55 protein-coding genes and 1 riboswitch (2 of these 56 running past the window's edge) are annotated in these 55910 nt (G+C 73.1%); of the genes, 18 read left to right on the top strand and 37 right to left on the bottom strand.

The window, feature by feature from the left end; all coding sequences use genetic code 11:
* Positions 1-157: the beginning of an Lrp/AsnC family transcriptional regulator gene (locus MXD57_RS05925; protein WP_250400221.1), read on the bottom strand. 335 nt of this gene lie to the left of the window's left edge; 157 of the gene's 492 nt are visible here — the first part of the coding sequence; its start codon is at positions 155-157; the stop codon falls past the left edge of the window.
* A 60-nt stretch (positions 158-217) separates the two neighbouring features.
* Between MXD57_RS05925 and MXD57_RS05920 the strand changes: the two genes are divergently transcribed.
* The gene (locus MXD57_RS05920; RefSeq protein WP_250400220.1) at positions 218-1435 is read left to right on the top strand and encodes a trans-sulfuration enzyme family protein; all 1218 of its coding nucleotides are present in this window, start codon (positions 218-220) and stop codon (positions 1433-1435) included.
* Positions 1436-1499: 64 nt separating this feature from the next.
* Here the strand turns inward: MXD57_RS05920 and MXD57_RS05915 are convergent, their stop codons facing one another.
* Both MXD57_RS05915 and MXD57_RS05910 read right to left on the bottom strand, forming a co-directional pair.
* On the bottom strand, positions 1500-2939 hold the full coding sequence (locus tag MXD57_RS05915; protein ID WP_250400219.1) for a GNAT family N-acetyltransferase: 1440 nt from the start codon (positions 2937-2939) through the stop codon (positions 1500-1502).
* 157 nt (positions 2940-3096) lie between these two features.
* Entirely contained in the window at positions 3097-3927 is an 831-nt protein-coding gene (locus tag MXD57_RS05910) for an alpha/beta fold hydrolase (protein ID WP_250400218.1), read from the bottom strand.
* Between the two features lie 331 nt (positions 3928-4258).
* Between MXD57_RS05910 and MXD57_RS05905 the strand changes: the two genes are divergently transcribed.
* Positions 4259-5020 carry a GntR family transcriptional regulator gene (locus MXD57_RS05905; RefSeq protein WP_250400217.1) on the top strand — a complete coding sequence of 254 codons (762 nt, stop codon included), beginning with the start codon at positions 4259-4261 and terminating at the stop codon, positions 5018-5020.
* Positions 5021-5121: 101 nt separating this feature from the next.
* Here MXD57_RS05905 and MXD57_RS05900 read toward each other — a convergent pair whose 3' ends face one another.
* From MXD57_RS05900 to MXD57_RS05890, 3 genes are all read right to left on the bottom strand, one after another.
* Positions 5122-6279 (bottom strand): ROK family transcriptional regulator, encoded by a 1158-nt coding sequence (locus MXD57_RS05900; protein ID WP_250400216.1) that lies wholly within the window; start codon positions 6277-6279, stop codon positions 5122-5124.
* A 96-nt stretch (positions 6280-6375) separates the two neighbouring features.
* The gene (locus MXD57_RS05895) at positions 6376-7029 is read right to left on the bottom strand and encodes a response regulator (protein ID WP_250400215.1); all 654 of its coding nucleotides are present in this window, start codon (positions 7027-7029) and stop codon (positions 6376-6378) included.
* A gap of 14 nt (positions 7030-7043) precedes the next feature.
* Positions 7044-8198: a sensor histidine kinase gene (locus MXD57_RS05890; RefSeq protein ID WP_250400214.1), complete on the bottom strand. Its 1155-nt coding sequence runs from the start codon at positions 8196-8198 to the stop codon at positions 7044-7046.
* A gap of 106 nt (positions 8199-8304) precedes the next feature.
* Between MXD57_RS05890 and MXD57_RS05885 the strand changes: the two genes are divergently transcribed.
* From MXD57_RS05885 to MXD57_RS05875, 3 genes are read left to right on the top strand one after another with little or no spacing between them, the layout of a single operon-like run.
* Positions 8305-9225, top strand: a complete 921-nt coding sequence (locus MXD57_RS05885; protein WP_250400213.1) for an ATP-binding cassette domain-containing protein — start codon at positions 8305-8307, stop codon at positions 9223-9225.
* A 2-nt stretch (positions 9226-9227) separates the two neighbouring features.
* The gene (locus MXD57_RS05880) at positions 9228-9938 is read left to right on the top strand and encodes an ABC transporter permease subunit (RefSeq protein WP_250400212.1); all 711 of its coding nucleotides are present in this window, start codon (positions 9228-9230) and stop codon (positions 9936-9938) included.
* 41 nt (positions 9939-9979) lie between these two features.
* A complete protein-coding gene (locus MXD57_RS05875; RefSeq protein ID WP_250400211.1) occupies positions 9980-10420 on the top strand; it encodes a hypothetical protein in 441 nt (146 codons plus the stop codon).
* Between the two features lie 4 nt (positions 10421-10424).
* Here the strand turns inward: MXD57_RS05875 and mug are convergent, their stop codons facing one another.
* The 7 genes from mug to MXD57_RS05840 all read right to left on the bottom strand — a co-directional run bounded on the left by mug (position 10425) and on the right by MXD57_RS05840 (position 20937).
* Positions 10425-10976, bottom strand: coding sequence for a G/U mismatch-specific DNA glycosylase (gene mug / locus MXD57_RS05870; protein WP_250400253.1), 552 nt, complete (start codon positions 10974-10976; stop codon positions 10425-10427).
* Complete coding sequence (gene purB / locus MXD57_RS05865; RefSeq protein WP_250400210.1) at positions 10973-12415, bottom strand: adenylosuccinate lyase; 1443 nt, start codon at positions 12413-12415, stop codon at positions 10973-10975. The genes mug and purB overlap by 4 nt, the downstream gene beginning before the upstream one ends.
* Before the next feature lie 279 nt (positions 12416-12694).
* Complete coding sequence (locus tag MXD57_RS05860) at positions 12695-13483, bottom strand: SGNH/GDSL hydrolase family protein (protein ID WP_250400209.1); 789 nt, start codon at positions 13481-13483, stop codon at positions 12695-12697.
* 92 nt (positions 13484-13575) lie between these two features.
* On the bottom strand, positions 13576-14589 hold the full coding sequence (locus MXD57_RS05855; RefSeq protein ID WP_250400208.1) for a hemolysin family protein: 1014 nt from the start codon (positions 14587-14589) through the stop codon (positions 13576-13578).
* The gene (locus tag MXD57_RS05850; protein ID WP_250400207.1) at positions 14586-15929 is read right to left on the bottom strand and encodes a hemolysin family protein; all 1344 of its coding nucleotides are present in this window, start codon (positions 15927-15929) and stop codon (positions 14586-14588) included. The genes MXD57_RS05855 and MXD57_RS05850 overlap by 4 nt, the downstream gene beginning before the upstream one ends.
* Positions 15930-16311: 382 nt before the next feature.
* Positions 16312-16731: a GNAT family N-acetyltransferase gene (locus MXD57_RS05845; protein ID WP_250400206.1), complete on the bottom strand. Its 420-nt coding sequence runs from the start codon at positions 16729-16731 to the stop codon at positions 16312-16314.
* Between the two features lie 156 nt (positions 16732-16887).
* Positions 16888-20937: an AAA family ATPase gene (locus MXD57_RS05840; RefSeq protein ID WP_250400205.1), complete on the bottom strand. Its 4050-nt coding sequence runs from the start codon at positions 20935-20937 to the stop codon at positions 16888-16890.
* Between the two features lie 545 nt (positions 20938-21482).
* Here MXD57_RS05840 and MXD57_RS05835 point away from each other — a divergent pair.
* Complete coding sequence (locus MXD57_RS05835; protein ID WP_250400204.1) at positions 21483-22361, top strand: hypothetical protein; 879 nt, start codon at positions 21483-21485, stop codon at positions 22359-22361.
* 402 nt (positions 22362-22763) lie between these two features.
* Here MXD57_RS05835 and MXD57_RS05830 read toward each other — a convergent pair whose 3' ends face one another.
* The 6 genes from MXD57_RS05830 to bioB all read right to left on the bottom strand — a co-directional run bounded on the left by MXD57_RS05830 (position 22764) and on the right by bioB (position 30524).
* On the bottom strand, positions 22764-25331 hold the full coding sequence (locus MXD57_RS05830) for an ABC transporter permease (RefSeq protein ID WP_250400203.1): 2568 nt from the start codon (positions 25329-25331) through the stop codon (positions 22764-22766).
* Positions 25332-25335: 4 nt separating this feature from the next.
* On the bottom strand, positions 25336-26148 hold the full coding sequence (locus tag MXD57_RS05825; protein ID WP_250400202.1) for an ABC transporter ATP-binding protein: 813 nt from the start codon (positions 26146-26148) through the stop codon (positions 25336-25338).
* Positions 26149-26495: 347 nt separating this feature from the next.
* Positions 26496-27188 carry a class I SAM-dependent methyltransferase gene (locus tag MXD57_RS05820; RefSeq protein ID WP_250400201.1) on the bottom strand — a complete coding sequence of 231 codons (693 nt, stop codon included), beginning with the start codon at positions 27186-27188 and terminating at the stop codon, positions 26496-26498.
* Positions 27189-27297: 109 nt separating this feature from the next.
* Positions 27298-28014 carry a dethiobiotin synthase gene (bioD, locus tag MXD57_RS05815; RefSeq protein WP_250400200.1) on the bottom strand — a complete coding sequence of 239 codons (717 nt, stop codon included), beginning with the start codon at positions 28012-28014 and terminating at the stop codon, positions 27298-27300.
* 1 nt (position 28015) lies between these two features.
* Entirely contained in the window at positions 28016-29305 is a 1290-nt protein-coding gene (locus MXD57_RS05810; RefSeq protein WP_250400199.1) for an adenosylmethionine--8-amino-7-oxononanoate transaminase, read from the bottom strand.
* Positions 29298-30524: a biotin synthase BioB gene (gene bioB, locus MXD57_RS05805; RefSeq protein WP_250400198.1), complete on the bottom strand. Its 1227-nt coding sequence runs from the start codon at positions 30522-30524 to the stop codon at positions 29298-29300. Before bioB ends, MXD57_RS05810 begins: the two co-directional genes overlap by 8 nt.
* A 147-nt stretch (positions 30525-30671) precedes the next feature.
* On the opposite strand from bioB, the gene MXD57_RS05800 reads away from it, so the two are divergent.
* The gene (locus tag MXD57_RS05800) at positions 30672-31799 is read left to right on the top strand and encodes an 8-amino-7-oxononanoate synthase (RefSeq protein ID WP_250400197.1); all 1128 of its coding nucleotides are present in this window, start codon (positions 30672-30674) and stop codon (positions 31797-31799) included.
* A gap of 94 nt (positions 31800-31893) precedes the next feature.
* Here the strand turns inward: MXD57_RS05800 and MXD57_RS05795 are convergent, their stop codons facing one another.
* Both MXD57_RS05795 and MXD57_RS05790 read right to left on the bottom strand, forming a co-directional pair.
* Positions 31894-32118: a DUF397 domain-containing protein gene (locus MXD57_RS05795; RefSeq protein ID WP_250400196.1), complete on the bottom strand. Its 225-nt coding sequence runs from the start codon at positions 32116-32118 to the stop codon at positions 31894-31896.
* Between the two features lie 9 nt (positions 32119-32127).
* Positions 32128-32988 (bottom strand): helix-turn-helix domain-containing protein, encoded by an 861-nt coding sequence (locus MXD57_RS05790; RefSeq protein WP_250400195.1) that lies wholly within the window; start codon positions 32986-32988, stop codon positions 32128-32130.
* 211 nt (positions 32989-33199) lie between these two features.
* Between MXD57_RS05790 and MXD57_RS05785 the strand changes: the two genes are divergently transcribed.
* Entirely contained in the window at positions 33200-33658 is a 459-nt protein-coding gene (locus MXD57_RS05785) for an ATP-binding protein (RefSeq protein WP_250400194.1), read from the top strand.
* A gap of 167 nt (positions 33659-33825) precedes the next feature.
* Here MXD57_RS05785 and MXD57_RS05780 read toward each other — a convergent pair whose 3' ends face one another.
* The 3 genes from MXD57_RS05780 to MXD57_RS05770 all read right to left on the bottom strand — a co-directional run bounded on the left by MXD57_RS05780 (position 33826) and on the right by MXD57_RS05770 (position 35822).
* On the bottom strand, positions 33826-34299 hold the full coding sequence (locus tag MXD57_RS05780; protein ID WP_250400193.1) for a C40 family peptidase: 474 nt from the start codon (positions 34297-34299) through the stop codon (positions 33826-33828).
* Positions 34300-34302: 3 nt separating this feature from the next.
* A riboswitch (cyclic di-AMP (ydaO/yuaA leader) is annotated at positions 34303-34432 on the bottom strand.
* Between the two features lie 435 nt (positions 34433-34867).
* On the bottom strand, positions 34868-35176 hold the full coding sequence (locus MXD57_RS05775; protein ID WP_250400192.1) for a hypothetical protein: 309 nt from the start codon (positions 35174-35176) through the stop codon (positions 34868-34870).
* 7 nt (positions 35177-35183) lie between these two features.
* Complete coding sequence (locus tag MXD57_RS05770; RefSeq protein WP_250400191.1) at positions 35184-35822, bottom strand: ATP-dependent Clp protease proteolytic subunit; 639 nt, start codon at positions 35820-35822, stop codon at positions 35184-35186.
* 86 nt (positions 35823-35908) lie between these two features.
* Between MXD57_RS05770 and MXD57_RS05765 the strand changes: the two genes are divergently transcribed.
* The 7 genes from MXD57_RS05765 to MXD57_RS05735 all read left to right on the top strand — a co-directional run bounded on the left by MXD57_RS05765 (position 35909) and on the right by MXD57_RS05735 (position 41025).
* Positions 35909-36187: a type II toxin-antitoxin system Phd/YefM family antitoxin gene (locus tag MXD57_RS05765; RefSeq protein ID WP_250400190.1), complete on the top strand. Its 279-nt coding sequence runs from the start codon at positions 35909-35911 to the stop codon at positions 36185-36187.
* Positions 36188-36495: 308 nt separating this feature from the next.
* Positions 36496-36798 carry an urease subunit gamma gene (locus MXD57_RS05760; protein ID WP_250400189.1) on the top strand — a complete coding sequence of 101 codons (303 nt, stop codon included), beginning with the start codon at positions 36496-36498 and terminating at the stop codon, positions 36796-36798.
* A gap of 11 nt (positions 36799-36809) precedes the next feature.
* Positions 36810-37121, top strand: a complete 312-nt coding sequence (locus tag MXD57_RS05755) for an urease subunit beta (RefSeq protein ID WP_250400188.1) — start codon at positions 36810-36812, stop codon at positions 37119-37121.
* On the top strand, positions 37114-38835 hold the full coding sequence (locus MXD57_RS05750; protein ID WP_250400187.1) for an urease subunit alpha: 1722 nt from the start codon (positions 37114-37116) through the stop codon (positions 38833-38835). The genes MXD57_RS05755 and MXD57_RS05750 overlap by 8 nt, the downstream gene beginning before the upstream one ends.
* A complete protein-coding gene (locus MXD57_RS05745) occupies positions 38835-39509 on the top strand; it encodes an urease accessory protein UreF (RefSeq protein ID WP_250400186.1) in 675 nt (224 codons plus the stop codon). The genes MXD57_RS05750 and MXD57_RS05745 overlap by 1 nt, the downstream gene beginning before the upstream one ends.
* Before the next feature lie 83 nt (positions 39510-39592).
* A complete protein-coding gene (ureG, locus tag MXD57_RS05740) occupies positions 39593-40270 on the top strand; it encodes an urease accessory protein UreG (RefSeq protein ID WP_250400185.1) in 678 nt (225 codons plus the stop codon).
* A complete protein-coding gene (locus MXD57_RS05735) occupies positions 40267-41025 on the top strand; it encodes an urease accessory protein UreD (protein WP_374114658.1) in 759 nt (252 codons plus the stop codon). Before ureG ends, MXD57_RS05735 begins: the two co-directional genes overlap by 4 nt.
* 617 nt (positions 41026-41642) lie before the next feature.
* Here the strand turns inward: MXD57_RS05735 and MXD57_RS05730 are convergent.
* From MXD57_RS05730 to MXD57_RS05715, 4 genes are all read right to left on the bottom strand, one after another.
* On the bottom strand, positions 41643-42671 hold the full coding sequence (locus MXD57_RS05730) for an NAD-dependent epimerase/dehydratase family protein (protein WP_250400183.1): 1029 nt from the start codon (positions 42669-42671) through the stop codon (positions 41643-41645).
* 58 nt (positions 42672-42729) lie between these two features.
* Entirely contained in the window at positions 42730-43449 is a 720-nt protein-coding gene (locus tag MXD57_RS05725) for a lysophospholipid acyltransferase family protein (protein ID WP_250400182.1), read from the bottom strand.
* 491 nt (positions 43450-43940) lie between these two features.
* A complete protein-coding gene (locus MXD57_RS05720) occupies positions 43941-45044 on the bottom strand; it encodes a sensor histidine kinase (protein ID WP_250400252.1) in 1104 nt (367 codons plus the stop codon).
* A 5-nt stretch (positions 45045-45049) separates the two neighbouring features.
* A complete protein-coding gene (locus MXD57_RS05715; RefSeq protein ID WP_250400251.1) occupies positions 45050-45703 on the bottom strand; it encodes a response regulator in 654 nt (217 codons plus the stop codon).
* Positions 45704-45952: 249 nt separating this feature from the next.
* Between MXD57_RS05715 and MXD57_RS05710 the strand changes: the two genes are divergently transcribed.
* Positions 45953-46669: a histidine phosphatase family protein gene (locus tag MXD57_RS05710; protein ID WP_250400181.1), complete on the top strand. Its 717-nt coding sequence runs from the start codon at positions 45953-45955 to the stop codon at positions 46667-46669.
* A gap of 198 nt (positions 46670-46867) precedes the next feature.
* Here the strand turns inward: MXD57_RS05710 and rocD are convergent, their stop codons facing one another.
* The 8 genes from rocD to MXD57_RS05670 all read right to left on the bottom strand — a co-directional run bounded on the left by rocD (position 46868) and on the right by MXD57_RS05670 (position 54087).
* Positions 46868-48085 carry an ornithine--oxo-acid transaminase gene (gene rocD / locus MXD57_RS05705; RefSeq protein ID WP_250400180.1) on the bottom strand — a complete coding sequence of 406 codons (1218 nt, stop codon included), beginning with the start codon at positions 48083-48085 and terminating at the stop codon, positions 46868-46870.
* Positions 48085-48894: a dimethylargininase gene (ddaH, locus tag MXD57_RS05700; RefSeq protein ID WP_250400179.1), complete on the bottom strand. Its 810-nt coding sequence runs from the start codon at positions 48892-48894 to the stop codon at positions 48085-48087. The genes rocD and ddaH overlap by 1 nt, the downstream gene beginning before the upstream one ends.
* A 164-nt stretch (positions 48895-49058) precedes the next feature.
* On the bottom strand, positions 49059-49544 hold the full coding sequence (locus MXD57_RS05695) for an Lrp/AsnC family transcriptional regulator (RefSeq protein WP_250400178.1): 486 nt from the start codon (positions 49542-49544) through the stop codon (positions 49059-49061).
* A 33-nt stretch (positions 49545-49577) separates the two neighbouring features.
* Entirely contained in the window at positions 49578-49745 is a 168-nt protein-coding gene (locus MXD57_RS05690; RefSeq protein WP_101372805.1) for a hypothetical protein, read from the bottom strand.
* Between the two features lie 71 nt (positions 49746-49816).
* Positions 49817-50767 (bottom strand): cytochrome c oxidase assembly protein, encoded by a 951-nt coding sequence (locus tag MXD57_RS05685; RefSeq protein ID WP_250400177.1) that lies wholly within the window; start codon positions 50765-50767, stop codon positions 49817-49819.
* Positions 50768-50871: 104 nt separating this feature from the next.
* Positions 50872-51897, bottom strand: coding sequence for a 6-phosphofructokinase (locus MXD57_RS05680; RefSeq protein ID WP_250400176.1), 1026 nt, complete (start codon positions 51895-51897; stop codon positions 50872-50874).
* Positions 51898-52098: 201 nt separating this feature from the next.
* On the bottom strand, positions 52099-52827 hold the full coding sequence (locus MXD57_RS05675) for a type 1 glutamine amidotransferase (RefSeq protein WP_250400175.1): 729 nt from the start codon (positions 52825-52827) through the stop codon (positions 52099-52101).
* A 21-nt stretch (positions 52828-52848) separates the two neighbouring features.
* Entirely contained in the window at positions 52849-54087 is a 1239-nt protein-coding gene (locus tag MXD57_RS05670) for a Mur ligase family protein (RefSeq protein ID WP_250400174.1), read from the bottom strand.
* A gap of 150 nt (positions 54088-54237) precedes the next feature.
* Between MXD57_RS05670 and def the strand changes: the two genes are divergently transcribed.
* Positions 54238-54798, top strand: a complete 561-nt coding sequence (gene def / locus MXD57_RS05665; RefSeq protein ID WP_250400173.1) for a peptide deformylase — start codon at positions 54238-54240, stop codon at positions 54796-54798.
* A gap of 76 nt (positions 54799-54874) precedes the next feature.
* On the opposite strand, the gene MXD57_RS05660 is transcribed toward def, so the two are convergent.
* Positions 54875-55519, bottom strand: a complete 645-nt coding sequence (locus tag MXD57_RS05660; RefSeq protein WP_250400172.1) for a TetR family transcriptional regulator — start codon at positions 55517-55519, stop codon at positions 54875-54877.
* 183 nt (positions 55520-55702) lie between these two features.
* Here MXD57_RS05660 and MXD57_RS05655 point away from each other — a divergent pair, with 183 nt between their 5' ends.
* On the top strand, positions 55703-55910 hold the 5' portion of the coding sequence (locus MXD57_RS05655) for an acyl-CoA dehydrogenase family protein (RefSeq protein ID WP_250400171.1). The gene runs 1019 nt beyond the window's last position; 208 of the gene's 1227 nt are visible here — the first part of the coding sequence; its start codon is at positions 55703-55705; its stop codon lies off the right edge, out of view.

The raw sequence follows: 55910 nt of genomic DNA, 5'->3' as shown, positions 1-55910 counted from the left end.
TCACGCCCGCGCGGCGCAGCCTGGCGACCCGGTCCAGGCACGTCGACGGCGCCACCCCCACCTGGGCGGCGAGATCGCGGTAGGTCGTCCGCGCGTCGTTCTGCAGCAGCCGCAGCAGATGGAGATCCACCGGATCCAGTGCGACAGATTCAGCCATGTGTCGAACGTAACACGGCGTCCCGCCTCCGGAACCCGGCCGGTGTTCACCCTTCCGCCCATGGACACAGCGAGCACGGGTGCCTACGACGCCGTACGCACCGCATCGAGAGCACTGGCCACCGAGGCCGTGCACGCCGGCCGCGACGACCTGGCCCGCCAGGGGCTGCACGCCCCGCCGATCGACCTGTCCACCACCTACCCGTCCTTCGACAGCCGCGGCGAGGCCGCCCGTATCGACGCCTTCGCCACCGACGGCGCCGACCCCGAGGGCCCGCCGATCTACGGCCGCCTCGGCAACCCGACCGTGGCCCGCTTCGAGACCGCCCTCGCCCGGCTGGAGGGCACCGAGTCCGCGGTCGCCTTCGCCAGCGGCATGGCCGCGCTCAGCGCGGTCCTCCTGGCGCGGTCCGCGACGGGCCTGCGGCACGTGGTCGCGGTACGCCCGCTGTACGGCTGCAGCGACCACCTGCTGACCGCCGGGCTCCTCGGCACCGAGGTCACCTGGACCGACCCGGCCGGGATCGCCGACGCGCTGCGCCCCGACACCGGCCTGGTGATGGTCGAGTCACCGGCCAACCCGACCCTCGCCGAGGTCGACCTGCGGGCCGTCGCCCACTCCTGCGGGTCGGTCCCGCTGCTCGCCGACAACACCTTCGCGACGCCGGTGCTGCAGCGTCCCGCCGAACACGGCGCACGCCTGGTGCTGCACAGCGCCACCAAGTACCTCGGCGGACACGGCGACGTCCTCGCCGGTGTGGTGGCCTGCGACGAGGAGTTCGCCGGACGGCTCCGGCAGATACGCTTCGCCACCGGCGGGGTCCTGCATCCGCTGGCCGGGTACCTGCTGCTCCGGGGCCTGTCCACGCTGCCGGTGCGGGTCCGGGCCGCCTCCGCGAGCGCCGCCGAACTGGCCGGCCGGCTCGCCGCCGACCCGCGGGTGGCCCGTGTCCACTACCCGAAGCTGGGCGGCGCGATGATCGCCTTCGAGGTGCACGGCGACCCGCACGAGGTGATCGGCCGGGTCGGTCTGATCACTCCGGCGGTCAGCCTGGGCAGCGTCGACACCCTCATCCAGCACCCCGCGTCCATCAGCCACCGCATCGTCGACGCCGACGACCGGCGCGGCGCCGGGGTGAGCGACCGGCTGCTGCGGATGTCCGTGGGACTGGAGGACGTCGACGACCTGTGGGCGGACCTGGACCAGGCGCTGGGGGAGCGGACCCTCACGCCGGTCCCGCTGCGGGACGCCGCCCCCCTCCAGGAGACCGCGGGCTGAACAGGTCCCGCGGGAACGACGGCGGCCCGGCACGGGGGTCCGGGCCGCCGCTCCCGACGCGGCCTCAGTCGGCGCGGGCCGTCTCGCCGAGCCGCTCGCCGCGGCCCTCGCGGGCGGCCGCGGCGGTGGTGTCCAGACGCGCCGTGACGACCAGGGTGCCCTCCTCGATCTGGTAGTCCAGGGGCAGCCCCAGGCCGCGCATCGCCGCGACCATGCCGGTGTTGGAGGCCTGCGTCACGGCGTACACGCTCTCGCAGCCGGCCTCGGCGGCCATCGTCACCAGGCGGCCGAGCAGTTCGGCGCCGATGCCGCGCCGCTGCCAGGCGTCCTCGACCAGCAGCGCGACCTCGGTCTCGTCACCGTCCCAGAGCAGATGGCCGAGGCCGACGATGCGCCCGGAGGCGGTCTGCGCGGCCAGGGTGCGGCCGAAGCGGGGGCTGAGCAGGTGGTTCAGATAGCGGTCGGCGTCCCCGGCCGGCCCGTGGTAGCGCAGGCCGAGGGTGCGCCGCGAGCACCGCTCGTGCATGTCCCTGGCCGCCGCGAGGTCGCCGGTGTCCACCCGGCGCACGGTGATGTCGGCGCCCTCGGGCAGGGTCAGCACGTCGTGGCCGTCCGGGATCCGCGGTCCGAGCCGGCTGTCCAGCTCGACCAGCGCCCTGGCCCGCGCGAACTCGGCCGGGGTGAAGGGCAGATACGGCCGTTCCACGGTGAGCACGCCGCCCTCGGGCGCCCGCAGCCGCATGACGGTGTCCTCGAGGACTCCCTCCACGGGCACCGGTTCCGGCCCGCGGCCCCCGCCGAAGGGCGTGGCGGGCAGCGAACGGATCGTGCACCGCCCCAGCAACTGCCGCAGGGCCAGGGGTAGTTCCGCCGCGTCCAGCGCGGTGCGCGCCGCGAGGGCCAGTACCCGGGTCGGGGCGTCCACCAGGTCGTGGGCGTCGGCCCGCTCGATCCAGGTGGACAGGCCGCCGGCCAGTGACACGGTCCGGGTGAGCTCGGTCGCCGTGAGCGCCTCCGGCGCCCGCAGCAGGAACTCGTCCACGGTGCCGTCGGCCAGCGGGTGCGTCTGCAGGCTCAGGATGTCGACCCGCCGCCCGGCCAGCGCCGTGCACAGCGCGGCCAGCGAGCCGGGCTCGTCCCGCACCGTGGTCCGCATCCGCCACAGCACGCTCGCCCGGGCCGGGTCCGGTTCCGCCGCGTCCGTGGCCCGCGCGGGCCCGGCCGGCCGCACCTCCGCGGCCGGCCGGGCACCGGTATGCTCGGCCGGCGGCGCGTGCCCGTGGCGGCGTGCCCACCAGGTGTGGAAGCCCGCCGTCGCGGCCAGCACGAGCGCCGAGATCACCAGCAGCGCTGGACCGTCGGGGCCGTGTCCGATCAGGTTGGCCACGCCGTCGGCCACCGCCACCGCGGTGAACAGGGCGGCGAGTTCGACGAGGTCCCGCCGCCAGTGGTGCACGGGCCGCCCGTGCCGCGTCCGGGTCACTCGAGACAGGTCCGAAGTCATGCAGCCACTGTGGAGGAACGGTGTTGCGTGATCACGAACGATGTGTGACCGATGGGTAAAGCGCGCTTCCGTCCTTTTTGTTGGATTTTCCAGTACCGGTTCGCCGGACGTCCGGCCGGGCGGGGACGACGAGCCGTCCGCGGGGGTTTCCCGCGGGTCAGCGGCTTCCGTCCAGGATGACGCGGGCGACCAGTGCCGGGTCGTCGTTCATCGGGACGTGCCCGCAGCCCGGGAGCCGTACCAGCCTGGCGTGCGGGATGATCGTCTTGGCGCGGACGCCCTGGCGGCGGACCAGGAGCCGGTCCTGGCTGCCCCACGCGACGGTGACCGGCAGCCCGGGCAGGCCGTCGGTGAACCGGACGGTGGCCCCCGCGCGCAGGGTCGCGTCGAAGCCGGTGGCACCGGCCAGCGCGAGCGTCTCGGCGACCACGGCGTCGGGGGAACGGCGCCCGGGCCGGCGGTAGATGGTGCTGGTCAGCGCGGTGCGGCCGGCCGCGGAGCGCGACAGCCGCTCCACGAGGGGCAGCGGCAGCCGCTGGGCCACGCCCCGCATGGTCTGCAGCATCGCGAAGGCGTAGCGGCGTTCGGCCTGCGTCCAGAACCCGGCCGGGGACAGGGCGGTGACGGACCGTACGAGCTTCCCGCGGCCCAGTTCCAGCGCCAGCAGGCCGCCCAGGGAGTTGCCCGCCACGTGCGGGCGGTCCAGTTCCAGCGCCTCGAAGAGGGAGGCGAGCACGGCGTTGGTCGTGGGCAGGTCGTAGGGCAGGCCGCCCGGCAGGCCGGGGGACGCGCCGAAGCCCGGCAGGTCCACCGCGACGACCTCGCGCTCGGTGGCGAGGATGTCGACGACCGGGTCCCAGGCCTGCCGGTGGTGGCCGATGCCGTGCAGCAGCACCAGCGGCGCGCCGCGTCCCACGCGCGCGTAGGAGACGGTCACGTCCCTCGGGCCGTGCGGGGTGGGGACCGGGAAGGTGACGGTGGCGGACATGGAGTGCTCCTCGGCTGGACTGCTGACGGACGCCGTAGACAGCTTGTCAGCAATTACTACCGACGGGTAGCCCCTTGCCGGCGCCCGCGGCCCGCGCCGCGGCCCGCTCCGGGAGCCGTCGTGCGACGGGCTTCCCCGGAAGGCCGCACTCGCCCACCTGTGCGAACGCCGCGTGAACGCCGCGCGGTGCGGCCCTCGGGTGCCGCCCGCGGGATCGATGATTGGTCTTGACCAAGGGTGTGGGCCGCCCTATGGTCGCAGACAAGTGCAACAACCTTTAATAAACAAGGGCGCGAAAAACCGCCCGACCACGGCACTTGCGGAGGACAGGGTGGGGACCACGCAGCTCGAATCGGTGCCGGAGCCGAAGTACTGGCACCTCAAGACCGTGCTCAGTGAGGCACTCGACTCGGAGTTCTCGGTCGGCGAGATCCTGCCCAACGAGCGTGATCTGGCCGCCCGCTTCGGCGTCGCCCGCGCCACACTCCGCCAGGCCCTCGAACAACTGGAGCTGGAAGGCCGGTTGCAGCGCCGCCGCGGTGTCGGCACGACCGTCGCGCCCCCGCGCGTGGGCGTGGCCGTGGGCAGCCGGCAGCACACCTGGCCGGGCTCCGCCGACGACGCCTGGCAGCCCGTGGACTGCGTACGCTCCGCGCCGCCCGCCGCGGTGGCCGCCGCCCTGGACACCGGCTCGGGGGAGCAGGTGCACGTCGTGCGCCGCTCACGGATGTCGGGCGGCCAGCGCGTGGCCACCGAACTGCTCCACGTCCCCGACGCCGCGGTGCCCGACCTGACGGCGATCGACGCCCCGTCCGGCGCCGCGCGCGCCCGCGCGGTGCTGCGCGAGCTGCAGCGCCTCGAACTGGACGGCCAGGACCGCGCCGTCGAGCTGGGCTCGGCGCGCGCGGAGGACGCCAGGGACCTCGACCGGCTGCCCGGCGCACCCGTCCTGGTCGTCACCACGCGCTTCTTCGTCGAGGGCCGCACCGCCGCGCTCTCGGTGGCGACCTACCGCGCGGACACCTGCCGGCTGACCTTCGGCGACTCGCCCGACGTGGAGATACACCACGACCCCGGGCAGCGGGCCTCCTGAGCGACCCGTCCCGGCCCGCGCCCCGGAGACCACCGGGGCGCCGCCCGGCGTTCTGCGCAGCCGGTGGCCGCCGCTGACGCCCGGCGGGCACGTGCCCGGTCTCAACGCCGGGCGGTGACGGTTCCCTCCACCGCGAACAGCTCCGCCTCGACGTGATCGAGGGCCAGCCGCAGCGCACCCGTGGCCACGGCCGCCTCGCCGAGCGCGGAGAGCGCCACCCGGGGCGGGCGCAGGCAGTAGCGGGCGAGTTCCCGGCGCAGCGGATCGAGCACCCCGTCCAGGCCGGCCGCCCAGCCGCCGATCACCACCAGTTCGGGGTCGAGGGCCAGCACCAGCGCGGCCACGTCGTGGACGAGCCGTTGGAGGAACCGGTCGACCGCCGCCCGGGCCCGCTGGTCGCCGCTCCGGGCGAGCGCGAACACCTCGGCGACCGCCTGCTCGTCCAGCGGGTGCAGCGGTTCGTCGGTGGTGGACAGCAGGGTCTCCGGGGTCGCCTCCCGGCCCAGCAGATGCAGCGCGCCGATCTCCCCGGCCGCCCCGCCGTACCCCCGGTGCAGCCGGCCGCCGATCAGCGCGCCCGCGCCCGGGCTGAGTCCGGCCAGGACGAACACCAGGTCGTCGGTCTCGGTCGCCGCGCCCTTCCAGTGCTCGGCGACGGCCGCCGCGTTGGCGTCGTTCTCGACCAGCACCGGGCACCTGAAGGAGCGGCCGAGCCGTTCGCCGAGCCGCAGGCCGGTCCACTCCGGCAGCGCCGTGCCGAGCCGTACCGTCCCGTCCGCCTCCACGATGCCCGGTGAGGCCACGCCCACCGCCCGCAGCGAGCCCCGTGCCACCCCGGCCCGGCGCAGCAGTTCGGCGACCGTGCCGCGCAGCCGGTCGAGACGCTCGTCCGCCTGCGCCGTCTCGGCCACCTCCTTGGCCTGCGTGCCCAGCACCCGTCCGTCCAGGTCGGACAGGAGCGCGGCGACCCGGTGCGGGCCGATCTCCAGGCCCAGCAGATGTCCTGCCTCGGCCCGGAACCGGTACCGGCGGGCGGGCCGTCCCTGGCGGCGTGCGGTGCCCTCGTCCGCCGCCTTCCCGACCACGAGCCCCGCCTCGACGAGTCCCTCGACGACGCCTTCGACGGTCGGCCGGGACAGGCCGGTGACCCGGGTGATCTCGGTGAGCGTCGCGCAGTCCGTGGCCCGCAACGCGTGCAGCACCACAGCGGAGTTGATCCTTCGCAGCAGCGAGGGGTCGCCACCGGTAAGCTGCCCCACCGTCCGTCCTCCCAGCTCGCGGGCGTGTTGGGCGGATCGTACTCGGCCCGGCCCACCCCGGCGAGTGCCGGGCCCCGCCGGCCCTGCGGCCCCGGGTCAGCCGGGTGCGACGAACCCCGATTCATAGGCCGCGATCACCGCCTGGGTGCGGTCACGCGCCCCCAGCTTGGCCAGTACGGCGCTCACGTGCGACTTGACCGTCTCGGTCCCGACGACCAGGCGGGCGGCGATCTCCGCGTTCGACAGCCCTCGCGCCATCAGCCGCAGCACCTCCGCCTCCCGCTCCGTCAGCCCGGCTCCGGTCAGCGCGGCGCCGGCCGTGCGCCGCTCCCCGAACCGGGCGGCGAGGCGCCGCACGGATGCCGGGAACAACAGCGACTCGCCGTCCGCGACCAGCCGCACCGCGTGCACGATCTCGGCCGGCCGGGACCGCTTGAGCAGGAAGCCGTCGGCGCCGGCGCGCAGCGCCTCGTAGACGAACTCGTCGTCCTCGAAGGTGGTCACCACGATGATCTTGGGCGGTGCGTCCACCGTGCGCAGCACCGCGCGCGTGGCCTCGATCCCGTCCATCAGCGGCATCCGCACGTCCATCGCGACCACGTCCGGCCGCAGCCGGCGCACGAGCGGGATGACCGCCGCCCCGTCGGCGGCCTCACCGACCACCTGGATGTCGGGCTGTGCCTCCAGCACGGCGCGCAGACCCGCGCGCACCAGGGGCTCGTCGTCGACCAGGAGTACGGTGACCGGCATCCGGCCAGCGTAGATCAACGCAGCGGCAGCTCCGCACGCACCTGCCAGTCGCCCTCGTCGGGGCCGGTGCGGGCGCTGCCCCCGAGCAGTGCCGCCCGCTCCCGTATCCCGCGCAGTCCGCTGCCCCGCCCCGTCCCGGGCGGTTCGGCGGGCAGCGGATTGCGGACCTCCAGAGCGAGCGTGTCCCCGTCCACGGACACCCGCACCCGCACCGGGACCGCTCCGGCGTGCCGCAGCACATTGGTGAGCGCCTCCTGCAGGATCCGGTACCCCTCACGCGAGACCGGCCCCGGCACGAGGGCCACCGGTCCGGTCACCTCGGCCTCGACCCCGGCGCCGGAGGCGCGTGCCGACTCCAGCAGGCGGTCGGCGTCGGCCAGGGTGGGCCGGGCGGCGGCCGGCCGGTCCGACTCGCGCAACACACCGAGCACCCGCTCCAGATCGCCGAGCGCGGCCCGGCCGGTCTCCTCGATGGCCTCCAGGGCCCGGTCGGTGAACCCCGGATCTCCCGCCGCCCGCGCCGCGCCCGCCTGCACCACCGCCACCGTCAGGGCGTGCCCGATGGAGTCGTGCAACTCCCGTGCGATCCGGGTGCGTTCCAGGAGCCGTTCGGTGCGCTCCTCCAGCGCGGCCAGCCGCTCGGCCGCGGACGGCCCGAGCAAGCCGCGGGCGCACGTGGTGATCAGCTCGCCCAGTCCGACGACGGCTCCGTACAGGACGATCAGCGGCAGCGGCGCCAGCAGGGCACACGCCCGGTTCGCCGGCAGCAGGTCCAGCACGGGCACCCCGGAGGGTGCCCGCCCCCAGGCGCACTTCGCCAGCTCGTACGCCGCGATCGGCATCCACACCGACAGGAACGCGGTGACCCAGCCGAGGAGAACACGCAGCTCCAGCCACAGCACCGTGCGGCCGCGGTCCCGCCAGCCCACCGACGCGGTGGCGGAGATGCCGGGATCCTGCGCGCCGGGAGTCAGCAGCAGCCGTCCCTGGACGCCCTCGCCCACACGTACGGCGGGCAGGAGGCCGACCGGGACGAGCACCAGCGCGGGCACCCAGGGTTTCGACACGTCGATCAGCGTCCACAGGCTCTGCAGCAGCATGGGGACCCACAGATGCAGCAGACGTGTGTACGTGGTCCCGCGCGACAGCGGGCGCAGGAATTGGACCATGGGCCCATCCTCGCAGGAGCCGTGCCGGCGGATCTCCCCCGCACGGGGGAGACGCTTCCCACCGGCGGGGGAGGAACCGACGCCCCGTTGCCGCAAGGCTGTTGCCATGACCAGCATCGACGTACGAGACCTCACCAAGGAGTACGGCGGCCGGCGAGCCGTGGACCGGCTCACCTTCGGCGTCCGGCCCGGACACGTCACCGGATTCCTCGGCCCCAACGGCGCCGGCAAGTCCACCACCATGCGGCTCGTCCTCGGCCTCGACCGGCCGACCTCCGGCACCGCCACCATCGGCGGTCGGGCCTACACCGAACTCCGGGACCCGCTGCGCCGGGTGGGCGCCCTGCTGGACGCCGGGGCCGCGCACGGCTCCCGCAGCGCCCGCGACCACCTGCGGGCCCTGGCGGTCAGCAACCGCATCCCGGCCCACCGGGTGGACACGGTCCTGGAGCGGACCGGCCTCGCTGCGGTGGCGCGCCGCCGGGTGCGGACGTTCTCCCTGGGCATGCGCCAGCGGCTCGGCATCGCCGCCGCCCTGCTCGGCGACCCGGAGGTGGTCCTGCTGGACGAGCCGGCCAACGGCCTCGACCCGGAGGGCATCGTCTGGATCCGCACCCTGCTGCGCGACCTCGCCGCGCAGGGCCGCGCGGTCCTCGTCTCCAGCCATCTGATGAACGAGACCGCCGCCTTCGCCGACCACCTGGTGATCGTCGGCCGCGGCCGTCTCCTCGCCGACGCACCGGTCCGGGAGTTCATCCACGCGCGGCTCCGGCCCCGGGTCAGGATCCGCACCACCGACCCCGCCGCGCTCGGCGGCCTGCTCACCCGACACGGTCACGACGCCTCCCAGGACGCGGACGGCACCTGGACCGTGCGGCACGCACGCGTGGACGACATCGGCCGGCTGGTGGCGCGGGCGGGCGTGCCCGTGCTGGAACTGACCGCCCAGGAGGCCACGCTCGAAGAGGCCTATCTCGATCTGACGGCCGCCGAGGCCGAGTTCACCGCCCAGCCCCAGGAGGCCTGACCATGCCGTTCGCCCCGGTCCTGCACGCGGAGTGGATCAAGATCCGCACCCTGCGCCCGCTCGTCGGCAGCCTGGCCGCGGTCCTGGTCGCCACCGTCGCGTTCTCCGCGCTCGCCTCCGCCGACGCCGAGGAGACGGACCCGCTGTACTCGGTGTTCTTCGGCGTCAGTTTCGGGCAGATCGCCGCGATCGCCTTCGGGACGACGGCCGTCGCCTCCGAGTTCCGGGGCGGCGCGCTGCGGCTGACCCTGGCGGCCGTACCCGACCGGCGGCGGTGGTTCGCCGCGAAGGCGACGGCCGTCGCCCTGCCGGTGCTGGCGACGGGGTTGGGCACCGGCCTGGTGACCCTGCTGGTGGGCAAGGCCGTCCTCGGGGACTCCGGGCCGAACTGGACCGAGGGGCTGCGCGGCGCCGTCGGCTGCGGTGTCCACCTCACGCTGATGGCGCTGTTCGCCGCGGGACTCACGGCCGTGCTGCGCAGCGGCGTCGCGACGCTCTCCGTGCTGATCCCGTTCCTGCTGATCGTGTCCTTCGTCATCGGCGACATGTCCTCGGGCGTGGCCGACCTGCTGCCCGACCGGGCCGGCCAGGTCGTCCTGCACAGCGCCCATGACGGAGCCCTCGGCCCCTGGAGCGGGCTCGCGGTGGCCGCGCTCTGGTCGGCGGCGGCCCTGTCCGCGGGGGCGTGGAGCCTGTGCCGCAGGGACGCCTGACGGTACGCCACTTGTCAGTGGGGGCCGTTTTACTGGGTCTCATGGACATCGTGAACTGTCTTGCTGTGATCGAGCGATTGTGCGAGCGGGAGTTCCCGGCGGAGCACGGCAGGACGGACACCGGTACGGGCGGGCCCGGCTACCTGATGGCCGAACTGCGCACGAGCGGCGACTTCCACGAGGACGACGGCACCGAACGGCAGACGGCGCGGGCGCAGTACGAGGCCGACCGGGACGCGCTCGGCGAGCGGCTCGCCGAGCGGTGGGGACCGGCGGACGTGTTCGGTCTGGCCGGAGTCTTCCTGCGCGGCGCGGAGGGGGAGGCGGCGGCGGAGCCCTGGGGCTCGCTGGCCGCGCACGTACCGGATCTGCACCTGTGGCGGGTCGAGCCGGGCCGCTGGCTCGCCCTGGGGGTGTCCCAGTGGGAGAGCGAACTGCCCTTACAGCTACTGGCGGTGGTCACCGAGACGGACCCGCCCTGACCCGTCAGGACCCCTCGTCCGCCGCCCTGCGCAGCCGTGCGAACTCCTCCGCCATCGCCGCCGCCGTCCAGTGCGCGTTCAGCCCGCTGGGGTTGGGCAGCACCCACACCCGGGCGCCTCCGACGGTCGCCTCCTGCGGACCGACCGCGGCCCCGCGGTCGCCGAAGGCGGCCCGGTACGCCATCACGCCGACCACGGCGAGCCACCTCGGTTCCAGCCGCGTCACCCGGGCCGACAGCTCCCGACCGCCCGCCACGTACTCCTCGGCGGTCAGCTCGTCGGCGCGAGCGGTCGCGCGCGCCACGACGTTGGTGACGCCCAGCCCGTACGTCAGCAGTTCCCGCTGCTCGGCGGGCTCCAGCAGCCGCGGCGTGAAGCCGGACCGATGCAGCACCGGCCAGAACCGGTTGCCCGGCCGGGCGAAGTGGTGGCCGGTGGCCGCGGACATCAGGCCGGGGTTGATGCCGCAGAAGAGCACCCGGAGGCCGTCCGCGACCACGTCCGGGACGAGGCGGTCGCGGGCGGCCTCCAGTTCCGCCGCGGTGAAGCGGGTCAGAGGATCGCTCCCGGGGTGTAACCGGCGGCCTCGGGGCGCTGCTTGACGATCTCCTCGATCCGGCCGACGACCACTGCGACCTGTTCCGCGGCCGCACCGGTGAAGGACAGCTTGTCGGCCATCAGCGCGGCCAGCTCCTCGCGGCCGAGCGGCAGCCGCTCGTCGGCGGCGAGCTTGTCGAGCAGGTCGTTGCGCTCGGCCCCCTGCTCACGCATCGCGAGCGCGGTGGCCACCGCGTTCTCCTTGATGGCCTCGTGCCCGACCTCGCGGCCCACGCCCGCCCGCACGGCGCCCATGAGCACCTTGGTGGTGGCGAGGAACGGCAGGTAGCGGTCCAGCTCGCGCGCGACGACGGCCGGGAAGGCGCCGAACTCGTCGAGCACCGTCAGGAAGGTCTCCAGCAGGCCGTCCAGCGCGAAGAACGCGTCCGGCAGGGCCACCCGGCGCACCACCGAGCAGGAGACGTCCCCCTCGTTCCACTGGTCGCCGGCCAGCTCGCCGGTCATCGAGGCGTAGCCGCGCAGGACGACCATCAGGCCGTTGACGCGCTCGCAGGAGCGGGTGTTCATCTTGTGCGGCATCGCCGAGGAGCCCACCTGGCCCGGCTTGAAGCCCTCGGTGACCAGTTCATGGCCGGCCATCAGCCGGATCGTCCTCGCCAGGGAGGACGGCGCCGCGGCGAGCTGCACCAGCGCGGTCACGACCTCGTAGTCCAGCGAGCGCGGGTACACCTGGCCGACCGAGGTGAACGCCTGCGAGAAGCCCAGATGCCGGGCGATGCGGTCCTCCAGCTCGGCCAGCTTGGCCGCGTCGCCGCCGAGCAGGTCCAGCATGTCCTGGGCGGTGCCGACCGGGCCCTTGATGCCGCGCAGCGGGTAGCGGCCCAGCAGTTCCTCGACGCGGCCGTGGGCGACCAGCAGTTCGTCGGCGGCGGTCGCGAACCGCTTGCCGAGGGTGGTGGCCTGGGCGGCCACGTTGTGCGAGCGGCCGGCCATGACCAGCTCGGCGTACTCGCCCGCCAGCTTGCCGAGCCGGGCCAGGACGGCCACGGTGCGGTCCCGCACCAGTTCCAGGGAGAGCCGGATCTGGAGCTGCTCCACGTTCTCCGTGAGATCGCGGGAGGTCATGCCCTTGTGCACGTGCTCGTGCCCGGCGAGGTCGTTGAACTCCTCGATGCGTGCCTTCACGTCGTGCCGGGTGACCTTCTCGCGCTCGGCGATCGAGGCCAGGTCCACGGTGTCGAGGACGCGCTCGTAGTCGGCGAGCGCCTCGTCCGGCACGTCGATGCCGAGGTCCTTCTGGGCCCGCAGGACGGCGAGCCAGAGCTGCCGCTCCAGCCTCACCTTCTGCTCGGGGGACCAGAGCGTGGCGAGCTCGGCGGAGGCGTACCGTCCGGCGAGGACGTTCGGGATGCGGGGCTTGGCGGGCGCAGAAGTCACGTGACCAGAGTCTACTGGCGGTTCGTGCAGGTCGGCGCCACGGTCCCGTTCGGCGGAAGCTACGAGAGCCGGGTCACGCCGCGAGGCGGCCCGCCGCCGGCCCGAACCCGACGGAGGACCCCAGGGGCTGAACCGCGATCCGCTGCGCGCGCACGACGACGGCCACGGCATCTCGCCGCGTCGTCGGATCGCCCGGCCACACCCGTACCACGCCCTCCGCCTCGCGATGCACCGCATCCGGCGCCGTGCGCGGATCCACCGGGGATCACGGGAAAGCCCTCAGGCCCGCCCCTCGTAGGGCAGCAGCTCGGGGCGCTTCGCCGGGCGGCCGTCCCCGGAGGAACGGCCGGTCAGCCGGCGGCCTATCCACGGGAGCAGGTGCTGCTGGGCGAACCGCGCGTCCGCGATGCGCCGGTGCATCCAGCCGGGCGGCAGCGTCGCCGGTATCGGGACGCGCCACTCGGGGTCCTCGGGCTCGTGACCGAGCGCCTGCCACACCGCCTCGGCGACCCTGCGGTGCCCCTCGCCCGTCAGATGCAGCCGGTCCACGTCCCACAGCCGCGGGTCCGCCAGCGACGGCGCGCCGTACAGGTCGACCACCAGCGCGCCGTGCCGGGCGGCCAGCTCGTCGATGCAGGCGTACAGCTCCTCCATGCGCGGCCGGAACCGCTCCAGCACCGGGCCCTGCCGGCCGGGGCTGCGCATCAGTACGAGCTGCTCGCAGTTCGGCGCCAGCCGTTCCACGGCCTCCGTCAGCAGGCCACGCACGCGGCCCATGTCGCACTTGGGCCGCAGCGCGTCGTTGAGCCCGCCGACGAGGGTGATCACATCGGCGCCCATCGCCGCCGCCACGCCCACCTGCTCGTCGACGATCTGCTTGATGAGCTTGCCGCGCACCGCGAGGTTCGCGTACCGGAACCCGGGGGTGCGGGCGGCCATCCGCGCGGCGAGCAGATCGGCCCAGCCCCGGTAGGAGCCGTCGGGCAGCAGGTCCGACATGCCCTCGGTGAAGGAGTCGCCGAGGGCGACCAGGCTGGTGTGCGCGGGAGGCATGGGATTCGTGTGCATGGCGTCAGCGATGGTAACCCGGCTCCATACCCGCCGGTCGGTCGCCCTCGGCCCGCCCGGGGCGAGCCCGCGGGCGACCGGGCGGCGCGGGCTCAGGCGGGCTGCCCGAACAGCTCCCGCAGCACGTCCTCCATGGTCACCAGGCCCGCCAGCCGGCCGTCGTCGCCGAGCACGCCCGCCAGGTGCGTGCGGCTGCCGCGCATCGCGGTGAGCACGTCGTCCAGCGGGGTGCTCTCCCGTACGCGTGCGATGGGCCGCATGTCCCGCAGCCGGAACGGCAGGTCCCGGGGCAGGGCGTCCAGCGCGTCCTTGACGTGCAGGTAGCCCACGATCCGGCGGCCCTCGTCGACCACGGGGAACCGCGAGTAGCCGGACTCGGCCGACAGCCGCTCGAGTTGCTCGGCGGTGACGCCCACGCGCGCGTAGACCACGCGCCGGAGCGGGACGACGACGTCCCGCACGGGGCGGCGGCCGAGCTCCAGGGCGTCGTGCAGCCGCTCCTGGGCCCGGTCGTCGATCAGCCCCGCCTCGCTGGCGTCCTTGACGATCTCGGCGAGCTCGGTGTCCGTGAAGGTCGCCGAGACCTCGTCCTTGGCCTCCACCCTGAGCAGCTTCAGCAGCCCGTTCGCGAAGGCGTTGATCGCGAAGATCACCGGGCGCAGCGCGCGGGAGAGCGCGACCAGCGGCGGGCCGAGCAGCAGCGCGCTGCGCACGGGTTCGGCGAGCGAGATGTTCTTGGGCACCATCTCGCCCAGCAGCATGTGCAGGTAGGTGGCCAGGGTCAGCGCGACCACGAAGGACACCGCGTGGCCCACGCCGGCGGACACACCGACCGCGTGGAAGACCGGCTCCAGCAGGTGCGCGATCGCCGGCTCGGCGACCACGCCCAGGACCAGCGTGCACAGGGTGATGCCGAGCTGGGCGGCGGCCAGCAGCGCGGACACGTGCTCCAGTCCCCACAGCACGGCCTTCGCGCGCCGGTCGCCCTCCTGGGCGAGCGGCTCGACCTGCGAGCGGCGCACCGAGATCAGCGCGAACTCGGCGCCCACGAAGAAGGCGTTGACGACGAGCGTCGCCAGGCCGATCAGCAGTTGCACGGCGGTCATCGCGCCCCCTCCGTCCGGCGGTCGTGCTCCTCGTCGTCCAGCGGCGCGTGCAGCAGCACGCGCGCGGCGCGGCGCCCCGAGGCGTCCACCACGTCCAGCCGCCAGCCGGCCACCTCGACGGTGTCCCCGACGCTCGGTATGCGGCCCAGCTCGGTGGCGACCAGGCCGGCCAGCGTCTCGTAGGGCCCCTCGGGCGCCCGCAGGCCCACCCGGGCGAGCTGGTCGGTGCGGGCGGCGCCGTCCGCGGAGTACAGGGCCCGCCCGTCCCCGTCGGCGCCGGCGGGGGCCAGGTCGGGCGTCTCGTGCGGGTCGTGCTCGTCCCGCACCTCGCCCACGACCTCCTCGACGATGTCCTCGAGCGTGGCCACGCCGGCCGTGCCGCCGTACTCGTCGATGACGACGGCCATGGTGCGCCTGCCGGACAGCCGGTCCAGCAGCCGGTCGACGGTGAGGGACTCGGGCACCATCAGCGGTTCGCGCATCACCTGGCCGACGGAGCGGCGGGTGCGCTGGTCGGCGGGCATGGCCAGGACGTCCTTGATGTGGGCGACGCCCACCACCGAGTCCAGGCTGCCCCGGTAGACCGGGAACCGGGACAGGCCCGTCGCCCGGGTCGCGTTCGCGACGTCCTCGCAGGTCGCCTGGGCGTCGAGGGCGACGACCTGCACGCGCGGGGTCATCACGTTCTCCGCGGTCAGGTCGGCCAGGTTCAGCGTCCGCACGAACAGTTCGGCGGTGTCGGCCGCCAGCGAGCCCTGCTTCGCCGAGTGCCGGGCGAGGGCCGCGAGCTCCTGCGGTCCGCGCGCGGAGGCCAGCTCCTCGGCGGGTTCGACACCGATCCGGCGCACCACCCGGTTGGCCATGTTGTTCAGGTGCGTGATGAAGGGCCGGAAGGCGGCGCTGAACCAGCGCTGCGCGTTGCCCACCCGCTTGGCCACGGCCAGCGGCGAGGAGATCGCCCAGTTCTTCGGCACCAGTTCGCCGACCACCATCAGGAACACCGTGGACAGGGCCGTGCCCACCACCAGTGCGACGGAACTCGCCGTGGTCGCGGACAGGCCGAGCGCGGTGAACGGGCCGGCGAGGAGCTTGGCGATGGACGGCTCGGCGAGCATGCCGACCACCAGGTTGGTCACGGTGATGCCGAGCTGGGCGCCGGAGAGCTGGAAGGTCAGGTTCCGTACGGCCTTCAGGGCACCCACGGCGCCGCGCTCGCCGCGTTCGGCGGCCCGCTCCAGCTCACCGCGCTCGACGGTGGTCAGCGAGAACTCAGCCGCCACGAAGGCGCCGCAGGCCACGGCGAGCAGGATCGCCAGCAGGAGGAGCAGCACTTCGGTCATCGGGTCACCCCCGTCCCATGATCGGGCAGGGCGCGGCGGTGCGCGCGGTGTCGCGGACTGGGAGGATCGCCCATGGGCGGACGCTCACAACCTTTCATGGAGGACCGAGTGCTCCCTCAATGGTAAAGGATGGGCAAAGAGTGCCGGGAGGGGTGGTCCGCGAACAGCGGAACGCCGGCAGGTGCGGGGGAGAGGGCCCGGTCCGCGAACGGCGGGACGCCCGGGCCGTGCGGGAGGCGGGGGCCGGCCCGCGCCTCCCGCACGGCGGCCAGGAGCACGGAGCCGATGCCCTGCCGCCGCCGTCCCGGACACACCTGGAGCCGGTACAGGTGGCAGCGCCAGCCGTCGAGACCTGGCTGCTCACCACCACTGCTGCGTTTGTCTAGAGGGGCTTGACCCAGCGTCGCCAGTGGTCCTCGCGGTGGTATCCGGCGGCAGCCCAGGTGTGGTGTGCCCGTTCGTTGGCTTCCAGGACCATGGCGTCGGCACGTCGTCCGCCGAGGGCGGCGAAGCGTTGTTCCGCGGCCTCCAGCAGGGCGGTGGCGATGCCTTGCCGACGGTGGTCGGGGTGTACGGCGAGTCGGTAGGCGGAGCATCGCCATCCGTCGAAGCCGGCTATGACGGTTCCGGTGAGGATGCCGTCGCGTTCTGCGAGGAGCAGGGCTTCGGGGTCTCGTGTGAGGAGTCGGGCGACTCCGTCGTGGTCGTCGCTGATGCTCGTTCCTTCCGCGGCGTGGCTCCAGAAGTGCAGCACGGTGTCGATGTCCGAGAGGGTGGCGCAGCGGATGCGAAGATCACTCATGCGGTGAGACAAGCAGAGCGCCTGCCTGTCTTGCGAACGGGTTTCCGTGCGGGGAAGCGGGAGTGGGGCGGGCTTGCTCCTGGGCGTGTACCCGACACGAACCTCGGGAGGTGCTGTCTGTCGGCGCCAGGTCGCAAGCCACGGTGAACCTCCGCCCTACCAGTTCTGACGCCCTCTGACGCTGAACACCGCAACGTCATTGCCGAATCCGACACACAGGCTGAGCGGGTCGGCGAAGGCCAGGGTCCGTGCCGCGTGAGGCAGGGTGAGCGAGTCCAGCGGGGTGGGCCCGGCCTCGTGGAGAGCCCAGAGACGCAGGGTGCCGTCGCCGCCTGCGGCCGCCAGGAGCGGCGTGGTTCCGGCTTCGCCTGTCGCGGCCAGTGCGAGAACGGGATTGACGGGTCCCGGCAGCACCTGCAGAAGGCTTCCGTCGCTCATGTCCCAGAGACGGATCTGACCGTCCTCACCTGCCGAGACAAGGCCGGAGCGGCCGTTCCGGCGTGTCAGGGGTGCCAGTGCGAGCACCGGTCCGGTGTGCCCGCGCAGCACAGTGAGAGAACGCCGGGCGCCCACGTCCCAGTAGCGGATCTCGCCGGTGTCGTCCCCGGAGACGAGACCGGGACCGCCGTCGGCGAGGGGCAGGGAGAGGAGGACGTTGATACCCGCCACGCACCACCCCAGAGGTCTTCGCCACAGCTGGCGGCTCCGGAGGTTCCATACGCGGATGCGGCGGTCGGCCAGCACGCCGGCGACAAGGGGATCCGCACCGACGGGGACCTCGATCGCCGTCAGTTCGGTGATGGACCTGACATTCGGGGAAGCCCACCGTCTGCGTCCGTGCGTGGCCGGCAGGGGCGGCCCGTGTGTCTTTTGGCGGTACAGGTCCCAGACCTGTACGTAGGAGCGTTCATCGACCACGAGTGCCAGCTTCGCGCCGCCTTGGAGGTCGGTGAACGCGAACGCATTGGTGGAGAGGGGGTGACCGGCCTGAAGGGGCTCGTGGACGAGTCGCCCGGACCGCAGCTCCCGCAGCTGTACAACGCCGTCCTCGGCCGCGCTGATCAGAACCGGGGCCCCGTTCCGATGTGCCGCGACAACGGCGGTCACCGGCTGGAGATGACCGGGCAGCGGCTGGGGCTGTCGGTTGCCGAACAAAGTGGACCCCGAAGTCAGGCTCCAGCACCGGACCGTACCGTCCCGGCTGGCCGTGACCGCGCATGGGGAGGTGCCGGGGAGCCCGGCGCCCGTTGCCTGGACCACCGCATCGGTGTGCCCGTGAAGTTCCCGGCCGGGTGCGTCCGGCGGCCCGTCCAGGTCGCGGACACCCACCGTGCCCGCCTCGTCGACGATGACCACGAGGGGACCGGTGGCGGACGGTACGACGGAGATCGACACGACCGGGCTGCCCGCTCCGCCGCTGACCGGTGCGAGAGACGGCCCGGGGACTTCCGCGTCCCACAGCCGGACGCTGCCGTCGAGGTGTCCTGTGGCGATCACCGGCGATCCGTCCCCGAGTACAGCCGACGCCACGGCGGTCACCCGCTCCTCCGCCGGCAGTTCCCAGGAGGATCCGTCAGGGGGCCAGAGGCGTGCAGTCCCCGCTTGATCCACGGTGACCGAGACGGGGCCGGAGGAGCAGGGAAGCACGGTGATCCCTGTCACAGCCCCTCGGTGACCGTTCATGGGCGCGGTCAGGGGCAGACGGGACTCCAGGTCCCAGAGCTGAGCCGTGCCGTCCCGGCTTCCCGTGGCGAATATCCCCCTCCCGTCCGTGAGCCGCGCCGAGGTCACCGTGGTCAGGGGTGCGACGTGGGCGAGAACCGCGTCACCCAGCGGCCGCATCGTGCTCAGGTCCCACAGTCGGGCACAGAGGTCGTCGCACGCGGTGACGGCCACTGGTGTGCCGTCGGCCAGGGTCGTCGCGGTGACGGCGACGGCCCGGTAACCGGGGTCCGGACTCACTCGGCCCACGAGGGCGAAGGTCTGCAGCGCCCAGGCTCGCAGGCCCCCTTCGTCGTCCAGGGCCACCGCCAGAGGGTCCGATCGCTCTCCTGCCACGGTGGCGACCGCGGTCAGCGGTCCGCCCCGGTCCGACATGGTCCCCAGCAGGCTGCGGCTGAGCAGCGAGCCGGTGGCCCAGCGAGTGCGCCGAAGGGCGGTGTGCTCGGGAAGCCCGGAATCCGCCTGCGACCAGAGGGCGTCGGACAGTTCGCCCGAGCCCCATCGTGAGGCGTCCAGCGCGAGTACTCGCAGTCTGTCCTGCGGGCTGAGGTGTCGGTGGACTTCGGCGGAGGTCCGGTAGACGGCGGCGTACAGTCGCGCGTCGGGTGATCCGGCCCGGTCCAGGTAAGGCAGTACCGACGCCGGATCGGCGTACATCAGGAACCCGGGATCGGACAGTAGCCATTCGAACCTGTCAGCGTGGGCCGCGTGGGCCGCAGCGTGGCGCAGCAGGTAGGGCGGGGCGAACTGCCAGGATCCCGCCGCTGGTCCGATGTTCCCGGCGGTGCCCCTCAGGAGGTGGGCGAGCACGCGTTCCGCATCGGCTCGGGGATCCGCGGTGGGTTCGGCGGGGTCGACGGGATGGCGGACCAGATGGTCGGCGAGAGCCTGGTGGAAGAGCCGGTACAGGGTGCTGCCGTCCTTGTCGACCGAGCGACGGAGGTAGAAGGAGGCGGTGGCCAGGCACTCGTCGACGTCCGCGTCCCCCGGGCCCGGGGGAGGTCGGTCCGGGGCGAGGGCCGAGGCGGCGGCGTGCAGGAGTGCCCGGGGCAGGCCCGCGCCCTCGGCGTACGCGAGACCGGCCAGGATCGGACGCAGCCAGGGGCTGTGCCTACCGAGGCCGTGCAGGTCCAGTTCGAGCATGCCCGCGAGGGTGGTGGGCACGGCTGCGCTCAGGGCGGCGGGGGCGATGAACTCCTGCGCGGCCAGGTAGTGGGCGAAGAGCCCGGCGACAAGGAAGGTGCCTTGGTGCTCGGCCGCGTCGGTGAGGCGATCAGCGATCATCTCGGCGGCCGTGTCGACCGCCTCGCGTCCACATCTCGCGTAAGAGGAGGTATCCGGGTCTTCCAGTACTTCCGCGATGTATTCGGACAGTTCCTGGCGCATCCGTGCGGAGTCCACCGCGTCCAGGTCCATGAGGGTGCCCTCGTCCTCGGCCGACGCGAGCAGTCTGGCGAAGACTCGCCAAGGGCGACAGCCCACCAGAAGCCGGCAGACGGGCCGGTCCTCGGCGTCCGGTCCCTTCCGGCGTGCCTTGGTCAGCCGCAGCACGAGATCGGCCAACAGTGCGGGCTGTGCCGCTTCGTCGAGGGCGTCGATGACGAGCACCGGAGTCTGGGCGGTGTCGCCCAGCCGTGCGACGAACTGATCAATGCCCTCCGTCTCGGTACCCGGAGCGGGCACAGGAAGGCCCAACTGCCTGGAGATCGACGCCGTGACCTGTTCCAGGGACAGTCCGCGGGCGTGGACGGCGGCCAGCCCCGCATGGCGTCCGGCCGGTCGTTCCCTTCGCGGAATCCGGTTCTCCAGCGGGTCGACGACACCGTCGAGAGCGGGATGCGCCAGGCATACGAGCACTCCGAGCAGCGCAGACTTGCCTACGCCCGGGCTGCCGGTGACGACGACCAGCGGCTCCTGGTCGTCAGGCGAGCCCAGCCAGGTGCCCAGCCTGCGCAGTTCCTCCCGGCGCCCCGTGAACAGACATCGTCCGCTGAATCGTGACTCCCGTGGTGCGGCGAAGGCGCGGCCCAGGAAATGCGGCGCGTCCAACCCCGGGTCGAGCGTCTCCAGGAATCCGCGCAGGCCGCTCTCCGACCTCTTCCGGTACCACTCGGCGGGTGCCTGGTCGTAGGCGGGGTTGCGGAAGAACGGCTGTGTGGTGTCGGCGATCTCGGTCAGCCCGGTGAGGGAGACCGTCTGGCGGTGCGAGGTTCCCTCCGGATCCATGGCCGCGATCGTGCGGTGTATTTCGCGGGCCACGGTCTCCACGGGAACGTACTCGTAGGAGAAATGGATGTCGAGTGTGCCGTCGGCGAGTTTACGCAGGACGGAGACCGCTGCCCTGGTGAACTTCCCGGAGTACGCCGATTCCCTGTCGGTGGAGGCTCCGATGATCCAGCACTTCCTGGCGGCTTCGGGGACCGCGAGGCCCGCCTGTGTTCTCGCCGCCTGGCCGGCGTGACAGATGTCGAGCAGAAGGAGCACACGCGGGCCCGTTGCATTGGCCTCTACGCTCCGGATGAACGCGCCCACTTCCACGGCTGAGTCACCGATCCGATCGGGATCGGTGTCGCCGGCGACGAGATGGAGCGAACCGAGGCGGGCATCCCGTACACCGTGGCCCAGGAGGTGGACGACAAGCCCGTCGTCCGCCCGTCCTTCCCGCCGAGTTGTGAGCAGGGCGTGTGAAAGGGTTGCGCAATCGGGGTCGTGCAGCGCGCCGCCGCCGTGCAGTTCGTGTCCCAGGTCGCTGAGGACAGATGCCATTTCGTCGGCCAGGCCGCTCGCGAACCCGAGGCGTGCGTACGGCTCAGGGGTGTTGGGGTCTGGTTCGCCGGGAGGCGGGGTGCGGGAGAATTCGCCGACCGCCGCCACCAGTGCTCGCGTAATGGCCAACTCCCCCCTGTGTCACACGTGGTGCCGGGTGCGACCCCGCGTCAGGGGGCTCGCACCGTCCGCAGCAGCATAGACTCGGCGCGCGCCCGGCAGGGCTTGGAGCGGAAAACGCGGAAGCAGCCCACGGGGGGGCAATGGCAGAGGTCATCGCGGTACACGGCGTGTGGAACCACCAGCCGCATCGGACAGCAGCACAGGCTGCCGCGGACCTCGGCGCCGGGTGGAAGGGGAAGCTCCGCGACGGATACCTCGAAGCGGGCCTCGGGCACCTTCGCACGCCGAGCATTGTCGCCGCCTATTACGCGCACCTCTTGCGGGACGAGGCCGAGCAGGCGGGTGCTCTCGACCCCGAGAGTCTGACGCCGGCCGAACAGCGTCTCTTGGCGGAGTGGGCTCTGGCACACGGAATGCCGCAGGAGGTGGCTCAGGGGCTGCCCACTGCGATTCTCGAGCCTGCTCTGAGCTGGGTACTGCGCAACACCGGAGGTGTAGGGAGGCGAACGGCGGGTCTCGCTGCGAGGGCCTTGCGCGAGGTCCGCACCTACCTGGACCAGCGGGTCCGTCGAGAAGCGGCGCAGGATGTGGTCCGCGATCTGCTGACCGTGCATGCGCCGGCCGTGGCGATCGGCCACTCACTCGGGTCGGTGGTCCTTTACGAGAGCCTGTGGCGCAAGCCGTATCCGGAGGTGGACCTCCTCGTCACGCTGGGCTCGCCGCTGGCCCTGCCTGGAGGCGTCTTCGATCTGCTCGACCACGGCGGACGGACCGTGCGCGGCGCCAGGCCACCCGGAGTGAGGCGCTGGGTGAACCTGGCGGAGGCAGGTGACCTCATCGCCGTTCCGCGTCCGCTGTCGGACCGGTTCGACGGTGTGCACATCGACGACGCCGTACACATGGCACGCGTCGACTGCCACACCATGGGCATGTACCTGTCGTGCGGCATGGTTGCCACGGCAATCGCTCCGTATCTCGCCCGGCCGGACGAACTCACGTCCTCGGCGTCCGCGGACTGAGGCCCGCCGCGCCGCCGGCGGCCCCGGAGGATTTTCGCGATTCCTCACGTCGGGCCAAGGGGCCGGTCAGGACGACCTCTTCCCCGGCTCCGTCGCAGAACGGATCCACCGTGCCGAGACCCGCTCGCGGGCCGGGAGGACGACCTGGCATGAACTCTCCTCCGCGGCACACGACTTGAGCCCGGCCCTCCGATTCCTTCATGCCCGCGTCACGCCCGCGGGGCGGGGCGGAGGCCGCCGCCCCGCTCACGCCGTGCCACCGGGAAGTCCCCGCCCCGCCGCGGGGAAGCCCGTGCCGTCCGCGGGTGCCGGTGCGGGAGGTGGCACCGGGCAGCCCGTGCCGCGCCCCGCGGGGACGGGTGCCGGGCGCGAACCGGTGCCGCCCCGCGGCGGCGGGTGGCGTCACTCGTGCGCGATCGCCGCCAGCACGTTCATCCGGGACGCCCGCAGTGCCGGCAGCAGGGCCGCCACGACACCGACCACCGCAGCGCCGACCACGACCGCCACGACGGTGCCCCACGGGACGGCGAGCGCGGTCAGGCCCTGCAGGGCCAGCACCCGCTGCATGCACAGACCCCACACCAGACCGAGCGCCAGTCCCAGGACCGCCCCGAACACCGCGATCACCACCGACTCCAGCCGGATCATCCGGCGTAGCTGCCGCCTGCCCAGCCCGATGGCGCGCAGCAACCCGATCTCCCGGGTGCGCTCCACCACCGACAGGGCCAGGGTGTTGACCACGCCGAGCACGGCGATGACGATCGCGAGCCCGAGCAGCGCGTACACGAGGTACAGCAGCACCGCGATCTGGTCGTGCACGAGCTTCTTGTAGTCGGCCTGGTCGCGCACCTGTACCTGCGGGAACGGCTTGAGCGACCGCTGCAGAGCCGAGCGCAGCTCCTGGGCGCCGGTGCCGGGGGCCGCGTCGACGTACAGCGCGGAGTCCTGGCCGTCGGGCACGTGCTTCCGGAGCGTCGAGAGGCCGAGGAAGACACCTCCCTGCGATCCGAAGGCCTGCGAGCCCTCCTGCCGGGTGAGGGCCCCCACCGTGAGGTCCGCCCGGCGGCCGCCCTGGAACTCGACCGGGAGCACCGTGCCGATCCGCACCCGGTGGTCCCGGGCGAAGCCGGCGTCCAGGGCGAGGTGCCCGGCCGCCAGCGCCGCGGCCGAGCCGCCCCGCGCGTAGGTGAGGTGGGCGACGTCGTCCAGCCGGGGGTCGTACCCGGCGGCCGTGGTCCGGACGCGCTCGCCGTCGGGCAGCCGCAGGGCGATCGGGGCGATCCGCTGCCGCACGACGAGCCCGGCGCCCGGGGTACCGGCCACGGCGTCCGTGACGTCCTGGTTGAACGGCCTGAACTCGGTGCCCTGCACGATGAAGTCGGCACCGAGCGTCCGGTCGATCTGCCGGTCGAACGACGCCGACATCGACGCGCTCGCCACGGACATCCCGCCGACCAGTGCCAGGCCCACCATCAGCGCGGCGGCGGTGGCACCGGTACGGCGCGGGTTGCGCAGCGCGTTGCGCTGGCTCATCCGGCCGACCGGCCCGAACAGCGCGGGGAAGGCGCCGCCGAGGACGCGGATCACCGGCCGCACCAGCAGCGGGCCCGCGACCACGGTGGCGATCAGGGTCAGCAGAACACCGAGGCCCAGCGACGACGCCGCCGGGGCGGTCCGTTCGGCGGTGGCACAGCCGGCCAGCGCGGCCGCGCCGGCCGCCCCGACCAGGGACCCGACGATCGCCCGGGTCCGCAACGGCCTGCCCGCACCGCCGACCTCGGCGTCCGTGAGCGCGGCCATCGGGGAGACGGCCGCCGCCCGGCGCGCGGGCAGATACGCGGCGACGAAGGTCACGCCGACGCCGACCGCGTACGCGGCGACCGGGGTGCCCCAGCCGATGACCATCTCGGTGGCCTTCAGGTTCATCCCGAACACGGCCATCAGCCGGATGAGACCGAACGCCAGGCCGATGCCGGCGGCCAGGCCGAGCGTGGAACCGACCACCCCGAGCAGCACCGCCTCGGTGAGCACCGACCGCCGCACCTGCCGCCGGTCCGCGCCCAGCGCCCGCAGCAGGCCCAGTTCGCGGGTGCGCTGGGCGATCAGCATGGAGAAGGTGTTGACGATCAGGAAGACCCCGACGAGCACGGCGACACCGGCGAAGCCCAGCATCACGTACTTGATCACATCGAGGAAACCGCCGAGGTCGGCCGCCGCGGACTCGGCCTGCTCGTCGGCGGTCCTCAGGTCGTACGTCCCGGTGCCGATCGCCGCGCCGATCCGGTGCTTCAGCTCGGCGTCGCTCACGCCCTCGACCGCGTCCGCCGAGACGCTGGTGGCCCGGCCCGCGGAGCCGAGCAGCACGCGGCCGGCCACCGCGGGGTCCAGGAACACCCGGGCGGCACCCGGGTTCGTGGTGGTGAACGTGGCGATACCGACGACCCGGACCCGGAACGAGCCCGGCTGCGCCTGCACCGTCAGCGGGTCGCCGATCCGCACGCCCTTCCTGCCCGCGGTGTCCGCGTCGAGGAGGACCTCGCCGGCGCCGCGCGGGGCGCGACCGGAGGTCAGCTCCACCGGACTGCGGCGGCCGGCGTACCAGGAGCCGGCGACGGTCGGGGCGCCGGTGGTCGGCCCGACGGACCGGTCGTGGCTGTCGACGACCACCACGTTCCGTACCGAGACGTCCGCGTACGCTGCGGCGACCCCGTCCACCTTCGCGATCCGGCGCGCCAGGTCCGCGGGCACGGTCTGGACCACGCCGCCTGGCACGGACGACGTCAGGTCGTCCTTCGCCTCCACGGTCACATCGGCGGCGGTGGAGGCGAACAGCCGGTCGAAGGTGCGGGCGACGGTGTCGGAGAAGATCAGACTGCCCGCGACGAACGCCACGGACAGCACGACGGCCAGCGCCGACAGCGCCAGCCGGCCCTTGTGGGCGAGGAAGCCGCGCAGGGTCGCCCTGAGCACCGGATCAGCCCTCGTGCGCGGTGACGTCGTCGCCGAGCCGCCCGCGCACCACGTCGAACGCCTTCATGCGCTCCAGCACCGCGTCGGCGGTCGGGCGCGCCATCTCGTCCACGATCCGCCCGTCGGCCAGGAAGAGCACCAGGTCGGAGTGGGCGGCCGCGCCCGGGTCATGGGTGACCATGACGACCGTCTGCCCGAGATCGTCCACCGCTCCGCGCAGAAACCCCAGCACCTCGAGACCGGCCCGCGAGTCGAGGTTGCCGGTCGGCTCGTCGGCGAAGATCAGTTCGGGTCGGGAGGCCAGCGCCCGCGCACACGCCACCCGCTGCTGCTGACCGCCCGAGAGCTGCGCCGGCCGGTGGGACAGGCGCTCGCGCAGCCCGAGGGTGTCGATGACCTGGTCCAGCCAGGCCCCGTCGGGCCTGCGGCCCGCGATGTCCATCGGCAGCGTGATGTTCTCGGCCGCGGTCAGCGTCGGGACCAGGTTGAACGACTGGAACATGAAGCCGATCCGGTCCCGCCGGAGCCGGGTCAGCTCCCGGTCCTTCATGCCGGTGATCTCGGTGTCGCCGAGCCAGACCCGACCGGCGGACACGCTGTCAAGGCCGGCGAGGCAGTGCATCAGCGTGGACTTCCCCGAGCCGGACGGGCCCATCACGGCGGTGAAGCGGCCGCGGGCGATGTCCACGTCCACCGAGTCGAGGGCGAGCACCGCGGTCTCGCCCGAGCCGTACGCCTTGGTGAGCCCACGCGCGCGGGCCGCGATCCCGCCGTCCGGTGTCAGGCCCGGCGCGTGCTCAGCAGCAGGTGTGGACAAGACCGCCTCCCGGTCGTCGACTCCCTCGTCCCCACCGAGCCTAAGGGCTGTCCCGTGATCCCCGGTGGATCAGCGCACGGCGCCGGATGCGGCGCACCGCAAGGCGGAGGGTCGTCCTCATACCGGTCGTGTTCGGGCGATCCGGCAGCGCGGCGAGGTCCCGTGGCCGTCGTCGTGCGCCCGCCGGGGACTCCGGGACAGCCCTTGGCGCGCCCCGCAGCCGGTGTCCCTTCCGGGGTCCACGACACACGCCGTGCACGGGGCACCGACCCCGGCACGGCCGGGCGGCCCGCCGCCCCGGCCGCCGGCCGCCCGCGCCGGGACGGCCGCCGTGACGGGTCCGGCGGTCAGCGCCGGGCCGGTTCCCCGGGCCGCCAGGCCGTGCCCAGCGCGCAGTACGACGTGGGCAGCACCGGCCCCCGCTCCGGCAGCAGCACCCGCCGGTGCGGCCCGAGTTCGAACCCGGCGTCCCGCAGCCCGGCCAACGGGTCACGGGCCAGATGGCAGCCTCCGCTCAGGGCCGGCCACAGCGTGCGGTCCAGGGTCCGCTGGGTCAGCGTCATCATCCGGCCGCCGCCCCGGCCGTGCTCGAAGAACCGCACCTCGCCCCCCGGTCTGAGCACCCGCCGCACCTCGCCCAGCGCCCGCGCCACGTCCCGCACGCTGCACAGCACCAGCGACAGCACGGCCGCGTCGAAGGCCTCGCTCTTCACCGGCAGCGCCTCCGCGACGCCCGGCACCACGTCGACCGGCACCTGGACGCGCAGGGCCGACTCCAGGGCCAGCTTCCGCAGCAGCGGTTCGGGTTCGATCGCGACGACCTCCGCGACCGCCCCCGGGTAGTGACCGAAGTTCAGCCCGTTCCCGGCGCCGATCTCGATCACCCGCCCGGACAGTCCGGCGAGCAGCCGCTCGCGTATACCGGCCATCCCGAGCCGGGTCTCGGCGCCCACGCTGAGCCGGGCGTAGTAGCGGGCGAAGAGCGGGTGGTGGACGGAACTCCGCGCCACCGTGCCGGAACCGGCCGACGACAACCGCATGGCAACCTCCCGGACAGGGCCTACGGTGATTGTCCCCCGGAGAGCCCCGGCACACCCCCGCCGCGTCCATGGTCATGAGCGGCGGGCGAGGGGGTGCGGGGCCGTCCCCTCAGGGCGTCTGCCGGACGCGGAACGCCTCCGCGTCCCAGGTCCCGTCCAGCCGCGCGGCCAGCCAGCCCGGTGCGGCGGCCCGGAAGGCGCCGGGCGGCAGCGCGCCCGCCCCGGCGGGCAGCGCGCCCAGCAGCGGGGCGTCCGCCACCTCCGGCAGGTCGGCGACGTTGCAGCGGCAGGCCAGGTCCGGGTCGTCGGGCCAGCTCCCGATCACGATCCCGGCGAGATCCAGCTCGCGGGCCCGCAGTTCACGCGCCGTCAGCTCGGTGGTGTTGAGGGTGCCGAGACCGGCCGAGGCGACGACCAGCACCGGCGCGTTCAGCAGCCGGGCCGTGTCGGCCAGGGTTCCGCCCGCCGTGTCGAACCGGACGAGCAGCCCGCCCGCCCCCTCGACCAGCACCAGATCGTGCTCGGTGGCCAGCTTGGCCGCGGCCTCGGCCACCTCGTGCGGACGCACCGGAGCCATCCCGGCCCGCCGGGCAGCCGTACCCGGCGCCAACGGCTCCGGGAAGCGCGCCAGTTCGCCGGCCGTGACCGGACCGGCCAGCCGCGCCACCTCGTCCGCGTCACCGCGCTCGTCCGGCCGTACGCCCGTCTGAGCGGCCTTCAGCACCGCCACCGAGCGTCCGGCCGCGAGCGCGGTGGCGGCGACGGCCGCGGTCGTGACGGTCTTGCCGACCTCCGTGCCCGTCCCCGTGATCACCAGTACCGGCATCTCATCCCTCCCGCGCCGCGGCGCACACCGCGCGTGCGATGCGCGCGACGTCCTCGTCCGAGGTGACGTACGGCGGCATCGTGTAGACCAGGTCGCGGAACGGGCGCAGCCACACGCCCTCCCGCACGGCGGCCCGGGTGGCCGCGGTCATGTCGACCTCGTGGTCGAGCTGCACCACGCCGATGGCGCCCAGGACCCGGACGTCCTTCACCCCGGGCGTCGCGGCCGCGGGTGCCAGGCCCGCCCGCAGGCCCGCCTCGATCCGCCGGACCTCCGACCGCCAGTCCTGCCCGAGCAGCAGGCCGATCGAGGCGCAGGCCACGGCCGCCGCCAGCGGGTTCCCCATGAACGTCGGGCCGTGGGCGAGCACCGGCACCTCGCCACGCGAGATGCCGTCCGCCACCCGCGCGGTGCACAGCGTGGCCGCCATGGTGAGATAGCCGCCGGTCAGCGCCTTGCCCACGCACATCACGTCCGGGGTGACGGCCGCGTGGTCCGCCGCGAACAGGGCGCCGGTGCGCCCGAATCCGGTCGCGATCTCGTCGAAGACCAGCAGTACGCCGTGCTCGTCGCAGGCCTCGCGGAGCACCCGCAGGTACGCGGGGGAGTGGAACCGCATCCCGCCGGCACCCTGCACCACCGGCTCCACGATCACCGCGGCCAGTTCGTCGGCGTGCCGCCCGATCAGCTCACGCAACCGCAGCGCGTACGACTCCTCGTACTCGGCCGGCGGCGCGTCCGCGAACACCTGACGCGGCAGCACACCGGTCCACAGGTCGTGCATCCCGCCGTCCGGGTCGCACACCGACATCGGGTTCCAGGTGTCCCCGTGATAGCCGCCGCGCCAGGTCAGCAGTCGCCGCTTGGCCGGGCGGCCGAGCGAGCGCCAGTACTGCAGGCACATCTTCACCGCCACCTCGACCGACACCGAGCCGGAGTCGGCGAGGAACACGTGCTCGAGCCCCTCCGGCGACATGTCGACGAGGAGCTTGGCCAGCCGGACGGCGGGCTCGTGCGTGAGCCCGCCGAACATGACGTGGCTCATCCGGTCGAGCTGCCCCCGGGCCGCCTCGTTGAGGACGGGGTGGTTGTAGCCGTGGATCGCCGACCACCACGAGGACATGCCGTCGACCAGCTCGCCCGAGCCGTCGGCGGGGCGCAGCCGCACCCCGCTCGCCGACTCCACGACGAGCGGCTCGCGCCGCCCGGGCATCGGACCGTACGGATGCCAGACATGCCGCCGGTCCAGTTCGAGCAGTTCGGGCAGGCTCAGGGCGGGCAGATCAGGCATTGGGCGCGAGGTCCGTTCCGGCGCCCCGGCGGCGCACGGCGACCAGGTCGGTGCGCGCCTCACCGGTCGCGGGCTCCGGCGACGACGCCGTGCCGCAGACACCGCCGCCCTCGTGCGACCCGCAGCCGGACCCGGCCTCCGATCCGCAGCCCGCCGCCGCGTGCGACCCGCAGCCGGCGCTCTCGTGGGAGCCGCAGCCGCCGGCGGCGGCCGCCGCCCGGTGCTCCGGCAGGGTCACCTGCTCGGCGCCCTCCACCTCGAACCCGGCGTCCGCGATCATCTCCAGGTCGGCCTTGCCCGCCTGACCCTCACTGGTCAGGTAGTCGCCCAGGAAGATGGAGTTCGCCAGGTTCAGGGCCAGGGGCTGCATGCTGCGCAGGTGGACCTCGCGGCCGCCCGCGATGCGCACCTCGGCGTCCGGGCAGACGAAGCGGACCATGGCGAGGATGCGCAGACAGCGCTGCGGGGTGAGGTTCCACTCCTTGGCGAGCGGGGTCCCCTCGAACGGGATCAGGAAGTTCACCGGAACGGAGTCCGGGTCGAGCTCGCGCAGCGAGAAGACGACGTCCACCAGGTCCCCGTCGCTCTCACCCATACCGGCGATCAGCCCGGAGCAGGCGGACAGCCCGGCCGCGTGTGCCTTGTTCACCGTGTCCACCCGGTCGGCGTACGTGTGGGTGGTGGTGATGTCCCCGTAGGTGGCCTCGGAGGTGTTCAGGTTGTGGTTGTAGGCGTCCGCGCCCGCATCGCGCAGCCGCTCGGCCTGGCCGTCGGAGAGCAGGCCGAGGCAGGCGCACACCTCGACGTGCTCGTGCTGGTCCTTGATGGTCCGGATGGTCTCGGAGACCCGGTCCACGTCCCGGTCCGTGGGGCCCCGCCCGGACGCCACCAGGCAGACCCGCTTGGCGCCGCCCGCCAGGCCGGCGGCGGCGGCCTCGGAGGCCTCGCCCGGCTTGAGCCAGGTGTACTTGAGGATGCCGGCAGTGGAGCCGAGCCGCTGGGAGCAGTAGGAGCAGTCCTCGGGGCACAGGCCGGACTTGAGGTTGACCAGGTAGTTGAGTTTCACGCGCCGGCCGAACCAGTGCCGGCGTACCTTGCCGGCCGCGGCCACCACATCGAGCAGGTCGTCGTCGGAGGTGGCGAGCACGGCGAGAGCCTCGTCGCGGGTCGGCGACTCGCGCCGAAGCCCCTTGTCCACCAGCGTGTTCAGCAGGTCCATGAGGCACGATCCTGTCCTACGGGACCGCTTCGGGCCAAGGAGAGTTTGCACAACGGACACGGTTCACCGTGTGGGTATTGCCACATCCTGGGCGGGCGGCCGTGCGGCTAGTGTCTGTCCGCTACCTACAAAAGCCCCGGAGGACCCATGGCGTTCGGCTGGATCGACGAGCAGGCCGAGGCGCGCCGGCGCGCCGGACTGGTGCGGACGCTGCGACCGCGCCCGGCCGACTCGCCGCTGCTGGACCTGGCGAGCAACGACTACCTGGGTCTCGCCCACCATCCCGAGGTCACCGAGGGAGCGGCCGGGGCCGCCCGGACCTGGGGCGGCGGATCCACCGGCTCCCGGCTGGTCACCGGCACCACCGAGCTGCACTGCGAGCTGGAGCGGGAGCTGGCGGACTTCTGCGGTTTCGAGGCGGCCCTGGTCTTCTCCTCCGGCTACGCCGCCAATCTGGCCGCGGTCACCGCGCTGGGCCCGCACGGGTCCCTGATCGTGTCCGACGCCGGCAACCACGCCTCGCTCATCGACGGCTGCCGGCTCGCCCGGGGTACCACCCAGGTCGTCGGGCACGCCGACCCGGAGGCCGCGGGCAAGGCGCTCGGCACGCGTCCGGGACCGGCGGTCGTCGTCTCCGACACGGTGTTCTCCGTCGACGGTGACGCGGCACCGCTGGCCGCCCTGGCCGAGGTCTGCCGCGAGCACGGCGCGGGCCTGGTCCTGGACGACGCGCACGGGCTCGGGGTGCTCGGCGCCGGCGGTCGCGGCGCCCCGTACGCCGCCGGGCTCGCGGGCGCCGCCGACGTGGTCGTCACGGCCACGCTGTCGAAGTCGCTGGGCAGCCAGGGCGGTGTGGTGCTCGGACCCGCCCGGGTCATCGCGCACCTGGTCAACGCGGCCCGCACGTTCATCTTCGACACGGGTCTCGCCCCCGCGGCCGTGGGCGCCGCGCTCGCGGCGCTCCGGCTGCTGCGGCGCGAGCCGTCGCGGGCGGAACGGGCCCGCGCGGTCGCCGCCGAACTGCACGCACGTCTGACCGCCGAGGGGCTGGAGGCGGTGCGGCCGGACGCGGCGGTGGTCTCCGTGCGTGCCCCGTCCCCGGAGGAGGCCGTGCGCTGGGCGGCGGACTGCCGTACGGCGGGTCTGGCCGTCGGGTGCTTCCGTCCTCCCTCCGTGCCCGACGGCATCTCGCGGCTGCGGCTGACCGCCCGCGCGGACCTCTCCGGTTCCGAGATCGAACGCGCTGTACGTGTGATTCGCGAGGCGCGACCATGAGTCGGCGTGACACGGCCGCACATCCGGCGAAGTGATCGGGTCTGATCGGTAGGGGTCGGCCCGCCGACCGGTTGTCAGGTCGGGTTCGACCCGGTCACCGGAGCGTGGCGACGAAGCCCGCCCAGCTCCCGGGGGAGAAGAGCAGCGCGGGTCGGGCCGGGGCCTTGGAGTCGCGCACGGCGAGCAGTCCGGCCCACGGGCCGGAGCGCGGCCGGGCCGTCTCCACGCAGTTGTTCGCTCCGGTGCTGTGGCTGCTGCGCAGCCACAGCACGTCGTGCAGGTCGGTACTGGCTGGGACGTTCCGAGGCAGAGCTGTCATGGTGCCTCCTTACGCGCCGTCACCTATCCCGGCGATGTAGTCCAACGATTCCTCGGGTGAAAGGGCGTGGAACTGAAGGGTGTCGAAGGCCTCGGCGTAGGCCATGAGGTCTTCTTTCCGTTCCAGATAGAGGCTACTCGTCAACTGGTCGAGAACAACCACGTCCAGATCAGAAGTGCTCGGAAATGAGAAGATAACGAAAGGCCCGGTGAGGCCGACATGCGCCCCCGCCGTGAACGGCAGGACCTGGAGCCGTACTTGGGGCAGCCGTGCGGCCTCCACCAGCCGCTCCAGTTGCCGCGCCATCACCTCGGGGCCACCCACCTCGCGCCTGAGCACCGCCTCGTCCAGTACCGCGGTCAGCTCCAGCGGCGGTTCGGACCGGAGCACGTCCTGCCTCGCCAGCCGCACCTCCACCAGGGCGTCCAGCCGTTCCTCGGCCACCCCCTCCACCGCCGCCCGGGTCACCGCGCGAGCGTATTCGGACGTCTGCAGCAGGCCGGGAACCACCGTGGTCTCCAGGGTGCGCATCCGGCTCGCCTGCGACTCCAGGCTGATGAAGTCGCGGTAGGTCGGCGGCAGGACGCCCCGGTAGGCGTGCCACCAGCGGTTGCGTCCGCCCGTGTCCGCCGATCCGCTCAACATCAGCAGCATGTCGCGCAGTTGCCGGTCCCGGACGTCGTAGGCGTCGAGGAGCAACCGCACGTCGGCCGGTCTCACCCCGCTGGCGCCGGTCTCGATGCGGCTCACCTTCGACTGGTGCCAGCCCACCAGCAGGGCCGCCTCGCCACTGGTGAGCCCGGCCCCGGTGCGCAGCGCGCGCAGTTCGGCACCCAGCTTGCGGCGCCGCACCGCGGGACCGTTCTGCATGGGAACTCCTTACTCCTCCCGGGCCGCCCGGATACGGTCTCGCGTCGCAGAGTTCACCGCTTCGGGCGACAGATATATGCATATCTTGGTGGATCGCTCCCCCGACCGGCCCGGTGATGGCAGTCTGGCGAAGAAGCACCAGTGCGGGACCGTACTCGAACCATCCGCCCTTCGTCGGACTGCGGTCCCGTGGGAAAGGGACGACGTCGCCATGGCAGACCACCTGGAAGCATCCGTCACTCTGCCGAGCGATCCCGCCTCGGTCTCCGCGGCCCGGTCCTACGTGGTGGCCACCCTGGTGGAGTGGGGCCTGCCGTCCGACACCGACGCGGCCGACACCGTGCGGCTCATCGTCTCCGAACTCGCCACCAACGCCGTTCAGCACACCTTGGGCCAGTCACCCACCTTCACGGTCGACATCGCGCTGGACCGTGACGAGCACCTGCGCATCGGTGTCACGGACAGCCATCCGCGCTTTCCGAAGAGACTGCCCGCCGCCGTACAGCAGGACAACGGGCGCGGCATGGTCATCATTCGCTGGCTCACCGCAGAGGCCGGCGGCAGACTCCGCGTCCGCCCCACCCGCGAGGGCGGCAAGACGGTGTCGATCGAACTGCCGTGGACCCACCGGGGCGAGCACCTGACGGCGGCCGGGCAGCAGGAACCCTGAGGGCGCCGGGGCCGCGGCCCCCGCCCGGCCGCCACGGCGGCGATCACGCGGCCGGACGCGGCTGCGCCGCCCCGGGGCCGCCGCACGCTGCGGGCGGGCGCCGGGACGGCGCCGACGATCAGGAGGAGCCGGCTCTGCTGCTGGAGCGGCTCAGGGGCCGGACGGGGTCAGCTCACCCGGCCGTACCAGACGCTCCGCGTCCAGATCTTCTCGAGCCGCACCACGGCCCCGGTCTTCGGGGCGTGCCAGATCTTGCCCTTCCCGGCGTAGATGCCGACGTGGTAGACGCTGGATCCGGAATGGAAGAAGACCAGGTCACCGGCCTTGCGGTGGCCGGCGGAGATGTGGTGGGTCCTGTTGTACTGCTGGGCCGCCGTACGCGGGAGCTTCTTGCCCGCCCTCTTGAACGAGTAGAGCGTCAGACCCGAGCAGTCGAACCGGCGCGGACCGGTTGCCCCGTACTGGTAGGGGGAGCCCTTCTTGGAGGCGGCGATGTGCAGGGCCTTCGCCGCCATGGTGGCGGCCGAGGCCTCGCCGGCCAGGCCGGGCACGGCGATGGAGCCGCTCACCGCGGCAAGCGTAAGAGCCGAGGCCGTACCTGCTCGGGCCATCATCGACGGGACACGATTCAGCGCAGTCATGCGCAACCCTTCGTCAGCCGCCTGTGAAGGATGACCTGTCGGATTCGGGCTGGCGAAGTTGCCCGGCCGCGTTGCCGCGGCTTCACCCCAAGGGCTGCTCGGCACGACCGTCCGTCTGCGACGAACGTCCGTCCCGGCGACCCGTCTTGCCTGGGTCCTCCACTCCTGCCGATCCACTCCTGTCGACCGGTCATCCGGGCGGCGGCAGGACTCGGCGTCCGCACGGATCGCCCCACCGCGGTGGCGGGGGCTTGTCGTCAGACAGGGATCTTCACTCACAGGTGTCCGAAAATCCCAACGGAACCGAGGATTTGTGGCGTTACTCACCACTCACCCGTTCGGGTGGACAGTGCTCTGTTCGAGGCACCGTCAACTTCCGCGCGTAGCTCCGGACCTGGGGCGAAGCACCGCCACGTGGATCCCGGCCGGGCCGATCGCGCAAGTCGGGGAGTCGGAAAAAAGGCCCGGAGATACGCCGGCCGGGGGTCCGTCGTTCGGGTCGTTTCAACTCCGCGCCGGGCGGACCGTCGACGGCGAGGTCCACCCGGCGCGGCACTCGGCGTCCGGGTCAGCCCACGCAGTCGGGCGGGAGCACGACGCGCGCGGTGCGGCGCTCACCGTCGAGCACCCGCAGGGCCCGTGCCAGCGTGTCCCCGTGCAGCTCCGTCTCGCCCCGCCGGTGCATCAGGGCGAGCGCGTCGCGCAGCTCGGCCGCCTTGCGCACCAGGGCCTGCGCCGCGCGCAGCCCGCTGTAGGTGTCTCCCGGCCGCGCCGGGTTGATCCGGCCCAGCAGGTCGGCCGCCTCCAGATAACGGTCGATCAGCTCGCCCTCGGCCCTGGTCAGCGCGGGCAGCGGTGGAAGCTCCGGCGGCAGCATCGGCGGGTCACTCCGCCCGCTCGGCGCCGGGGCCGGCCCCGCGGCTCGGGACCACGCCGTCCACCAGGCCGTACGCCAGCGCACCCGGCGCGTCCAGCACCAGGTCCCGCTCCAGGTCCTGGCCGACCTGCTCCGGCGTGCGCCCGGTGTGCCGGACGAGCATCCCCTCCATCAGCGCCCGTGTCCGGTTCAGCTCCCCGGCCCGGATGAGGAGGTCGCTCGGCTGTCCCCGGGCGGGCTCGGGCAGCGCGGGCTGCTCGAGCACCACCCGCGCCCCGGGCAGGATGAAGCGACGGCCCGGGGCGCCGGCCGCGAGCAGGACCGCCGCGGTGCCGGCGGCCTGGCCCAGGCAGTAGGTCTCCACGTCGCAGCCGACGTAGCGCATCGTGTCGTACACGGCCGTCATGGCGTCGAAGGAGCCGCCCGGGCAGTTGAGGTACAGCGTGATGCGCCGGTCCGGCGCGGCGTGTTCGAGGTGCATGAACTGGGTGATCACATCGGTCGCCGCGGTGTCGTCCAGGGGGGTTCCGAGGAAGACGATCCGGCTCTCGAAGAGCTTCGAGTGGGGATCGAGCGTGCGGTGCCCACCCGTACTCGCACGCTCGGTGAACTCGGGCAGGACGTGACGGGCTGACGGTCGTGCCATGGACGTACCCCTCCTCACGGCGAGACCTCCGGCGGCCTCGCTTCTGTACAAAATGTACAGGAAGTACGTGACGTTATGATGGGGGCATGGCCTACGAGATTCCGGTGACGCAAGCCAGGGCTGAGTTCGCCGACCTGATCAACCGGGTGGTGTACGGCGGTGAGCGCGTCGTCGTGACCCGGCACGGCAAGCCCCTCGTCGCCCTGGTCTCGGCCGTCGACCTCGAACGCCTCGACGCCCTCGAGGAGGTGGCCGAGGAGGGGATCGCCGGCTCCGTCTCCCAGGTGCGGGAGCCCGCGCCGGCGGCCCGGGAGCGGCAGCGCTTCGGTATCGCCGCCGAGCACCGCGGGCCCGGCGTCTCCTGAGGGCTTTCCGGGGCCACGCCGCGGACGCGTGCCGCCGCTCGTCCGCGGCCCGATCCGCCGGGTGCCGGGCGGTCCCCGCCCGGCACCCGTGCATGGGGGAGTCCATCGAGGCGTCATGGGTCGGCCAAGGGCTGGTTAACGTCGCTGAAACTCCGGCGAACTAGCCTGCCGATCCACGCCACCAGGGGTTTTTCTGCCCGCGTTGATCACCATCGGGGCAATTTGTCTGTGTGTTACATCTGTCCCCGTCGCGGTGGCTGCGGCAACCGGACCCCGCACGGTCCGGAGCGAGGACTGTGAGGTGGGACGTGCAACTGACCCCGCACGAGCAAGAGCGGCTGCTGATCCATGTGGCGGCCGACGTGGCCGAGAGGCGCCGGGGCCGCGGACTGCGGCTGAACCACCCCGAGGCCATCGCCCTCATCACGTCGCACATCCTCGAGGGCGCGCGGGACGGCCGTACCGTCGCCGAGCTGATGTCGTCCGGTCGCAAGCTCCTCACCAGGGACGACGTCATGGACGGCATCCCGGAGATGATCCACGACGTCCAGGTCGAGGCCACTTTCCCGGACGGCACCAAGCTCGTCACCGTGCACGAGCCGATCGTCTGAGGGAGGGCGCGATGATTCCCGGAGAGATCCTGTTCGCGGACGGCCCCGTCGTCTGCAACGAGGGCCGCGAGGTCACCCGCCTCATCGTCCTCAACGCCGCCGACCGGCCGGTCCAGGTCGGCTCCCACTACCACTTCGCCGAGGCCAATCCCGGTCTGCGGTTCGACCGCGCCGCCGCGCACGGCAAGCGGCTGAACGTCGCCGCCGGCACCGCCGTGCGCTTCGAGCCGGGCATCCCCGTCGACGTGGAACTCGTGCCCCTGGCCGGCGCCCGGATCGTGCCCGGACTGCGCGGGGAGACCGGAGGTGCCCTGGATGCCTGAGATCTCCCGCGCCGCGTACACCGACCTGTTCGGCCCGACCACCGGCGACCGCATCCGCCTCGCCGACACCGACCTGCTGATCGAGATCGAGGAGGACCGCTGCGGCGGGCCCGGGCTCGCCGGGGACGAGGCGGTCTTCGGCGGCGGCAAGGTCATCCGCGAGTCCATGGGCCAGTCCCGGGCCACCCGCGCCGAGGGCACCCCCGACACCGTCATCACCGGGGTCGTCGTCATCGACCACTGGGGCATCGTCAAGGCCGACGTCGGCATCCGCGACGGCCGGATCACCGGTATCGGCAAGGCCGGCAACCCGGACACCATGGACGGCGTCCACCCCGACCTGGTGATCGGTCCGGAGACCGAGGTCATCGCGGGCAACGGGCGGATCCTCACGGCGGGCGCCATCGACGCCCACGTGCATTTCATCTGCCCGCAGATCGCCGACGAGGCGCTGGCCGCGGGCATCACCACCCTGGTCGGCGGCGGCACCGGCCCCGCCGAGGGCTCGAAGGCGACCACCGTGACGCCCGGCCCCTGGCACCTGGCCCGGATGCTCGCGGCGATGGAGCAGTACCCGCTCAACATCGGCCTGCTGGGCAAGGGCAACACGGTCTCGCACGAGGCGATGCTCTCCCAGATCCGCGGCGGTGCCCTGGGGCTCAAACTGCACGAGGACTGGGGCTCCACCCCGGCCGTCATCGACGCCTCCCTCACCGTGGCCGACCGGACCGGCATCCAGGTCGCGATCCACACCGACACCCTGAACGAGGCCGGGTTCGTCGGCGACACGCTCGCCGCGATCGCCGGACGGGGCATCCACGCCTACCACACCGAGGGCGCGGGCGGCGGGCACGCGCCGGACATCATGACGGTCGTCTCCGAGCCGCACGTGCTGCCCAGCTCGACGAACCCGACCCGGCCCTTCACCGTCAACACCGCCGAGGAACACCTCGACATGCTGATGGTCTGCCACCACCTGAACCCGGCGGTCCCGGAGGACCTGGCCTTCGCCGAGTCCCGCATCCGGCCGTCCACCATCGGTGCCGAGGACGTCCTGCACGACCTGGGGGCGATCTCCATCATCTCCTCGGACTCGCAGGCCATGGGCCGGGTCGGCGAGGTCGTCCTGCGCACCTGGCAGACCGCCCATGTCATGAAGCGGCGGCGCGGCGCGCTGCCCGGCGACGACCGGGCGGACAACCACCGGGTCCGGCGCTACGTCGCCAAGTACACGATCAATCCGGCGCTCGCCCAGGGGCTGGCCCGGGAGATCGGGTCGGTGGAGACCGGCAAGCTGGCCGACCTGGTGCTGTGGGAGCCCGCGTTCTTCGGTGTCAAGCCGCTCCTCGTCATCAAGGGCGGCCAGATCGCGTACGCCCAGATGGGCGACGCCAACGCCTCCATCCCCACCCCGCAGCCGGTCCTGCCCCGGCCGATGTACGGGGCGATCGGACGGGCTCCGGCCGGGAACTCGTTCAACTTCGTGGCACCGCTCGCCGTCGAGGACGGGCTGCCGGAGCGCCTCGGGCTCGGCAAGCGGTTCGTCGCCATCGAATCGACGCGGTCGGTCACCAAGGCCGACATGCGGGAGAACGACGCGCGACCGCGGGTGCGGGTCGACCCGGACAGTTTCGCCGTGCACATCGACGGTGAGCTGGTCGAGGCGGTACCGGCCGCCGAACTGCCCATGGCCCAACGCTACTTCCTCTTCTGATGACCAGGGCAGCACTGCTCGTCCTGGCCGACGGCCGGTTCCCCGCCGGAGGGCACGCGCACTCGGGCGGGGCGGAGGCCGCCGTCAAGGCGGGACGGATCAGCTCCGCCGCAGACCTGGAGGACTTCTGCCGCGGGCGGCTGCACACCGCCGGGCTGGTCGCGGGCGCGCTCGCGGCGGCCGCCGTGCTGGGTCTCGAGCCGCGGGAGCTGGACGCGGCCGCGGACGCCCGCACGCCGTCACCCGCCTTGCGAGCGACCGCACGGCGGCTGGGGCGGCAGTTGCTCCGGGCCGCCCGGACCTGCTGGCCCTGCGAGGAACTCGACCTGCTGGCCCGGGAGTTCCCCAAGGGCGCGCACCAGCCGGTCGTGCTCGGCCTGGCCGCCCGGGCCGCCGGTCTCGAACCCGCGGACGCGGCGCACTGCGCGGTGTACGAGAGCGTCAGCGGGCCGGCGACTGCGGCGGTGCGGCTGCTGAGCCTCGACCCGTTCGACGCGACCGGGGTGCTGGCGCGACTGGCACCGGAGCTGGACCGGGTCGTGGACCGGGCGGTGGCCGCCGCGCGGAGCGTGCCCGACGACGGGGTCGACGCGCTGCCGGCCGGGTCGGGACCGCTGCTCGAGGCCGGTGCCGAGTGGCACGCGGCCTGGCCCGTGCGGCTGTTCGCGTCCTGAGGAACCCTCACCCCCCGCCATGACACCTGCCGCCCACCGGGGACACCACCCCTGGGCCAAGGCATCCCAGACAGGAGCCGTTCATGCACCTCGACCACACCCACCACGGCCCCGCCGCCGTGAGCGCCGACGCCCACCGTCCCGACGGCGCCCGGCGCGCCCTGCGCATCGGGCTCGGCGGTCCCGTCGGGTCCGGGAAGACCGCCACCGTCGCCGCGCTCTGCCGGGCCCTGCGCGAGGAGCTGTCCCTGGCCGTCGTCACCAACGACATCTACACCCGTGAGGACGCCGAGTTCCTGCTCCGGGAGGCCGTGCTGCCGCCCGAGCGGATCACGGCCGTGGAGACGGGTGCCTGCCCGCACACCGCGATCCGCGACGACATCTCCGCCAACCTCGAGGCGGTGGAGGACCTGGAGGACGCGGTCGGGCCACTGGACCTCATCCTCGTGGAGTCCGGCGGGGACAACCTCACCGCCACCTTCTCCAGAGGACTCGTCGACGCGCAGATCTTCGTCATCGACGTGGCCGGCGGCGACGACATCCCGCGCAAGGGCGGACCCGGCGTCACCACCGCCGACCTGCTCGTCGTCAACAAGACCGACCTGGCGCCGTACGTCGGTTCCGACCTGGCGGGGATGGCCGCCGACGCCAAGGCGCAGCGGGCCGAACTCCCGGTGATCCTGCAGTCGTTGCGAGGCGACTCGGGAGTCTCGGACGTGGCCGCGTGGGTGCGGGGACGGCTGGCCGCGTGGACGGCGTGACGGCGGCCGGGGTCCGGGCGCGGGCGCGGATCGTCGCGCGGGGCGACGGACGGGGCGGCACCGCCCTGCCCGTGCTGGACGGTGCGGGTCCGCTCGCTCTGCGCCGGGTCCGGGCCCGGGGCGACGAGGCACGGGTGATGGTCGTCGGCGCGATGAGCGGCCCGCTCGGCGGCGACCACCTCCGGCTGCGCGCCGAGGTGGCCGAGGGCGCCCGGCTGCACGTCGGTTCGGCCGCCGCCACGATCGCGTTGCCCGGCCAGCACAAGGGTGAGGCGCGGTACGACGTGGAGCTCGACGTGGCCGGGGGCGCTGAGCTCAACTGGCTGCCGGAGCAGCTCATCTCCGCGGACGGCAGCGACCTGCGCGTCCGCACCCGGGCCGAACTCGCCCCCGGAGCACGGCTCGTGCTGCGTGAGGAGCAGGTGCTCGGGCGGGCCGGGGAGGAACCGGGACGGCTGACCAGCCGTCTCACCGTGCGGCTGGCCGGCCGGACCCTGCTGGACCAGGAGCTGAGCTGCGGGCCCGGAGCACCGGGCGGCTGGGACGGCCCCGCAGTCCTCGGCGGACACCGGTCCCTGGGGCAACTGATCGTGGTACGGCCCGAGTTCGCGGAGGCGCCGCCCGCAGCGCGCTCCCTGGGGGAGTGCGCCGCGCTGATGCCGCTCGCCGGACCGGCGGTGCTCGTCAGCGCCCTCGCCCCCGACGCGCTCAGGCTGCGGCGGCTGCTCGACGAAGCGCTCGCCCTGCTCGGCTAGTGCTGTGACCGGAAGAGTCTGCCGGAAGGCTCGCGGCGTCCGGTGCGGTGCAGCGCAAGGCGGAGCGTACGTCCGCGTACTGGACGTACTCGGGTGATGCGAAAACGCGGCGAGGTGCCGTGCCGGGCGCCGCGAGCCGGTGAACCTCTCCGGTCGCAGCACCAGGGCCTGTCGCGAGAGCTTCCCGCCTGCCCCGCGACGCCCGGCACGCACACGCGCCGCACCGGGTGCAAGCCCGAGTACGTCCCGTACGAGGGCCCGCACCCGGCACACCGGGAGCACGCACCGGACACCGCGCGGCCCGCCCTGCGGGCGGACGACGGGACTTTCGCAACAGGCCCTGGCCGTCCCGCTCAGGAGACGGATCGATCCGTTCATCGGATCGGCAAGGAAGACCGGCCCCCTGTTCCCGGGGGCCGCACAGCCGTGAGGATCCCGTCGCGAAACGCGGGTTCCCACGGTATGACGAGCCAGGTCGACCCCTGCGTCAGCGAGCGGGTCGACGCCTGCCTCGTCGACGGCGAGCTGGACGCCGCGGACGTGACCCGCGCGCCGCACGCGACGTAACCGGCGGCGGTACGCACGAGGGGCGACCGGGATGCCCGGCCGCCCCTTCGTCACGCCCGCGGCAGCCAGGCGTCCTCGGCCTCGTAGTCGAAGGCACCGGGGTAGGCCCGCGCCATGAGCGGGAAGCGTTCCCGCCAGTCCCCCTCGCGCAGCGCACCGGTCAGCCACTCCACCGTCCCCGGCAGGCTGTCCGGGTACGACACCACCGGCCGGTAGCCCAACTCCCGTTCGGCGGCGCACATGTCGAAGACCACCGGCAGCGGCACCGACCACGGTCCACCGCCCACCGTCCCGCCGGGCGGTGGACCGTCCAACAGCGTCGTCTCCGTCTCCACGCCCATGACCGTGTCGATCGCCGCCCCGATCTCCGCCGCGGTCGGCGCCTCGCCGTCACAGGCGTTGAGCACCCGGGACCCCGGCCGGGCCGCCGCCAGCCTGACCAGCTCCGCGACGTTCCGGGCGCTCGCCGGGTGGAAGCGGCTCTCCCCGCGGTGGGCGAGCACCCGACGGCGCCTGCCGTCCAGGTTCCGCTTCACGAAGTACAGCTCGCGGGGGAGCGGGCTGTGCGGACCGTGCACCGCGCCCGCGCGCAGCACCGTCGTCGGCAACTCCGCTCCGGCGAGACGCAGTTCAAGCTCCAGGGCCGCCTTGCGGGTGGAGTAGGTCGCCGCGCCCGGTGCCACCAGCGGCTGGGACTCGGGTACCGGCACCGGATACACCGGGAAGCCGTCCGGCTCGGCGGTGGTGTCGAATCCCCGCCCCGTGCCGTCCTCGTAGACCGACACGCTGGACACCACGACCGCGGCGCCGATCCGGTCCGCGAGCGAGGTCAACTGGCGTGCGTGCGAGGCGTCGTACGCCACCACGTCGACCACGAGGTCGCAGCCGTCGCCGACCACGGCGGCGAGCGCGCCGTCGTCGGCCCGGTCCAGCCGTGCCACCCGCACCCCGGTGTCCCACGCGTCGTCCCGGCCGCCGCCCCGCGAGGCGGCCGTCACCTCCCAGCCGTCCCGTGCCAGCGCCGCCACCACCGGACGGCCGATCTGCCCGCTCGCCCCGATCACCACTGCCCTCTTCATGCGGCGAGGCTAGGCGCGGGACAGGCCCTCGCACGAGCCGTTCTGCCGAGGGCAGAGGTCAGCCGAGCGGCGTCCGGGGGAACCTGCGTTCCTTCCTCGCGTCCGCCTGCTCCGCCTTGACGACGGCCGCGTACCGGTCGACGTACTCCTGCTCGGACAGCGAGAGGATCGCGTACATGATCTCGTCGGTGACGGCCCGCAGCACGGCCTTCTCCTTCTCCATCCCGGCGTAGCGGGAGAAGTCCAGCGGCTCACCGAAGCGGATCGTGACGCGGCGCACCCGGGGGACGACCTTGCCCGGCGGCTGCGCCTCGAAGGTGCCGATCATCGCGCAGGGCACGACCGGCACTCCGGCCCTCAGCGCCATGACCGCTACCCCGACCTTGCCCTTGTACAGCCGGCCGTCGTGCGACCGGGTCCCCTCCGGGTAGATGCCGAGCAGCTCGCCCCGGCCGAGCACCCCGAGCCCCTCGCGGATCGCGGCCTGCCCCGCCTCCTTGCCCGAGCGGTCCACCGGGATCTGCCCGGCGCTGCGGAAGAAGAACGCGGTCAGCCGGCCCTTGAGCCCCGGTCCGGTGAAGTACTCGGCCTTCGCGAGGAAGGTGATGCGCCGCTTCAGGATCGCCGGCATCAGGAAATGGTCCGAGAACGACAGGTGGTTCCCCGCGACGATCGCCGGACCCGAGGCCGGCACATGTTCGAGCCCCTCGATCCGGGGCCGGAAGACCAGCCTGAGCAAGGGGCCCAGAAGGACGTACTTGAGCAGGTAGTAGAACAAGGGGTCGCTCCTCACTCCTGGCGGACTGGCTCAACCACCGCGTTCCCCCACGTCATTCGGCCTGCCGTGGGATGTCAGTGTAGGTGCAGGCACGGCCGTCGGCACCGGTGCGGACCGTGTCGGATCCGGTCCTGACCGGCTGCCCCGAACAGGTGCCGGCCGAACACCGCAGGGCCGCCGGCGGCCCACCGGCCGCCCGGGCCGTCCGGCGCGGGGCGCGGCGGAGCCGCCCGGCCGGAACCCGGCCGCCGAACCCGGCGAGCGCGCCGGCGCGACCCTCGGCGCGGAGGCGGGAGCGGTGCTCCGGGAGCCGCTGGACCGCGCCACCGCCCAGCTCCGTGAGCCGGGCCTGCCCGGCCCCGAGGATCGCGCCCGCACCATCCCCGCCTGCCAGGGCGGGTCGCTCATGGCCGGCGCCCGGTGCGCCCCGGACGCCGTGAGCCGTGAGGGCGGCCGGCCGCAGCACCGGCCGGCCTCCCCCCTCCCGGCGCTCAGGGCCCGCCCGTCGCGGGCAGCTCCAGCCGCAGCTCGTAGCCGCCGTCCGTCGTCGGTCCGGAGGTGATGGTCCCCCCGAGGAGCGAGGCGCGCTGGCCGAGGCTGACGAGACCGTAGTGCGAGCTGGGCAGGGGGAGTCCGGGGCGGGTCGGCGCGGAGTTCGTCACCGTCACCCGCACGGTGCCGTCCTGGTGGCCGAGGCAGACGGTCGCGGCGGCGCCGGGGGCGTGCTTGCGGATGTTGGTCAGGGCCTCCTGGACGGTGCGGTAGACCGCGCGCTGCACGGTCGGCGGCAGGTCCTCCGGCAGATCCATGCGCAGTTTGGTCTCGATGCCGCTGCCCGCGACGAGCTGCTGGAGGTCAGCCAGCGACGGCTGCGGGGTCAGCTCGGTCGGGCGGCCCCCCGAGGCCCGCAGGACGTTGACCATGTGCCGCAGCTCGTCCAGGGTCTGGACGCTCAGCCGCCGGATCGTGGCCGCCGCCTCCTTGGCCTCCGGGTCCCGGCTGCCGACCTGCAGCGCCCCCGCCCGTACCGCGATCAGGCTGACCTGGTGGGAGACCACGTCGTGCATCTCGCGGGCGAGCTGGGCACGTTCCTTGGACAGCGCGGCCTGGGCGGTCAGCAGTTGCTCGTGGTCGCGCGCCTCGGAGATCTCGGTGAGCCGCAGCGACAGATCGCGCCGGGTCTGGACGAGCCGGCCGAGGAACACGGGAGCGGCGGCCATCGCCGCGGTGTAGGTCAGGGTGATCAGGGTCGAGGTGCCCAGCAGGTCTATCGCCGGCGACGGCCATCGGGTGACGTCGCTGAACGTGAAGGCGAGGGCGCACAGGAAGAGCAGGACCCGGCGCCGGGTGAGCGAGGCGAGGGTGTACAGCGCGGCCAGCGCCGCGAAGACGGCGTCGGAGAGCAGGACGGAGGGCAGGGTGAGCAGGAACGTCAGCAGCGGCAGGCGGCGGCGCAGCAGCAGCGCGAAGGCGGCCACCAGGGCGAAGGTCATGCGCAGCGGTTCGTCGCTGTCGAAGTGCACCCAGACGTCGAACAGCGAGCAGACGACGAGGGCGGCGTCGATCAGCGGTGCGGGCGGGCGGCGGGGTGTCATCCGTGTCATGCCTCCCCCTTCTCCAGAAGCCCGGCCCGCTGGGCGAGCAGGGCGGCCTGGACACGGCCGCCCACCTCCAGTTTGGTCAGGATGGCGCTCACATGGTCCTTGACCGTCCCGGTGCTCAGGTGCATCCGGGCGGCGATGTCACCGTTGGACAGCCCCTCGGCGACCAGGAGCAGCACATGGCGCTCACGCTCGGTGAGCCGTTCGAGGGTGCGGGCGGCGGCCTCCTGGGAACCGGCCCCCAGGAAGCCGTCCACGACCGTCCGGGTCACCTTGGACGACAGGACGGTGCCGCCGCCGGCCAGGGCCCGCACCAGGAAGGGCAGCTCCTCGGGGTCGGTGTCCTTGAGCAGGAAGCCCGCCGCGCCCGAGCGCAGGGCCGTCTCCACGTACTCGTCCATGTCGAACGTGGTGAGCATGGCCACGACCGGGGGGTGCGGCAGCCGGCGGATCTCCGCCAGGAGGGTCAGTCCGTCCACGTCCGGCATGCGGATGTCCAGCAGCACGACGTCCGGCACCGTCTCCCGCACGGCGGGCAGCGCCTGGCCGCCGGGCACCGCCGCCACGACCTCTATGTTGTCCGCCGCGTCGAGGATGTGCTGGAAGCCCGTGCGGATGAGGGCCTCGTCGTCGACCACCAGTACCCGGATCACCTGTGCTCCACTCACTGCCGGATTCCAGTCTGGTCCGTACCGCGCCGAGCGGCGCGCCGTGGCCGCGCGGCGGCGGACCCGGCCGGGCGGCGGAGCGGTCCCAGCCGGTCGGCGGGGCCGTTTTGGACATCCGCCGGATGGTCGCGGCCGGTGGCGGCCACGGACCCTGGTACGCACGGGGCCGGAGCAGGCCCGCGCCGCGTCTCCCCCGACCGGGAGCCGTGCCGGTGCACGAAGGAGGTCAGCCGCATGACGATCCGCCTCACGTTCCTGAGCACGAGCGGCGGGGAACCGACCCCCGGCACCCGTTTCGGTGACGCTCCACCGACCGCACGCGAACTGGGTGAGGCGCGCGCCGCCCGAGCCGACCTCCCTTCCCACACCCGGGCCGTGCGCGCACCGTCCCTGCGCTGCCGGCGGACCGCCGAGGCACTGGGTCTGTCGGCTGCCTGCGAGCCCGCGCTGCGCGACCTCGACCCCGGCGCGTGGCGCGGCCGCACGGTGGACGAGATCGCCGGGACGGACCCCCACGCCTTCACCACCTGGCTGACGGATCCGGACGCCGCACCGCACGGCGGTGAGTCGGTACGCCGGTTCTGCCGGCGCACCGCGGACTGGCTCGACGCGATCGCCGACGAGCCGGGCCATGTGCTGGCCGTCACCGAACCGGCCCTCGTGCGGGCCGCGCTCGTGCACGCCCTGGCCGCGCCGGCGAGAGCGTTCTGGCGTCTCGACGTGCCGACCCTGACCCCGGTGTCCCTCACCTGGCAGCGCGGTCACTGGGATGTCGGTGTCGGCTCCGCCGCCTTCGGGGCAACCCGGCGATTCACCGTGATCCACCGGGACCCGCACCGGAACGCCCCCCTGCGGGCCGCCCACGTCCCCGTTCCGTCCGCGCAGGCGTGGACCGACGCCCCGCGGTACCCCCGGGTGGACGGAGCCGACTACGCCTCCGCGCGGCCCTAGGCGTGCTGGGGCATGACTTCGGTGACAGCCGGCTGATCGGGGCCGGGGTCGCGCGAGTTCCGTCGCCGCTCGCGCCACCCGGCCCCGTACGATGTCCGCGATGCCCAGCTCCGGGAGACGGAGCGGATCCTGGACGGGAGCTGACGTGCAGGGGGTCCGGTACCCGGTACACGTACCGGGTACCGGACCCCTGTCACCTCAGCCCAGCACCTTCTCCAGGGAGCCCAGTGCCGAGCGCAGCTCCTCGGGGGTGATGGTCAGCGGGGGAGCCAGCCGGATCGTGGAGCCGTGGGTGTCCTTGACCAGGACGCCCTCCCGCATGAGCCGCTCGCTGATCTCACGGCCGGTGCCGATCGCCGGGTCGACGTCCACGCCCGCCCACAGCCCGCGCGCACGGAACCCGGTCACGCCCCGGCCGACCAGGTCGGTCAGGCCGCCGCGCAGGACCAGGCCCAGCTCGGCCGCCCGCCGCTGGTACTCACCCGTCTCCAGCAGTCCGACGACCGCACTGCCGACCGCCGCGGCCAGCGGGTTGCCGCCGAAGGTGGAGCCGTGCTCGCCCGGGTGCAGCACGCCCAGCACCTCGCGCCTCGCCACCACCGCCGACACCGGCACGATGCCACCGCCCAGCGCCTTGCCCAGCAGCAGCACGTCGGGGACGACGCCCTCGTGCTCGACGGCGAGGGTGCGGCCGGTCCGGCCGAGGCCCGACTGGATCTCGTCCGCGATGAACAGGCAGCCCTTGCGGCGGGTCAGCTCACGGACACCGGTCAGATAGCCCTCGTCCGGGATGACGACCCCGGCCTCGCCCTGGATCGGCTCGATCAGCACGGCGGCCGTCGTCTCGTCGACCGCCGCCTCCAGCGCGGCCAGGTCGTTGTACGGCACGATCCTGAATCCGGGCGTGAAGGGGCCGAAGCCCGCCCGGGCCGATTCGTCCGTGGAGAAACTCACGATCGTGGTCGTGCGGCCGTGGAAGTTCTCCGCCGCCACCACGACGGTCGCCCGGTCGGCGGGGACGCCCTTCACGTCGTACGCCCACTTGCGGGCCACCTTGATGCCGCTCTCCACCGCCTCGGCACCCGTGTTCATGGGCAGCACCATGTCGAGCCCGGTCAGCGCGGCGAGCCGCTCCGCGAACCCGGCCAGCCGGTCGTTGTGGAAGGCGCGGGAGGTCAGGGTCAGCCGGTCGAGCTGCTGGTGCGCGGCCTCGATCAGCTCCGGGTGGCGGTGGCCGAAGTTGAGGGCCGAGTAGCCGGCCAGCATGTCGAGGTAGCGGCGCCCCTCGACGTCCTCGACCCAGGTGCCCTCGGCCCGGGCCACGACCACGGGCAGGGGGTGGTAGTTGTGCGCGAGGACCGGCTCCTCCGCCCGGATCAGGTCCTCGGACGTACGGGTGCGGGCGGGTGCGGTCATCAGCGGATCTCCTGGGTGCAGCACTTGATGCCACCGCCGGCCTTGTGGAACTCCGACAGGTCGACGGGGACGGGGACGTAGCCGTGGTCGGCCAGGCGCTCGGCCAGCGCCTCGGCCCGGGGGGCGATGAAGACGTGCCGGCCGTCGGACACGGAGTTCAGGCCGAACGCCATCGCGTCGTCACGGGTGGCGAGAACGGCGTCCGGGTACAGGCGCCGCAGCACCTCCCGGCTGCCCGGGGAGAACGCCTCCGGGTAGTAGGCGATGTTGTCGTCGTCCAGCACGAACAGCGCCGTGTCCAGGTGGTAGAAGTAGGGATCGACCAGCGTCAGGCCGATCACCGGGTGGCCGAGGAACTCCTGCGCCTCCCGATGGGCCTCGCGGGTGGTGCGGAAGCCGGTGCCGGCCAGCACGTACCGGCCCGTCCACACCAGGTCGCCCTCACCCTCGGTGACGGACTCGGGGCGGTGGACGTCGAACCCGGCCGCCTTGAACCAGGTGTCGTAGTGGACCGACTCCGGGCGCCGCTCCGGCGCGTGGAACAGGGACCCGAAGACCCGTCCGCCGACCACGAGCGCGGCGTTGGCGGAGAAGACCATGTCGGGCAGGCCCGGGACCGGATCGACCGCGTCCACGGTGTGGCCGCGGGTGCGGTAGGCGCCGATCAGGGCCTGCCACTGCTCCCGGGCCAGGTCCACGTCGACCGGCCTGTCGGGATGCATCCACGGATTGATCGCGTACTGCACGGCGAAGTGTCTGGGTTCGCAGACGAGGAAGCGCCGATGGCGCGGCACACGGCTCTCGGGCACAGAGGGTTCCCTCCGCTTTCCTGTGTGTCACTGAAGGATGACACCACGGTAGGAAACAGCGGAGACGGACGACAAGAAACAAAGACTGCGCGCATATGCAGCATCACTGCGTTCAGGTCGGCAGGAACGCATCATCGCTGCGCGGAGAAGGGTTTGCCGCGCGCTCACTCCGGTGCGGGCTGCGTCGCGCCCGCCTCCGGGCTCTCCGGGAGCAGGTGGGAGAGCACCATCACGCTGATCGTCTTCCGGATGAAGGGCTCGGCGCGGATCCGCTCCAGCACCTCCTCGAAGTGCTCCACGTCCCGTGCCCGTACGTGCAGCAGCGCGTCCGCCGCGCCGGTCACCGTCATGGCCGCCGCGATCTCCGGATGGTTGCGGACGACCTCCGTCAGGCGCCGCGGCGGGGCCGCGCCCTCGCAGTACACCTCGACGTACGCCTCGGTGCGCCAGCCCAGCGCAAAGGGCCGCACGGTCGCCGTGAACCCGGTGATCACCCCGCTCTCGCGCAGCCGGTCCACGCGGCGCTTGACGGCCGTGGACGACAGCCCGATCACCGCGCCGATCTCGGCGAAGCTGGTCCTGGCGTTCGCCATCAGCGCGGTGATGATCTTCCGGTCGAGGTCGTCGAACGACGCGGCCCTGCTGTTCATGCGGGCACTGTAATCAGCCGCCCGCGAGCGGGCCTACGACTGGGTGACGACCATCGCGAGTGTCAGCAGCCCGAGGACCACCCAGCCGAACCACAGCCAGCCGTTGCTGCCGAGCGCGACGGTGTAGGCCGTCACGACGACGAGCCCGCCGACCGTCATCGCCCCCATCGCCTTGGTGGAACCGTTCGTGGAACCGGGCATCGTGGCACCCTCCTCGTGGTCCGTCCACCACCATGGTGCCCCGGTTCCCGTCCGGAAGGCATACCGCGTCCTCAGCCCTCGCGCGCGTGGAGCGAGGCCAGGTAGGCGTTGTACGCCTCCAGCTCCTTGTCGCCGTTGCGGTCCGCGGCCCGGTCCGTGCGCCTGGCCTGCCGCTGCTCGGAGCCGTACCACTGGAACAGCAGCGCGATCAGCACCAGCACGGACGGGACCTCGGAGAACGCCCAGGCGATGCCGCCGGCCGCGTTCTGGTCGGCGAGCGCGTCGATGCCGAGCGAGGCGGGCGGGTCCCGGAAGGTCGCCACCATCGGTGTGGACCCCATCATCAGCGCGATGCCGAAGAAGGCGTGGAACGGCATGCCCGCGAACAGCTCCAGCATCCGGAGCAGGTACCCCTGGCGGTGCGGTCCCGGATCCACGCCGATGATGGGCCAGAAGAACACCATGCCCACCGCGAGGAAGTGCACCATCATCGCGATGTGCCCGGCCATCGACCCCATCAGGAAGTCGAACAGCGGCGTGAAGTAGAGGGCGTACAGACTCGCGATGAAGAGGGGGATGGTGAACATGGGGTGCGTGACGACCCGCACGTACCGGCTGTGGAGCAGCATCAGCAGCAGTTCCCGGGGACCCTTGCGGCCCCGGGGGGCCACCGGCAGGCTGCGCAGGGCCAGGGTGACCGGAGCGCCCAGCAGGATCAGGATCGGGGAGAGCATGCTGATGATCATGTGCTGCACCATGTGCACGCTGAACATGACCATTCCGTAGTCGTTCAGTCCGGTGCACATCGTCAGCAGCACGGTCAGCACCCCGGTGACGTAGAGCACCGTCCGGTGCGCCGGCCAGGAGTCCCCGCGCCGCCGCAGGCGCACGACACCCCATCCGTACAGGGCCAGCCCGGCCAGGCAGGCGACGAGGAAGAACGGCTCGGCCGACCAGTGCAGGCCCCGCGCCAGCGTGAACGGCGGCAGGTCCATCGTCATGCCGTGGCCGCTGTGATCCATCCGCGGGCTCCTGATTCGTGGGGGTTGTATGCGTCTGTCCGCCCACAAGAGTAGAACCGCCCCCGGTCAGCGCCGTGACCGGGGGCGGGTGGTCCGGAAGCGGACTACAGCACGCACTCCGCCTCGTCGTACCGCTCGGCGGGCACCGTCTTCAGGGTCTCGACGGCCTCCGCCAGCGACACCATCACGATGTCGGTGCCGCGCAGCGCGGTCATCCGCCCGAACTCGCCCCGGTGCACCGCCTCCACCGCGTGCCATCCGAAGCGCGTGGCCAGCACCCGGTCGTAGGCCGTCGGCGTGCCGCCCCGCTGCACGTGCCCGAGGATGACCGGCCGCGCCTCCTTGCCGAGCCGGTGCTCCAGCTCGACCGAGAGCTGGCGCGCGATGCCCGCGAAGCGCTCGTGGCCGTAGATGTCCTTGCCGCCCTCGTCGAACTCCATGGCGCCGGGCCGCGGCTTGGCCCCCTCGGCGGCGACCACGATGGCGAACCGCTTGCCCGCCTCGAACCGCGCGCCCACCTTCGTCGTCAGCTCGTCGATGTCGAAGGGGCGCTCCGGGACGACGATGGCGTGGGCGCCGGCCGCCATGCCCGAGTGGAGCGCGATCCAGCCCGTGTGGCGGCCCATGACCTCCACGATCAGTACCCGCTGGTGGGACTCGGCGGTGGTCTTCAGCCGGTCCAGCGCCTCGGTGGCGACCCCGACGGCCGTGTCGAAGCCGAAGGTGACGTCCGTGACGGCGATGTCGTTGTCGATGGTCTTCGGTACGCCCACGATGGGCAGCCCGTTGTCGGACAGCAGCCGGGCCGCCTTCAGGGTGCCCTCACCGCCGATCGGGATGATCGCGTCCAGGCCGAGCTCCGCGACGTGGCCCTTGGCCCGCTCGACACCGTCGCGCAGGTGCTCGGGCCGCACCCTGGAGGAGCCGAGGATGGTGCCGCCGCGCGCCAGGATGCCGCCCACGGCATCGAGGTCGAGCTTCATGTAGTCGCATTCCAGGAGGCCCTTCCAGCCGTCCCGGAAACCGATGACCTCGTCGCCGTGGTCGGCCACGGCACGGTGCACGACGGACCGGATGACGGCGTTCAGGCCGGGGCAGTCGCCGCCGGACGTCAGGACACCAATGCGCATAGCCCGAAATACCTTCTCAACGTGGGCCGGGAAACCGGACCACGTCGTCCGGCGGATTCCCGGTCACCCTACCGGCGTGAGGGGGTGGCTCCGTAGCGGGCGTCCGCCTGCTGGACGCGCCCGCACATGTGAGCGGACGGGCCGTCAGGCGGGCCCGGTACGAGCCTGCCGGAAAGCGCTGAGAGGTGCCTGACGCGAGCCTTACGCGGGCTGCTGGGCGGCCGCCATGCGTTCGTTGCGCAGCGCCTCGTACCAGCGGTCGTCGACCGGCGGCAGCGCGTTGACGTCGAGCGCCAGCTTCAGCAGCAGGTCGGCGATCTGCGGGTTGCGGGCGAGGACCGGGCCGTGCATGTACGTGCCGAAGACGGTCCCGTTGTACGCGCCCTCGGTGCCGTCCCCGGTGCCGTTTCCCCTGCCGATCCGGGTGCGGGCGAAGGGGCGGGCGCCGGCGCCGACATGGGTGACGCCCTGGTGGTTCTCGAAGCCGGTCAGCGGGGGCAGGCCGAGCTGCGGATCGATGTCCGCGAGGACGTCACCGACGCACCGCTCGCCCTCGCCGCGCACCGACGTCACGTCGAGCAGGCCGAGGCCCGGCTCCCGCTGGCCGAGGTCGTTGATGAACTCGTGGCCGAGGATCTGGTAGCCGGCGCAGACCGAGAACACGATCGCGCCGTTCTCCACGGCCCGGTGCAGGTGGCCGTCGCGCCGCAGCCGCTCGGCCGCGAGCCGCTGCGGCCGGTCCTCGCCGCCGCCGATGAGGTAGATGTCACCGGATGTCGGGATCGGCTGGTCGCTGCGCACGTCCAGCCGGGCCACGTCCAGGCCGCGCTGCCGCGCCCGGCGCTCCACGACGAGCGCGTTGCCCTGGTCGCCGTAGGTGCTCAGCAGGTCGGGGTAGATCCACACCAGCCGCAGTTGGTTGTCGCTCATGAGGTGATCGCCCTTCGAAGATCAGTTGCCGACGCGGCGGCGCAGGTCCTGGAACGCGGTGTAGTTCGCGATGACCTCGATGCGTCCCGGCGGAGCCGCCTGGACGGCCTGGTCGAGGTCGTCGCACACCTGGAACTGCTGGTTCGCGACCTCCAGACGGACGGCGAGGTCCAGCTTGCGGTCGCCGATCACGAAGATCGGGTGACCGGTCAGCCGCGTGTAGTCGACGTCCCACAGCCAGGAGGTGTCGGTGCCGTCGGCCCCGCGCGCGTTCACGGAGAGGATCACCGGGGTGGGCGGCGGGTCGATCAGGGAGAACGTCTCCAGCCAGCCGGCCGGGTTCTTGGCCAGCAGCAGCCGCAGGTCGCGGTCCATGAACTGGACGACGTCGTACCGGCCGGCCACGGCCTGCACCTGGTACATCCGCTCCAGGGCGACCTGCGGCGGCACCCCGAAGACGGCGGCGACGGCCGCGGAGCTGGCCGCGTTCGCCTTGTTGGCCCGGCCCGGAAGCTGCAGGTGGATCGGCCAGGCGGACCCGTGCGGGTCGAGGACGTGCTCCCCGGACAGCGCCCAGCTCGGCGTGGGCCGGCGGAAGCCGCACTCACCGCAGAACCAGTCCTCGCCCGGGCGCTGCATCACGCCACCGCAGGACGGGCAGGACCAGGCGTCGTCCTTCCACATCTGGCCGGCCGCGACCCAGATCACATTGGGGGAGGAGGACGCGGCCCACACCACCAGCGGGTCGTCGCAGTTGGCGACGACGACGGCCTTGGAACCGGCCAGTCCCTCGCGCCAGTTCTCGGCGAGCATCCGGGTCTCGGCGGCGCGGTCGAGCTGGTCCCGGGAGAGGTTCAGCAGGGCGATGCACTTCGGGCCGGTGTCCCGGGCCACCCCCGCCAGGTACTTCTCGTCGACCTCGATGACGCCGAACTTCGCTTCCGAGCCGCCGGCCAGCGCCGAGGTGATGCCGGCGGGCATGTTGGCGCCGAGCGCGTTCGACACGACCGGACCGGCGGCGCCCAGCGCCTCGGCGATCAGCCGGGTCGTCGTGGTCTTGCCGTTGGTGGCGGAGACCAGGATGACGTCCAGGTTCTGGGCGAGCCTTCCGAGAAGGTCGGGGTCGAGTTTCAGCGCGACCCGGCCACCGATCACCGACCCGCTGCCGCGTCCCGCGGCGCGCGATGCCGCGGCGACCGCCTTGCCCGCGGTCACGGCCAGCTTGGCCCGCGGCGAGAGCGGGTCCGAGTTGCCTGCCATCAGTTCTCGATCCTCCTTGCGTACGCGCCGCGCCTGGGGCCATCCGGCAGCGTGGTGTGGACCTCAGCCTATCGAGATCCGTTCGCACACCCGAATCGCGGCCCACGCCCCGCGGCGGGCATGGGTCGAACGAACCGTACCCTTGCCGCCATGCGACACCGCCCGATCCCGGGCGCCCGCGGGCGCGTCCGGCCTCTTTCCCTGCTCGGGGACCCCGTTCTGCACGGGCCCTGCGCGGACGTCACCGACTTCGGCCCCGAAGTCGCCGAACTCGTGGAGGACTTGTTCGCGACCATGTACGCGGCCCAGGGGGTGGGGCTGGCCGCGAACCAGATCGGGGTGCCTTTGCGGGTGTTCGTCTACGACTGTCCCGACGACGAGGACGTCCGGCACCTCGGCCACGTCGTCAACCCGCGCCTGGTGGAGGCGGACGGCGTGGTGGTCCGTGGCCCGGAGGGCTGTCTGTCCCTGCCGGGCCTGGAGGCGGGGACGCAGCGGTACGACCACGCGGTGGTCGAGGGCTTCACGGCGGCCGGGGAGCCGGTCACCGTCCACGGCACCGGATTCTTCGCCAGGTGCCTGCAGCACGAGTGCGACCATCTGGAGGGCGTGGTGTACGCCGACCGCCTGACGGGTCTGCGCCGCCGCCGGCTGCGGCGGCGGATCGGCCGGGCCGGGTGGCGCCGGGCGGGCGGCGGCACCGGGGCGTAGGGCCGGTCCGGCGGATCCCGTCGTCGGCCCGAAGGGGGGGCGTGGGGTTCGCCGGACGCGGGCCCCGGCCCCGTGGTCAGAAGCCGGGGCCGCCGACCCGGTCCCCGGCCGCCGCGAGCCGGCCCCACAGCAGGTCGGCGAGTGAGCGGACCAACTCGGCCCGGGAGCAGGGCCGTTCGCCGAGCCACCAGTCGCCGGCCGCGTGCATCATGCCGACGATCCCGTGCCCCCAGACCCGGGCGAGCTGCTGACTGCCCGGCCCGAGGTCCAGCCGGTCCTCGATGACCTGGGCCAGTTCCTCGCCCATCCGGCGCAGCAGCGGAGCGCTGTGCTTGCCGACGTCGAAACCCTGGTCGCTGCCCGAGCTGCCCTCGGCCGGGTGCATGAGGAAGCGGTACACCTGGGGCCGGGCCTCGATCGCCGCGAGATAGGTGTCCAGGGTGGACTCCACCCGCTCGCGCCGCTCGGCGGGCGCGTCCAGCGCGGCGCGGAGGGAGTCGAGCAGCGCGTCCGTGTGCCGCTTGGCCAGCGCGGCGTAGAGGCCGCCCTTGTCGCCGAAGTGGCGGTACAGGATCGGTTTCGTGATGCCGGCCTCCGCGGCGATCGCGTTCATCGACGCCTGGGGGCCGTCGCGCAGCACCACCCGGTCGGCGGCCTCCAGCAGCTCGCGCCGTCGGCGGTCGGCGGTCCGCTGCTGATCGGTCCGCTGTGTGGTGTCCATGTGGTCTCCCCACCCGTGCTGATTCGGTGACGCCTGCGCAAACTAACACTGTCCGCGCCGCCGACATCGAACGGGATGCCGAGGAGTCATCAGGAGTTGACTTTTCCTACTGGTCAGTAACACACTCGCGTTACCGCTAGTAACATCGCTGGTAGGACCGCACGTACCGCCGCTGGAGGGGACATGGCCGAGTTCACCATGGAGCTCAACGACGAACAGCAGGAGGTCCGGGAGTGGCTGCACGGCTTCGCCGCCGACGTCATCCGCCCCGCGGCCGCCGAATGGGACGAGCGTGAGGAGACTCCCTGGCCGGTCATCCAGGAGGCCGCGAAGGTCGGCATCTACTCCCTCGACTTCTACGCGCAGCAGTACTTCGACCCCACCGGCCTCG

It is taken from the genome of Streptomyces cellostaticus (assembly GCF_023630175.1).
Taxonomy (GTDB): Bacteria; Actinomycetota; Actinomycetes; order Streptomycetales; family Streptomycetaceae; genus Streptomyces; species Streptomyces cellostaticus_A.
This window is presented reverse-complemented; position numbering and strand designations above follow the sequence as displayed.

Coding starts and splice junctions, on each gene's coding strand:
- MXD57_RS05860 (WP_250400209.1), bottom strand. CDS start 13,483: ATGCACACGAATCCCATGCCTCCCGCGCACACCAGCCTGGTCGCCCTC.
- MXD57_RS05745 (WP_250400186.1), top strand. CDS start 38,835: ATGACCAGGGCAGCACTGCTCGTCCTGGCCGACGGCCGGTTCCCCGCC.
- def (WP_250400173.1), top strand. CDS start 54,238: ATGCGACACCGCCCGATCCCGGGCGCCCGCGGGCGCGTCCGGCCTCTT.
- MXD57_RS05890 (WP_250400214.1), bottom strand. CDS start 8,198: ATGGTCCAATTCCTGCGCCCGCTGTCGCGCGGGACCACGTACACACGT.
- MXD57_RS05820 (WP_250400201.1), bottom strand. CDS start 27,188: ATGCGGTTGTCGTCGGCCGGTTCCGGCACGGTGGCGCGGAGTTCCGTC.
- MXD57_RS05790 (WP_250400195.1), bottom strand. CDS start 32,988: ATGCAGAACGGTCCCGCGGTGCGGCGCCGCAAGCTGGGTGCCGAACTG.
- ureG (WP_250400185.1), top strand. CDS start 39,593: ATGCACCTCGACCACACCCACCACGGCCCCGCCGCCGTGAGCGCCGAC.
- MXD57_RS05755 (WP_250400188.1), top strand. CDS start 36,810: ATGATTCCCGGAGAGATCCTGTTCGCGGACGGCCCCGTCGTCTGCAAC.
- MXD57_RS05675 (WP_250400175.1), bottom strand. CDS start 52,827: ATGAGCGACAACCAACTGCGGCTGGTGTGGATCTACCCCGACCTGCTG.
- MXD57_RS05690 (WP_101372805.1), bottom strand. CDS start 49,745: ATGCCCGGTTCCACGAACGGTTCCACCAAGGCGATGGGGGCGATGACG.
- MXD57_RS05685 (WP_250400177.1), bottom strand. CDS start 50,767: ATGGATCACAGCGGCCACGGCATGACGATGGACCTGCCGCCGTTCACG.
- MXD57_RS05855 (WP_250400208.1), bottom strand. CDS start 14,589: ATGACCGCCGTGCAACTGCTGATCGGCCTGGCGACGCTCGTCGTCAAC.
- MXD57_RS05795 (WP_250400196.1), bottom strand. CDS start 32,118: ATGACAGCTCTGCCTCGGAACGTCCCAGCCAGTACCGACCTGCACGAC.
- MXD57_RS05875 (WP_250400211.1), top strand. CDS start 9,980: ATGGACATCGTGAACTGTCTTGCTGTGATCGAGCGATTGTGCGAGCGG.
- MXD57_RS05835 (WP_250400204.1), top strand. CDS start 21,483: ATGGCAGAGGTCATCGCGGTACACGGCGTGTGGAACCACCAGCCGCAT.
- bioD (WP_250400200.1), bottom strand. CDS start 28,014: ATGCCGGTACTGGTGATCACGGGGACGGGCACGGAGGTCGGCAAGACC.
- MXD57_RS05850 (WP_250400207.1), bottom strand. CDS start 15,929: ATGACCGAAGTGCTGCTCCTCCTGCTGGCGATCCTGCTCGCCGTGGCC.
- rocD (WP_250400180.1), bottom strand. CDS start 48,085: ATGACCGCACCCGCCCGCACCCGTACGTCCGAGGACCTGATCCGGGCG.
- bioB (WP_250400198.1), bottom strand. CDS start 30,524: ATGGACCTGCTGAACACGCTGGTGGACAAGGGGCTTCGGCGCGAGTCG.
- MXD57_RS05895 (WP_250400215.1), bottom strand. CDS start 7,029: ATGCCGGTCACCGTACTCCTGGTCGACGACGAGCCCCTGGTGCGCGCG.
- MXD57_RS05710 (WP_250400181.1), top strand. CDS start 45,953: ATGACGATCCGCCTCACGTTCCTGAGCACGAGCGGCGGGGAACCGACC.
- MXD57_RS05785 (WP_250400194.1), top strand. CDS start 33,200: ATGGCAGACCACCTGGAAGCATCCGTCACTCTGCCGAGCGATCCCGCC.
- MXD57_RS05910 (WP_250400218.1), bottom strand. CDS start 3,927: ATGTCCGCCACCGTCACCTTCCCGGTCCCCACCCCGCACGGCCCGAGG.
- MXD57_RS05765 (WP_250400190.1), top strand. CDS start 35,909: ATGGCCTACGAGATTCCGGTGACGCAAGCCAGGGCTGAGTTCGCCGAC.
- MXD57_RS05730 (WP_250400183.1), bottom strand. CDS start 42,671: ATGAAGAGGGCAGTGGTGATCGGGGCGAGCGGGCAGATCGGCCGTCCG.
- MXD57_RS05695 (WP_250400178.1), bottom strand. CDS start 49,544: ATGAACAGCAGGGCCGCGTCGTTCGACGACCTCGACCGGAAGATCATC.
- MXD57_RS05670 (WP_250400174.1), bottom strand. CDS start 54,087: ATGGCAGGCAACTCGGACCCGCTCTCGCCGCGGGCCAAGCTGGCCGTG.
- MXD57_RS05915 (WP_250400219.1), bottom strand. CDS start 2,939: ATGACTTCGGACCTGTCTCGAGTGACCCGGACGCGGCACGGGCGGCCC.
- MXD57_RS05920 (WP_250400220.1), top strand. CDS start 218: ATGGACACAGCGAGCACGGGTGCCTACGACGCCGTACGCACCGCATCG.
- MXD57_RS05680 (WP_250400176.1), bottom strand. CDS start 51,897: ATGCGCATTGGTGTCCTGACGTCCGGCGGCGACTGCCCCGGCCTGAAC.
- MXD57_RS05775 (WP_250400192.1), bottom strand. CDS start 35,176: ATGCTGCCGCCGGAGCTTCCACCGCTGCCCGCGCTGACCAGGGCCGAG.
- MXD57_RS05720 (WP_250400252.1), bottom strand. CDS start 45,044: ATGACACCCCGCCGCCCGCCCGCACCGCTGATCGACGCCGCCCTCGTC.
- MXD57_RS05770 (WP_250400191.1), bottom strand. CDS start 35,822: ATGGCACGACCGTCAGCCCGTCACGTCCTGCCCGAGTTCACCGAGCGT.
- MXD57_RS05800 (WP_250400197.1), top strand. CDS start 30,672: ATGGCGTTCGGCTGGATCGACGAGCAGGCCGAGGCGCGCCGGCGCGCC.
- MXD57_RS05845 (WP_250400206.1), bottom strand. CDS start 16,731: ATGAGTGATCTTCGCATCCGCTGCGCCACCCTCTCGGACATCGACACC.
- MXD57_RS05660 (WP_250400172.1), bottom strand. CDS start 55,519: ATGGACACCACACAGCGGACCGATCAGCAGCGGACCGCCGACCGCCGA.
- MXD57_RS05810 (WP_250400199.1), bottom strand. CDS start 29,305: ATGCCTGATCTGCCCGCCCTGAGCCTGCCCGAACTGCTCGAACTGGAC.
- MXD57_RS05780 (WP_250400193.1), bottom strand. CDS start 34,299: ATGACTGCGCTGAATCGTGTCCCGTCGATGATGGCCCGAGCAGGTACG.
- MXD57_RS05885 (WP_250400213.1), top strand. CDS start 8,305: ATGACCAGCATCGACGTACGAGACCTCACCAAGGAGTACGGCGGCCGG.
- MXD57_RS05880 (WP_250400212.1), top strand. CDS start 9,228: ATGCCGTTCGCCCCGGTCCTGCACGCGGAGTGGATCAAGATCCGCACC.
- MXD57_RS05750 (WP_250400187.1), top strand. CDS start 37,114: ATGCCTGAGATCTCCCGCGCCGCGTACACCGACCTGTTCGGCCCGACC.